The 57,671-nt window shown below is 60.6% G+C and carries 47 protein-coding genes and 1 pseudogene (2 of these 48 running past the window's edge); 27 read left to right on the forward strand and 21 right to left on the reverse strand.

The window, feature by feature from the left end; translation table 11 throughout:
• The 9 genes and pseudogenes from CRP02_RS10130 to CRP02_RS10170 form a co-directional block, all read right to left on the reverse strand.
• On the reverse strand, window positions 1-271 hold the 5' portion of the coding sequence (locus tag CRP02_RS10130; protein ID WP_097170981.1) for a ParB-like protein. The gene continues 347 nt to the left of window position 1, outside the view; only the first 271 of its 618 coding nucleotides appear in the window; it begins with the start codon at window positions 269-271; the stop codon falls past the left edge of the window.
• Window positions 255-1,878 (reverse strand): annotated as a pseudogene (locus tag CRP02_RS10135) (SulP family inorganic anion transporter). The gene CRP02_RS10130 and the pseudogene CRP02_RS10135 overlap by 17 nt, the downstream one beginning before the upstream one ends.
• A 219-nt stretch (window positions 1,879-2,097) precedes the next feature.
• Window positions 2,098-2,493 (reverse strand): cupin domain-containing protein, encoded by a 396-nt coding sequence (locus CRP02_RS10140; protein ID WP_003518141.1) that lies wholly within the window; start codon window positions 2,491-2,493, stop codon window positions 2,098-2,100.
• A gap of 162 nt (window positions 2,494-2,655) precedes the next feature.
• A complete protein-coding gene (locus CRP02_RS10145) occupies window positions 2,656-4,569 on the reverse strand; it encodes a PhoX family protein (RefSeq protein ID WP_097170982.1) in 1,914 nt (637 codons plus the stop codon).
• A gap of 129 nt (window positions 4,570-4,698) precedes the next feature.
• Window positions 4,699-5,412 (reverse strand): 4'-phosphopantetheinyl transferase family protein, encoded by a 714-nt coding sequence (locus CRP02_RS10150; protein WP_097170983.1) that lies wholly within the window; start codon window positions 5,410-5,412, stop codon window positions 4,699-4,701.
• A gap of 30 nt (window positions 5,413-5,442) precedes the next feature.
• Window positions 5,443-6,198, reverse strand: a complete 756-nt coding sequence (gene dhbA / locus CRP02_RS10155) for a 2,3-dihydro-2,3-dihydroxybenzoate dehydrogenase (protein WP_013762274.1) — start codon at window positions 6,196-6,198, stop codon at window positions 5,443-5,445.
• A 13-nt stretch (window positions 6,199-6,211) separates the two neighbouring features.
• Complete coding sequence (locus tag CRP02_RS10160) at window positions 6,212-7,081, reverse strand: isochorismatase (RefSeq protein WP_097100397.1); 870 nt, start codon at window positions 7,079-7,081, stop codon at window positions 6,212-6,214.
• Window positions 7,082-7,154: 73 nt separating this feature from the next.
• A complete protein-coding gene (locus CRP02_RS10165; RefSeq protein ID WP_097170984.1) occupies window positions 7,155-8,774 on the reverse strand; it encodes a (2,3-dihydroxybenzoyl)adenylate synthase in 1,620 nt (539 codons plus the stop codon).
• 18 nt (window positions 8,775-8,792) lie between these two features.
• Window positions 8,793-9,968, reverse strand: coding sequence for an isochorismate synthase MenF (locus CRP02_RS10170; protein ID WP_097170985.1), 1,176 nt, complete (start codon window positions 9,966-9,968; stop codon window positions 8,793-8,795).
• 81 nt (window positions 9,969-10,049) lie between these two features.
• Between CRP02_RS10170 and CRP02_RS10175 the strand changes: the two genes are divergently transcribed.
• The gene (locus tag CRP02_RS10175; RefSeq protein ID WP_097170986.1) at window positions 10,050-14,489 is read left to right on the forward strand and encodes an amino acid adenylation domain-containing protein; all 4,440 of its coding nucleotides are present in this window, start codon (window positions 10,050-10,052) and stop codon (window positions 14,487-14,489) included.
• A gap of 48 nt (window positions 14,490-14,537) precedes the next feature.
• Window positions 14,538-15,884, forward strand: a complete 1,347-nt coding sequence (locus tag CRP02_RS10180) for a condensation domain-containing protein (protein ID WP_097170987.1) — start codon at window positions 14,538-14,540, stop codon at window positions 15,882-15,884.
• A 318-nt stretch (window positions 15,885-16,202) separates the two neighbouring features.
• On the opposite strand, the gene CRP02_RS10185 is transcribed toward CRP02_RS10180, so the two are convergent.
• The 7 genes from CRP02_RS10185 to CRP02_RS10215 form a co-directional block, all read right to left on the reverse strand.
• Entirely contained in the window at window positions 16,203-19,058 is a 2,856-nt protein-coding gene (locus tag CRP02_RS10185) for a condensation domain-containing protein (protein WP_097170988.1), read from the reverse strand.
• 69 nt (window positions 19,059-19,127) lie between these two features.
• Window positions 19,128-19,406 (reverse strand): phosphopantetheine-binding protein, encoded by a 279-nt coding sequence (locus tag CRP02_RS10190; protein WP_097170989.1) that lies wholly within the window; start codon window positions 19,404-19,406, stop codon window positions 19,128-19,130.
• A complete protein-coding gene (locus CRP02_RS10195; RefSeq protein ID WP_097171318.1) occupies window positions 19,399-20,238 on the reverse strand; it encodes a siderophore-interacting protein in 840 nt (279 codons plus the stop codon). Before CRP02_RS10195 ends, CRP02_RS10190 begins: the two co-directional genes overlap by 8 nt.
• Before the next feature lie 231 nt (window positions 20,239-20,469).
• Window positions 20,470-21,423 (reverse strand): ABC transporter substrate-binding protein, encoded by a 954-nt coding sequence (locus CRP02_RS10200; protein ID WP_097170990.1) that lies wholly within the window; start codon window positions 21,421-21,423, stop codon window positions 20,470-20,472.
• Window positions 21,424-21,446: 23 nt separating this feature from the next.
• Window positions 21,447-22,511, reverse strand: a complete 1,065-nt coding sequence (locus CRP02_RS10205; RefSeq protein ID WP_097170991.1) for a FecCD family ABC transporter permease — start codon at window positions 22,509-22,511, stop codon at window positions 21,447-21,449.
• Between the two features lie 11 nt (window positions 22,512-22,522).
• Window positions 22,523-23,536 carry a FecCD family ABC transporter permease gene (locus tag CRP02_RS10210; protein ID WP_097170992.1) on the reverse strand — a complete coding sequence of 338 codons (1,014 nt, stop codon included), beginning with the start codon at window positions 23,534-23,536 and terminating at the stop codon, window positions 22,523-22,525.
• Window positions 23,533-24,348, reverse strand: a complete 816-nt coding sequence (locus tag CRP02_RS10215; protein WP_097170993.1) for an ABC transporter ATP-binding protein — start codon at window positions 24,346-24,348, stop codon at window positions 23,533-23,535. The genes CRP02_RS10210 and CRP02_RS10215 overlap by 4 nt, the downstream gene beginning before the upstream one ends.
• Before the next feature lie 199 nt (window positions 24,349-24,547).
• Between CRP02_RS10215 and CRP02_RS10220 the strand changes: the two genes are divergently transcribed.
• Window positions 24,548-25,849: an NtaA/DmoA family FMN-dependent monooxygenase gene (locus CRP02_RS10220; protein ID WP_097171319.1), complete on the forward strand. Its 1,302-nt coding sequence runs from the start codon at window positions 24,548-24,550 to the stop codon at window positions 25,847-25,849.
• 2 nt (window positions 25,850-25,851) lie between these two features.
• Here CRP02_RS10220 and CRP02_RS10225 read toward each other — a convergent pair whose 3' ends face one another.
• Window positions 25,852-26,628, reverse strand: coding sequence for an IclR family transcriptional regulator (locus CRP02_RS10225; RefSeq protein ID WP_097170994.1), 777 nt, complete (start codon window positions 26,626-26,628; stop codon window positions 25,852-25,854).
• A 272-nt stretch (window positions 26,629-26,900) separates the two neighbouring features.
• Between CRP02_RS10225 and CRP02_RS10230 the strand changes: the two genes are divergently transcribed.
• Window positions 26,901-29,000, forward strand: coding sequence for a TonB-dependent receptor (locus tag CRP02_RS10230; RefSeq protein WP_097170995.1), 2,100 nt, complete (start codon window positions 26,901-26,903; stop codon window positions 28,998-29,000).
• Window positions 29,001-29,088: 88 nt separating this feature from the next.
• Here the strand turns inward: CRP02_RS10230 and CRP02_RS10235 are convergent, their stop codons facing one another.
• Window positions 29,089-30,276: an acyl-CoA dehydrogenase gene (locus CRP02_RS10235; protein ID WP_097170996.1), complete on the reverse strand. Its 1,188-nt coding sequence runs from the start codon at window positions 30,274-30,276 to the stop codon at window positions 29,089-29,091.
• Window positions 30,277-30,372: 96 nt separating this feature from the next.
• On the opposite strand from CRP02_RS10235, the gene CRP02_RS10240 reads away from it, so the two are divergent.
• The 9 genes from CRP02_RS10240 (at window position 30,373) to cml (ending at window position 40,421) form a co-directional block, all read left to right on the forward strand.
• A complete protein-coding gene (locus CRP02_RS10240; RefSeq protein ID WP_097099535.1) occupies window positions 30,373-31,293 on the forward strand; it encodes a LysR family transcriptional regulator in 921 nt (306 codons plus the stop codon).
• Between the two features lie 134 nt (window positions 31,294-31,427).
• Window positions 31,428-32,495: a LacI family DNA-binding transcriptional regulator gene (locus CRP02_RS10245; RefSeq protein WP_097170997.1), complete on the forward strand. Its 1,068-nt coding sequence runs from the start codon at window positions 31,428-31,430 to the stop codon at window positions 32,493-32,495.
• A complete protein-coding gene (locus CRP02_RS10250) occupies window positions 32,492-33,514 on the forward strand; it encodes an ABC transporter substrate-binding protein (protein ID WP_097170998.1) in 1,023 nt (340 codons plus the stop codon). The genes CRP02_RS10245 and CRP02_RS10250 overlap by 4 nt, the downstream gene beginning before the upstream one ends.
• A 169-nt stretch (window positions 33,515-33,683) precedes the next feature.
• Window positions 33,684-34,511, forward strand: coding sequence for an ABC transporter permease (locus CRP02_RS10255; RefSeq protein ID WP_003504739.1), 828 nt, complete (start codon window positions 33,684-33,686; stop codon window positions 34,509-34,511).
• Window positions 34,508-35,287, forward strand: coding sequence for an ABC transporter permease (locus tag CRP02_RS10260; protein WP_003504740.1), 780 nt, complete (start codon window positions 34,508-34,510; stop codon window positions 35,285-35,287). The genes CRP02_RS10255 and CRP02_RS10260 overlap by 4 nt, the downstream gene beginning before the upstream one ends.
• On the forward strand, window positions 35,280-36,305 hold the full coding sequence (locus tag CRP02_RS10265) for an ABC transporter ATP-binding protein (protein WP_097170999.1): 1,026 nt from the start codon (window positions 35,280-35,282) through the stop codon (window positions 36,303-36,305). Before CRP02_RS10260 ends, CRP02_RS10265 begins: the two co-directional genes overlap by 8 nt.
• A gap of 2 nt (window positions 36,306-36,307) precedes the next feature.
• Window positions 36,308-37,228, forward strand: a complete 921-nt coding sequence (locus CRP02_RS10270) for a nucleoside hydrolase (RefSeq protein ID WP_097171000.1) — start codon at window positions 36,308-36,310, stop codon at window positions 37,226-37,228.
• Window positions 37,225-39,018, forward strand: coding sequence for an adenine deaminase (locus tag CRP02_RS10275; RefSeq protein WP_097171001.1), 1,794 nt, complete (start codon window positions 37,225-37,227; stop codon window positions 39,016-39,018). Before CRP02_RS10270 ends, CRP02_RS10275 begins: the two co-directional genes overlap by 4 nt.
• 212 nt (window positions 39,019-39,230) lie before the next feature.
• Complete coding sequence (cml, locus tag CRP02_RS10280; protein ID WP_097171002.1) at window positions 39,231-40,421, forward strand: CmlA/FloR family chloramphenicol efflux MFS transporter; 1,191 nt, start codon at window positions 39,231-39,233, stop codon at window positions 40,419-40,421.
• A 73-nt stretch (window positions 40,422-40,494) separates the two neighbouring features.
• Here cml and CRP02_RS10285 read toward each other — a convergent pair whose 3' ends face one another.
• Window positions 40,495-41,667, reverse strand: a complete 1,173-nt coding sequence (locus CRP02_RS10285; protein WP_179783980.1) for a M20 aminoacylase family protein — start codon at window positions 41,665-41,667, stop codon at window positions 40,495-40,497.
• 208 nt (window positions 41,668-41,875) lie between these two features.
• Between CRP02_RS10285 and CRP02_RS10290 the strand changes: the two genes are divergently transcribed.
• From CRP02_RS10290 to CRP02_RS10355, 14 genes are all read left to right on the forward strand, one after another.
• On the forward strand, window positions 41,876-42,583 hold the full coding sequence (locus tag CRP02_RS10290) for a phosphoribosyltransferase (protein ID WP_097171320.1): 708 nt from the start codon (window positions 41,876-41,878) through the stop codon (window positions 42,581-42,583).
• Window positions 42,584-42,788: 205 nt separating this feature from the next.
• Window positions 42,789-43,844 carry a dipeptidase gene (locus CRP02_RS10295; RefSeq protein ID WP_097099525.1) on the forward strand — a complete coding sequence of 352 codons (1,056 nt, stop codon included), beginning with the start codon at window positions 42,789-42,791 and terminating at the stop codon, window positions 43,842-43,844.
• A 50-nt stretch (window positions 43,845-43,894) separates the two neighbouring features.
• Complete coding sequence (locus CRP02_RS10300; RefSeq protein WP_097099524.1) at window positions 43,895-45,535, forward strand: ABC transporter substrate-binding protein; 1,641 nt, start codon at window positions 43,895-43,897, stop codon at window positions 45,533-45,535.
• Window positions 45,536-45,553: 18 nt separating this feature from the next.
• Window positions 45,554-46,621, forward strand: coding sequence for an ABC transporter permease (locus tag CRP02_RS10305; RefSeq protein WP_003518099.1), 1,068 nt, complete (start codon window positions 45,554-45,556; stop codon window positions 46,619-46,621).
• Window positions 46,618-47,550, forward strand: a complete 933-nt coding sequence (gene nikC, locus CRP02_RS10310) for a nickel transporter permease (RefSeq protein ID WP_025595070.1) — start codon at window positions 46,618-46,620, stop codon at window positions 47,548-47,550. Before CRP02_RS10305 ends, nikC begins: the two co-directional genes overlap by 4 nt.
• Window positions 47,547-48,383, forward strand: coding sequence for an ABC transporter ATP-binding protein (locus CRP02_RS10315; protein ID WP_003518096.1), 837 nt, complete (start codon window positions 47,547-47,549; stop codon window positions 48,381-48,383). Before nikC ends, CRP02_RS10315 begins: the two co-directional genes overlap by 4 nt.
• On the forward strand, window positions 48,380-49,129 hold the full coding sequence (locus CRP02_RS10320) for an ABC transporter ATP-binding protein (RefSeq protein WP_045019301.1): 750 nt from the start codon (window positions 48,380-48,382) through the stop codon (window positions 49,127-49,129). The genes CRP02_RS10315 and CRP02_RS10320 overlap by 4 nt, the downstream gene beginning before the upstream one ends.
• Before the next feature lie 67 nt (window positions 49,130-49,196).
• Window positions 49,197-50,099, forward strand: coding sequence for a LysR family transcriptional regulator (locus CRP02_RS10325; RefSeq protein ID WP_025595068.1), 903 nt, complete (start codon window positions 49,197-49,199; stop codon window positions 50,097-50,099).
• Between the two features lie 186 nt (window positions 50,100-50,285).
• Window positions 50,286-51,821 (forward strand): ABC transporter substrate-binding protein, encoded by a 1,536-nt coding sequence (locus CRP02_RS10330; RefSeq protein WP_097171321.1) that lies wholly within the window; start codon window positions 50,286-50,288, stop codon window positions 51,819-51,821.
• 229 nt (window positions 51,822-52,050) lie between these two features.
• Window positions 52,051-53,001, forward strand: coding sequence for an ABC transporter permease (locus CRP02_RS10335; RefSeq protein ID WP_003518092.1), 951 nt, complete (start codon window positions 52,051-52,053; stop codon window positions 52,999-53,001).
• Window positions 52,998-53,819 carry an ABC transporter permease gene (locus CRP02_RS10340; RefSeq protein ID WP_179783981.1) on the forward strand — a complete coding sequence of 274 codons (822 nt, stop codon included), beginning with the start codon at window positions 52,998-53,000 and terminating at the stop codon, window positions 53,817-53,819. The genes CRP02_RS10335 and CRP02_RS10340 overlap by 4 nt, the downstream gene beginning before the upstream one ends.
• A gap of 53 nt (window positions 53,820-53,872) precedes the next feature.
• Complete coding sequence (locus CRP02_RS10345) at window positions 53,873-55,270, forward strand: amidase (RefSeq protein ID WP_097171004.1); 1,398 nt, start codon at window positions 53,873-53,875, stop codon at window positions 55,268-55,270.
• A 95-nt stretch (window positions 55,271-55,365) separates the two neighbouring features.
• Window positions 55,366-55,932 (forward strand): DJ-1/PfpI family protein, encoded by a 567-nt coding sequence (locus tag CRP02_RS10350; protein ID WP_179783982.1) that lies wholly within the window; start codon window positions 55,366-55,368, stop codon window positions 55,930-55,932.
• A gap of 71 nt (window positions 55,933-56,003) precedes the next feature.
• On the forward strand, window positions 56,004-56,354 hold the full coding sequence (locus CRP02_RS10355; RefSeq protein WP_003518088.1) for a ribbon-helix-helix domain-containing protein: 351 nt from the start codon (window positions 56,004-56,006) through the stop codon (window positions 56,352-56,354).
• Window positions 56,355-56,390: 36 nt separating this feature from the next.
• On the opposite strand, the gene CRP02_RS10360 is transcribed toward CRP02_RS10355, so the two are convergent.
• Entirely contained in the window at window positions 56,391-57,311 is a 921-nt protein-coding gene (locus CRP02_RS10360; protein ID WP_013762302.1) for an ABC transporter permease, read from the reverse strand.
• A protein-coding gene (locus CRP02_RS10365; RefSeq protein WP_097171005.1) for an ABC transporter permease crosses the window boundary here: on the reverse strand, window positions 57,304-57,671 show its final stretch. 643 nt of this gene lie beyond the right edge of the window; only the last 368 of its 1,011 coding nucleotides appear in the window; its start codon lies off the right edge, out of view — the gene reads right to left on this strand; the stop codon is at window positions 57,304-57,306. Before CRP02_RS10365 ends, CRP02_RS10360 begins: the two co-directional genes overlap by 8 nt.

Below are 57,671 nucleotides of genomic sequence, written 5' to 3' on the forward strand. Positions count from 1 at the left end.
GATCGGCAACGATGCTGGTCAGGACATGTTTCACGCCTTCCTCATGCAAAGCCAAAGCGAGGTGGTGGTGGTCCACCAGATAAAGACGTTGTTTGTGACCAAGGACGACGGGTACCATGTGGTGTCCGAGGAAGTCGGCTCCCTTTTCCTCACGGATGGCGGCCCATTGCCGGCGCTTGTCCTCCACCTCGCGCAGACCGACTGTCATCTGCGTTGGTTTGAGTGAGGTGATTTCAACCGGGGTGAGATGCGGTTCAAGATTGTGTGGCACGGCTGTCCTCCCGATGCATGGCCGCCGTCACGGCATCATCGACACTGAAATTGCTGCGCGCCACCATGTCGGATCCGCCGCCGGCAAGCAGCAGATCCTGCACATGGTCGTGCATGCGGGCATAATAGACCACGATGCTGCTGCGCTGCATCGAACTCCAGCAACGCATCAAGCGCGGTGGAATCCAGTTCGAATGTTTCCTCAAGGCTGACAATCGCGATGTGCAGTTCCGGCCGCGCAACGATGTATTTGGTAACGGCGGCAAGGATCGGTTCCGCATTGCCGAAGAAAAGCGGCTGTGCGGGCCGGAGAATAATCATGCCTGACACATCCTTCGCATCCGGGTGGCGTTCCATGTCGACAAAGTCGTGGCTTTTGCCTAGCCGGCCAAGATGCATGACGTGCGGTAGCGAAAGCCGGCGAACGAAGACGGCGAAGGAAAGGGCGACGGCGACAAGCATGCCGTTCAGCACACCGAAGGCAAGTACGCCGGCTGCAGCGGCAAGTGCCAGATAGGCGTCGTTGCCGAGCCGCCATAAACGGATGATCGGCGCGGGGTCGAGCGCATGCAGCAGCGCCACGGCAATCACGGCGGCAAGGACCGCTTCCGGGATGAAAGCGAACCAGCTGGCGGCGAGCAGGCTGAAGACCGCAAGGCCGATTGCGGCGATGGCAGAGGCAAGCCGGCTTTGCGGCCCAACCGCCTCGCTTGCTGCGCCTGCGGAAAAACCCGCACCAACCGGCATGCCCTGCATGGCGGCACTGGCGATATTGGCAAACCCGAATGCTCTGAGTTCGCGATTGGAATCGACAATCTCGCCATGGCGAAGCGAAAAGCTTCGGATGGTGCCCCATGATTCCGCAAAGAGAATGAGGACGAGCGGCGGCGCGAAGCGGGCAACATGCGCGACATCATCGAGCGACACCGAAAACGGGCCGGCCCATATGCCGGCAAGATCGATCTGGCCGACGACGGCGACGCCGCGACTTTGAAGGTTGAGCAGGATCGAGATGGCAATGCCTGCCACGATGACGACGAGGCTGCCGGGAATGGCGGGACGCCTGCGCAGGAGAAGCAGCACGGCAAGTGCCGCAACGCCGACGGCGATGCTTTCAAGGCTCCAGTCCTGCGGGCGGGAGAGGATTTGCAGGAGAATGGAAAGCGGCTCGCCCGACTGCGCCTTTATCCCGAAGAGGCTCGGCAATTGCTTTATGGTGATCAGAATGGCGAGGCCGAAGGCAAAACCGCGCAGCACCGGGCGCGAGATCACACTCGACAGGGCGCCGAGCCGGGTGGCAGCCGCAAGCAGAAACAGCAGGCCCACCAGAGCGACCGCAATGGCAACGAGCAGCATCTTTTGCGCTGGTGTGACCGAGAGCGTCGCAAGCATTGCCGCCAGGATTGCGGCGGAGGAGGATGTGGGCGAGACGACCGCAAAACGGCTCTGGCCAAAAATGGCATAGACGATGCAGCCCATGATGGCGGCAAGGATGGCGTGCTGGGCCGGAACGCCGGCAATCCCCGAATAGGCGATCGCTTCGGGTAACATCAGGCCGGCAATCGACAACCCCGCCACCACATCGCGCCGGTTGAGTGTCATGGGCATGGAATTGCAACCGCATTGGCGGCAATAAGGGCAAGGACAATTCCACCGGTTAAGATCACGATTCTCCACCATGTTCCCGCGACGCGATGAAGGTTCACCCAATGCGCATACGAGTCAAAGTTTAAATCGCGCCCCCGAAATATTTCGGCCCTTCCGGATGTTGCTTAACGCTGGAGATCGTCCGGCAGGCAGGACGAGCGCCATTTCGGCCAGGCCGCTTCAGCCACCATACTGATCGTCCGTGACGTGCTCCATCCAGTCCACGACCTTGCCGTCTTTCACTTCCTGAAGCGCGATATGCGTCATGGCGACATCGGGTGCCGCCCCGTGCCAGTGCCTTTCGCCCGGTGCGAACCACACGGTATCGCCGGGGCGGATTTCTTCCACTGGGCCACCCTCGCGCTGCACCCTTCCAAACCCTGAAACCACGATCAGGGTCTGTCCGAGCGGGTGCGTGTGCCATGCGGTTCGCGCGCCTGGTTCGAAGGTGACCTGAGCGCCCTGCACCCGCTCTGCATCGAACGGGTTGAACAGAGGATCGATACGGACCGTGCCGGTAAACCATGCCTCGGGGCCTTTGGTTGAGGCCCGTGTTCCCGCGCGCAATATTTCCATGGTCATTCTCCTGACTGGTATCGTGTGGGGGGATTTGAAGCGGGAATGCCTCTCTTGTCCACTGGCGAGTGAAAATTCAGTCAGGCCGCATCGACCCTTGGTCACGGTGACAGGAACCGGATATCCGCTATGCCGAGACCCGGTTCCGCCTAAGCCAAAGCGTCAGCCGATCTGCGCGTTGTCGTCACGCTTGATGGCGATGACGGTGGAACGCGGCAGCTTGCCTTCGCCATCCGGGAAGGGGGCGTCGGGGTGCTGGATGCCGACGAAGTGGGTACGCTTGTCGCCGGACCATGTCTGGCCGGTGACTTCGGAACCCTTCGGCGCGGTCAGGAAACGCTCGATACGGCCGGTGGCCGGATCGCCTGCCAGCATCTGGTTATTGCCCTGGCCGGCGAAGTTGCCCTCGTTGCTGTCCTCGCCGTCGGTCTGGATCCAGAGGAGACCGGTCGAGTCGAACATCATGCCATCGGGCGAGTTGAACATGTTGCCTTCGTTGATGTTCGAAGAGCCGGCATAGGCATCCTTGTGAACGGTGGGGTTGCCGGCCATGCAGAACAGGTCCCACTTGAATTTGCCGTCCGCGTGGTCGTCGTTTTCCGGGTACCAGCGCACGATCTGGCCGTATTCGTTCTTTTCGCGCGGGTTGGCGGCATTGATCGCCATGGCGTCGCCGCCAGCATTGGCGCGCAACTTGCCATCTTTCATTTCGCCGCGACGGCTATTGTTGGTAAGGGCGCAATAGGCTTCGATGGCGACCGGGTTGATGGCGACCCATTCCGGGCGGTCCATCGTTGTCGCACCCACCTTGGAAGCGGCCTGACGGGTGAAGACGCAGATTTCATCGATCTTCATGCCTGTCGTCTCAGGCGTGAGAGCCAGCCATTCACCAGCGCCGTCGTCCGAGAACTTGGCGACGTAGAGCGTGCCTTCGTCTAGCAGTTTCGAGGTGTCGCCACCGGGCACGTAAATGCCGTTGGAGACGAATTTGTAGAGGAATTCGCCACGCTCGTCATCGCCCATGTAAACCACCACGCGGCCGTCACGCGCGATCACCACAGCGGCGTTTTCGTGCTTGATGCGGCCGAGGGCGGTGCGCTTGATCGGGGTGGAGGAGGCGTCCGAAGGATCGATCTCGACCACGTAACCGGCGCGGCGCGGCTCGTTCGGGTTCTTGGCGACATCGAAACGCGCATCGAACTTCTCATAGGCGTAACGGGTCTCGGCGACGATGCCGTAGCGCTTGTAGTCATCCGGCAGCTTGAAGGCGGCATCAGCGGTGCCGAAATAGCCGTTGAAGTTTTCCTCGCAGGTGAGGTAGGTGCCCCAGGGCGTGCGGCCCGCGCCGCAATTGTTGAAGGTCCCCAGACAGTCGACACCCTTCGGATCGGCGGCGGTCTTGACGAGGTCCGAGCCTGCGGCCGGGCCGGAAAGCTTCATCGGAGTGTTGTGGTGAATACGGCGGTTGAACGGGCTGTCGAGAACGATTTCCCAGCCTTCGGTGCCTTCCGCAACTTCCATGACGGTGACGCCCTGCATGTTCTGCAGGATCTTGACGTCGTCGGCCGTTTTCGGGTTGCCCTTTTCGGCATGCGGCAGGTTGGTTTCGGGGTTTACATATTCATGGTTGACGGCGATCAGCTGGTGATTGCCAACCATGAACAGTTCCATGCCGTCAGTGTTTTCGCCGAAGACCTTGTCGGAGTTTTCAACGCTGACACCCTTGGCAGGATCGAGGTCGGGCACGTTGGAGAACAGCGGCTGGCCCCACTTGGCGACCGGCTTCCAGCTGTAGCCTTCCGGCACGTGAATGGTGTGGTCGGTCGCGGCAGCCACCGGCTTGAAGGGGAAACGGCCGGCCGCGGCTTCCTGCGCTTCCGCCGAGGTGCTGGTCATCAGGTTGCCGAGCGTGCCCATGGCTGCTGCGGCCGAACCGAAGGCAAGCACGCCACCGAGAAAGCCGCGGCGGGAAATCGCGGTTTCGACCACGCGGTCGAAATCGGTTTCGGCCGGCGGCGGGTTTTGCAGCTCGTCCCACGCATCCCAGGAAAGCTTGCTCGTATCGATGTCGGTCATATCGTATCTCCACCGTTGCATGTTTGGAATCATTCCAACACGGTGCGTACCGTTTCAGTGTTTCACACAAATGACGGGAATAACGACTTTAAATATGATCTTCAAAGGAAAAAATTCTGTATTTTTCCCTTAATGCGGGAGAAGGATACGGGTGAGCAGAAAGCCTTCGAGGAGGCAGAAGCGGAAAGGAATGTCCTTTCCCTTGCGCCACTCGCCGCTGATGTCGGTCGTCAGCCGAAGGGATGCTGAACCGCACTCTTCATAGCCGGATAACTCCGCCGCCTCGAAAAAGAACAAACGTCTGACGGTCGGATAAAGTGCCTTGAACAGGCTTTCCTTGGCCGAAAAGATGAGCCCGGTCATGAAGGGATCGATGTCGTTTCCAAGACTGAGGCGTTCGTTCGCGGTCAGGACCTGCGGCGCAATATCGCAAGCTTCGTCCTCGTTCAGAAGCCTTTCGATATCGATGCCAATGCCGCAGAACCGCTCGGAAGAGCCGGCAAGCGCAATTGCCCGCTCGTGGCTGTGGGAAATCGCGCCGACCACGCCTTCGGGCCAGATAGGGGCGCGATCCTCTCCCATGCCGGGAAAGGCGGCGCGGCCGGTGAGACGGCGTATGGCTTCGGCAGCACATCTGCGCCCGGCGATAAATTCCGCCTTGCGTCTGGGCGCAGCGCGCAAAAGCTGCGGCGGCAAGGGAGGGACCTTGCCGCCGCGCCCTTCTTCGGCGCTGTAATGAAGGGTGACGCAATGACAATCGCATCTGTCGTCCGGCCAAGGCCAGATGGCCTCGGGTGGATCGCCGGAAACAGCTTCGCCGTGAAACGCCGGCGCGTTGGCCATATCTGTCATCCTCATCACGCGGACCGATGCTCAGGCGGCAAGCGTGGCGCCGCCATCGACCACGATCTGCTGCATCGTCACATGGCCTGCCTGATCGGAGGCGAGGAACAGCACCGTGTCGGCGATGTCGTCCGGCCGCGCGATCTTGCCGAGCGGAATACCGAGCTTGAACTGCTCGGGAAGACCGGCGACCAGTCGCTGTTTGCCGCTGGGATCGTTCAGCATGCCGGCCAGCATCGGCGTATCGGTGGAGCCGGGCGACACCACATTGCAGCGCACGCCATAGGGCGCGAGTTCAAGTGCTGCACAATGGCTGAGGCTGACGAGTGCGGCCTTGGAAGCACAATAGGCGAGCATGCCTATGCGCGGCACAACGGCGGCGTTGGAGGCAATGTTGACGATTGCCCCACGCCGCTGCCGCTTGAAGACGCCGCTCCATTGCCGCAGCAGGTAGAACGGCCCCGCAGCATTGACATCCATGCAGGCGTTCCAGTCCTGCGGCGTCAGGCTTTCGCTGTCGCCGAGCCGGAGGATGCCGGCGGCGTTGACGAGAATGTCTAGCCCGCCCCATTCCTTCTCGATCGCCTTGCTCGCCGCCTCCACTGCCGCCGCGTCCGTGATGTCGAGCGTGATCTGGCGGAAGGTTGCATCGGTTGCATCGGCAATGAGGTCAAGGCCGATGACCTCGGCCCCTTCCTCGGTGAAACGCTCGGCGATGCGGCGGCCGATGCCCTGCGCGGCACCCGTCACCAGCACGCGCCGCCCGTTAAATCTGTTCTGCATCATCTTGTCCGTCCGCTCAGGCCGCGAGCCGCTTTTCTTCGATCAGCGCCCACCAGGCAGATAGCGTCGGTACGCGGGCAAGCTCTTCGAAGCCCACGATGACGCCACGTTCCTTCAGTTCGCCGGCAAGCTTCATCACCTGCAGCGAATCCAGCCCATAGAAGATGAGGTTCTCATCCGGGTCGATGTCGCTCTCGTCCTCCACCATTTGCAGGACGCGGGCCTTCAGCCATTCGCTGATATCGGTGGTCTCTCCCGCGCCGGCAAGGCTTGCGGTGTCGATCACCACGCCGCAGCGTGTTGCCACATATTGCAGCGCCATGCGGTGTTCGGCTTCGGAAAAATCGGCGACGGCATCACCCAGCATGAAGGGCTGAATATCCTTCATGAAGGCTTCAACGGCCGTCATCATGCAGCCGATATGGGCATAGACGCCGCCGATGATGATCTGGTCGCGGCCCCACCCTTTCATGCGCTCGGCAAGGTCTGAACGCTGGAAGGCGCTGTAGCGCCATTTGGTCAGCACCACATCGTCGGGCGTCGGCGCAAGCTTGTCCACGACCTTCTGCAACTCCGGGTCGACCACGGTCAGGCCCGGTCCCCACATGTCGTTCAGAAGCGCGCGGTCGGCGGCAGGCTGGTCGTGCGGCTGGGCGGTGTAGATGACCGGCACGCCGTTCTGGACCGCCCATGCCTTTACCTTTGCAAGATTGTCGATGAGGGTTGTCATCAACTTGCCGTCGGCCTCGTAGAACCGCAGGAAATAACGCTGCATGTCGTGGATGAGCAGCACGGCGCGCTTGGCGTCCGGCTGCCATTTGGTCTTGTTGGCCGGAAAGCTTGCTGCGACCGGCATCGGATAATCGGAAATGGTGGGGATCGTCATATTGACCTCGAGGGTTTGGCGCATCGGCATGGGCGACACGCAGTTTTCAAATGGTTGAGGCGTGCACGCTCCGTTACGCCGGGACGGTCGCTGCGAGCATGTCGCGCAGACGTTTCTTGTCGATCTTGCCGACGGCAGTGAGCGGCATGGTGTCGATGAAACGCACCCGGTCCGGCAGCTTGTAATCCGCAACACCCAGACCGGAGAGATGCTGGCGGATGGCCGGTGCTTTCAGAGCGGGATTGCGGGAAACGACGAAGACGCAGCTTTTTTCACCGAGGAGTTCGTCCTGCATCGCCACCAGTGCGGCATGCGTCACATCCGGATGCCGCAGGATCAGGTTTTCCACCTCTTCCGATGCGACCTTCTCGCCACCGCGATTGATCTGGTCCTTCACCCGGCCAACCACCCGCAGGTAACCTTCAGGCGTGCGCTGAACGACATCGCCGGAATAATAAAATCCCTGGTTGTCGAAGACGCGGGCGCTGTGCTCGGCGGCGCGGTAATATCCGCGGAACGTATAGGGGCCGCGCGTCGCCAGCATGCCGGCTTCGCCTTCTGGAACGTCGTTGCCGTCCTCGTCAACGATGCGGATCTCGTCATCCGGGCTGATCGGCCGCCCTTGCGTGGTGAAGACAATATGGTCGGGATCACCGGCGCGGGTATAGTTCACCAGACCTTCCGCCATGCCGAAGACCTGCTGGAGGGTGCAGCCCAGCACCTGTGGCACCTGGCGGGCTAAAGCTTCAGCGAAGCTTGCGCCGCCGACCTGCAGCAGCCTGAGGGATTTCAGCCGTTCGCGATGGGCGGGCGCCACCTGTAACCACAGCGCCACGGCCGGCGGCACCAGAGGCACAATGTCGATGCCATGTTTTTCGATGAGGTCAAAGCAGGCAAGCGGCTCGGGATTGGCCGCCATTACCACGGTGCCGCCAGCGTGGAACACGCCAAGCGCACCCGGCGAACTCATGGGGTAATTATGCGCCACCGGAATGGCGCAGAGGAAACGGGTCTGCGGCGTCAGCTCGCAGATTTCCGCACTGGCCCGGGCGCTGTAGTCATAGTCGTTATGCGTGCGGGGGATCAGTTTCGGTGTTCCGGTGCTGCCGCCGGAAAGCTGGAACAACGCTACCTCATCGGCTGCCGAAGGGCCGTAATGCGGCGCATTTTCGGCGGGTGATGAGAGCCATTGTTCGAGGCTGCGCTGCGGTTCCGTCTCACCAAGCAGCAGCGTTACGGCAAGCTGCGGAGAGGTAAGCTTCAGCGCCTCCAGAAACGTGTCATTGGCAAAAAGCTCGTGGGAACGCGAGCCGATCACCAGCTTTGGCGCAATCTGTTCCGCATAGGAGGTCATCTCCAGCCGGCGATGGCTGAAAAGCGCATTGACGGGTGCAGCGCCGATTTTCATCAGAGCGAAAAAGACGAGATAGAACTCCGCGATATTAGGCAATTGCACCAGTGCCGTATCGCCCGTGCCGATACCGGCGGCAGCCAGATGCCCGGCAAGATTGGAAGATTGCCGGTCGAGATCGGCATAGGTGAAGCGGCGGTCGCCGCAGATCAGCGCGGTCGCGTCCGGCCGAAGTTCCACCTGCTGGGTGAGGATGTCGCTGAGCGGTCTGTCGATCCAGTAGCCGCGGTCGCGGTATCGGCGCGCCAGATCTTCGGGCCAGCGTTCAAATTCGATTGTCATGGTGTGTCCCTGGGAAAATTAGGCAGAAAGACCGCAGGCGTTCAGCATGGTCTTGAGCTTGGTCTGCACCTCGGCCCATTCGGATTCGGGTTCCGAGGCTTCAACGATGCCGGCGCCTGCGAACAGCCGCACGGTTTGCCGCTGCACGGTGCCGCAACGGATTGTCACTACCCATTCGCCGTTACCCTCGGCATCCGTCCAGCCGACCATGCCGGTGAACAGCCCACGCTCGAAAGGCTCGACGAAGCGAATAAGCCGGCGGGCGCGCTCGGTGGGGAAACCGCAAACAGCAGGTGTGGGATGCAGCAGGCACGCGAGTTGCAGTGCGTTGGTCTCGGGATCAGCAAGACGGCCCTCGATGCGCGTCGAAAGATGCCAAAGAGCGGCCGTGTTGATGAGGGAGGGTTTTTCGGGAACGTCGATTTCAGTGCAGCAAGGCGTAAGCAGTGAGCGGATATCCTCGATCACGAGGCTATGCTCGTAATGGTCTTTTTCCGAAGCCGAAAGCCGGTCTGCATTGGCCTTGTCCGCCACCGGGTCAGCCATACGTTTTGCCGAGCCCGCGAGCGGGTTCGAGATGACTTTTTCACCCTGCTTGCGGATGAGGAGTTCGGGGCTCACGCCTATCAGATCGCCGCCATCGGGCAGCGGAATGCGGAACTGGTAACCCTCGCGGTTCTGTTTGGCGAGGCTGGCCAGCAATCTTTCGACATTGACCTCGGAGGCGAAGGTCAGTTCGCGCATTACCGAAAGCACTGCCTTGCGGACATCGGAATGGCGGAAATTGACGATGGCATGCTCAACGGCGCGCTTGAAACCATTTTCATCGGGCAGGCTGTTCTGGCCGACAAGCGCCGGCATGGCCGAATCAGTCGAGATCGAAGCGGTACCCTTTGGATTCCACTCATGGTTGTTGGGGATATATAAGCAGGATGGCTCGTTGACATCGAAGGGGATGGCGCCAATGGCGATGGGATTGTCCTGTCCGGCCCTGCGCGCTCTCTCAAAAGCGGCCCTTATCGCCTTCTGCAAAGGGCTTCCCGCGTCTTCGGCGCCATGGGCAGGAATCGTTATCCTTTCGCGAATGCCTCTGGCACGCAGTTCGCCCGAGCCAGAAGTGAACAGAAATTCTCTATCAAAATCAGTAATTTCGTCGGAATCGACGTCATTCGTCCTGAGTGCTCCCGTTTTCATGGGATGCCTCCTGTGCGAGTGGTTGACGGTGGCTTATACTTGATTATGATAATCATGTTTTGTCAATCGGTGCAAATTCACATGCTAAATTTAACCCCCATGCAGGTTGCCTACTGGGTCGGCCGAGAGGCGGACGGGATACTCGGAAAAGTTACGCCGCATCTTTATCTCGAGTTCGAAGGCAGGGGGCTGGAGGCGGAAAGACTCGCCGTCGCGGTCGAAAGGCTTTGCCGGCGTCACCCCATGCTCAGCCTCAGGATCGATGTGGAAGGGCGACAGACGGTGGACCCCGCCGGCCGGCCGCTCCGCCTCGACGTGGAGGACATGGCGGCTCTCAATGAGGAGGCGCTTGCGCACCGTCTTGCCGCCAAACGTGAGGCGTGGAGCCATCGCCAGATCGATCTGCGCGTAGCCCCGCCGGCGGCAGTGTCGCTCAGCCTGCTGCCCGCAGGTCGCGCCAGGCTGCATGTGGATACCGACATGCTGGCCATCGATCCCGCCAGTATGCGTATCGTGCTGGAAGATCTCGCCCGCTTTTATGACGCCGACGCGAACGAACTCGAGCCATCGGGGAATACACCACCATCGTTTTTCAGCTGGGCGGAACGTCTTGCATCCGATCCGGAACTCAAAGCCCAGCATGAGCGGGACCGGCTGTGGTGGCGGCAACATGTTGCCGATATTCCGGAGGCACCGCCATTGCCGTTTTTGACCGACGACCCGTCACGCGCCGTTCACACCGATCGCCTTGCAGCAAGACTTTCTCCGGCTGAACGCAGCAGTCTGGAACGGGTGGCGCGGCGCTGCGGTGTGACCACGTCGACCCTGTTGCTTGGTGTCTTTGCAGTGGTGCTTTCGCAGGCGACGAATGCGGAAAAGTTCCGGCTTTCCGTGCCGGCTTTCTGGCGTGCGCCGCTGGTGGAAGGGGTCGATGGCATCGTCGGCGAATTCTCCAATGTGCTCATGCTCGGCGTTGATATCCGGCCTGAGGAGAGACTTGAGCGACTGCTTGGACGGCTGTTCGGAGAGATGAACGGGCTCCTGGCGCACCAGTCCTATCCCGGGGTCAGCGTCATGCGCGACCTTTCCCGCCTGCGCGGCGGTTTGCAGACCTCACCGGTTGTCTTTACCGCGGGTGTCGATTTGCCCGGGGGCGAGTTGTTTTCTGAAAATGTGGGGCGCGTGTTCGGCCCGATGATCCACACCGTCTCGCAGGGGCCTGGAGTTGCGCTGGATGCGCAGGTCGCAGCACTCAATGGCGGGCTTTTGATCAACTGGGATGTGCGGCTCGATGCGCTGCCGGAAAGCTGGCTGCGAGCCCTGTTCGACGCCTATACCGCCCTTCTTCGCCACCTCGCCGCCAGTCCCGATCTCGTTTCCGAGACCGTGGCGCGATTAGGCTTGCAAGCGCCGGAAGCGACAGCGCAGACAAAAGGAAAATCCATGGAACGGCCACTCTCAGCCTTGCAAAAGGCCTATCTGCTCGGTCGCGGCACCCATCTGCCGCTGAGCGGCGTGGCGATGCAGGAGTTCCGCGAATATCGCGGCAATATCGATCCGGCATTGTTTCGCTCGCGCCTCACCGCAATGGTCGAGCGGCATGAAAGCCTGCGCACCCACATCGATGAGCGGCGTCTGGTGCAGGTGGTCTCGGAGGAGCCGAAGCTAAACCTTGATATTGTTGATCTTTCGGATCTGTCCGCCGCCGAAGCCGAACAGCGGATCGGCACCGTGCGGCAGGATTTCTCCCATGCCCATTTCGATCTTGCCGCCTCTCCCTGGCACGTCACGGTGTTTCGTCTGCCGGAGGTTGCGGTGGGGGACAGCGTGGCGGTCTTCCTGCGTTTCGACGCCCTCATTCTCGACGGGCGGGGAATAGCCAGCCTTGCGGCGGAACTCTTCGATGATGTTGTGCCGCCCGCATCAGCCGTCGCAGCCATCGCCCCGCAACTAGATGTAGCAGCGGCCCGTGCTGAGGATGCCGCATACTGGGCTGAGAAACTTGAGGGTGCGGAAGTGCCCTCGCAACTGCCCTGGAAAGCCCCTCTCGAAACCATTGCCGTTTCGCGTTACAGCCGCCAGAGCCTAACCGTGGAAAAACAACGCTTTACCTCCTTTTCACGGATCGGCGCAAAAGAGCGGCTGTTCAAGAATTCGGCACTGACGGCGGTAATCCTCGATGTGCTGTCGCTTTGGCTGAACGAAGGTGCCCTCGTCGTCGGCATTCCCGTCGCCCCACAAGTGGAAGGCGCGTTTGCCAATCGCTCGAGCTTCATCGCGGTCAAATGGGATGCGGCCAAGGGCGATTTTGCGGAGCGGGCCGCAGCTTTGCAGACCGATGTGCTTGAGGGCCTCAATCATCTGGCTTTTTCAGGGATCGATCTCAATCGCATCCTTCTCAACGCCAATCCGGGTGGGCTCGCGCTGCCTGTCGTCATCACCAACGGCCTTTCATGGCCCACGCTTTCGCAAGCTTCGACGCTTCGGTGGACGGACGGGCTTACCCAGACGCCCCAAGTGGCGCTGGATTTCCGTTTTTCGCAAAACCCGAATGGCGATCTCGTCCTTGCTATCGATTATGCGGAGCAGGCGATCGATGCCGGAATGGTGGCTGGCATTCTCGGTGCCATAGAGCGTGCGATTACCGCAATCACCGCCAGCGGGACGTTTTCGATGAATTCCCGCGAGATCGTCGACCTGTCTCATTATCGGCTGAATGGCGACGAGCGGAACTTCGTCTGCCCGCCATTCCTGGAACGGATCGCCTCGCATCTTTTCGAAGGAGACGGATCGCGCACGGCCCTCATCAACGGCAAACGGCGCATCTCCTATCACGAACTTGGCGATGCGGTGGCGCGGGCTATGGCGGGCCTTAAGACGCGCGGCATTGGCCAGGGCGATGTCGTAGCGGTGTGCCTGCCGCGCAGTCGGGAGCACACGGCCGTCACGCTGGCCGCTGCACTTATCGGCGCCATCTGGGTGCCGATCGATGCGAGCTCGCCGGAAGACCGCCTGCGGTATCTGCTGACCAATTGCCGCCCGGCCATGATCGTTGCCCGTAGTGTTCCTGAAGGCTTCGACGCCATCAATCCCGATGAACTTCTCGCAGCGCCAGCAGCCTCCGGCGTGCCCGTTAACGCGGCGGAACTGGCGGCACTTTCGGCAAGCGAAGCGCCCGCCTATTACCTCTACACCTCCGGCACCACTGGCAAACCGAAATGCGTCGTGCTCTCTAACAGGGCCACGGCCAATGTCATCGGCAGCACGCTTTCGGAATGGGCGGTGACGGAAAACGACGTCTTCATCTCCGTCACGCCCTTGCACCACGACATGTCGGTTTTCGATGTTTTCGGATCGCTTGCCGCCGGTGCGACGCTGGTGCTGCCGGAACCCGGTGAGGAAAAGGATGCAGTGCGCTGGAACGAGCTGGTGGCCGAACACGGCGTTACGCTGTGGTGCTCGGTGCCGGCGATACTTGAGATGCTCCTGTCCTGCCGTCGTGGCGACCAGCTGGGCTCGCTCCGGCTCGTTGCGCAGGGCGGTGATTACATCAAGCCCGTGGTTGTCGAGGAGTTGCGCCGGCTGAAACCTGAGCTTCGGCTGATATCGCTGGGCGGGCCGACGGAAACGACCATCTGGAGCATCTGGCACGAGATCGTGACAGCCGATACCACGGCGATACCCTACGGGCATCCCTTGCCCGGCAATCGCTATTTCGTCCTCAACGATCAGGGCGGCCATTGCCCGGCGGGCGTTGTCGGACGCATCCACACAGTTGGCGTGAATGTGGCGATCGGCTATCTGGAAAATGGTGCCATTACCCAGACGGATTTCGTGACGGTCAGCGATACGGATGGACATGCGGTGCGCGCTTTCCGCACCGGAGACCGGGGCCGTTACCGGCCGGATGGCAAGATCATGTTCGCCAGCCGCGTCAACGGTTACGTCAAGGTGCGCGGGGTGCGGGTCTCGCTGCCGGATGTGGAAAATGAACTTATCCGCCACCCCTCCATCCAGCGTATACTGGTGGTGGATTACGGTGCCGAGCAAAAGGGGGAGGCTGCTATCGGCGTGCTTTATGTTCCGATGCCCGGCCTTGAGCTTTCCACCGCCGATCTGCGCAATTTCGCCCGCAGGCATCTACCGGAATCGCATGTGCCCGGCCGCTTTCTCAATGTCGCCGATCTGCCGCTATCGGCCAATGGCAAGCCGGATCGCCGCCGCGCCCGCGAATTGCTGATGGCAGCGGAACCGGCAAAGGCACCTGCGGCTGTAACAGTCAAAGCCGCCGATCAGGGCGATCGCCGGGTGCTGGATATCTATCTCGGCGTGCTGGGCAAAAAACCGGCGAATGTGGATACGAGCAGCGATCTGCTGGCGCTTGGCCTTTTGCCTTCGCATCTGAAAACCGTCTCGGCCGAAATCCGCAGCGCCTTCGGCGTGGAGCTTTCGCCGCAGCAACTCCTGCGTTGCCGCAACGCCAAACAGGTCAGTTCGCTTTTACCCGCTTCGGCGGCATGAGCCGCGTTATTGCGGCCAAAATCACGGAAACAATTCAAGGAAAAACAGATGGCGTATATCGATCCTGCCGGCGGCTGGCTTCCCCTGACCCAGCCGCAACTCGATTTCTGGGAGGAGTTTTCCTTCCATCCCGACGAGCCGGTCTCCACCGTCGCCCATTACATCGAGCTTTCCGGTGCCGTGAACGAAGGCGCTCTGCTTGAGGCAATCAGGCGCACCGTGCGCGAATCGGAAGTGCTGTCGATCCGCTTTCGTGTCAGTGAGGATGGTGAGACGCCGCAGCAATGCTGCGATCCGCTCCACGCTCCGTTGGTCGAGCTTGTCGATCTCCGTGCCCATCCCGCGCCTTTCGAGGAAGCGCTGCTGCGAATGAACGCGGATGTCGAGGCAAGGCTTGATCTTCGAACCGACAAGCTGTCCGCCCAGGTGCTTTACCGCATCGCCGACGATCGCTACCTCTGGTATATCCGTGCCCATCATATCGTCGTCGACGGTTATGGTCTTACGCTGGTGGAGCAGCGCTGCGGGCAGCTTTACGGGCACTATTGCGGCAAGGGCGAGGCGGGTCCGGATTTCCATCCTTTCCCCAGTTTTCTTGCCGAAGAGGACGCCTACCGGCAAAGCCGCCGTTTCGAAAAGGACCGCGAGTTCTGGACGGCCTATCTCGCGCCGCCGGTGGATTTGCCCGTGCTGGACAAGGATTGCGAGGATTACGGTGGCGGCGGCCTGCATGCCGATGCGGGATTGCCGGAAGGTTTCAGCACAAGACTGCAACAGATATCCGGCGCACTGGAGATAGGCTGGCCGGACCTGCTGGTGCTGCTTTCAGGCCTTTATCTTCACCGCGTATTGCCGCGCCCGGATCGCGATGTGCTGACGCTGTGGTTACCCTTCATGAGCCGCTGGGGCAGCGTCGGCGCGCATATGCCCGCCATGCTCGTCAATATCCTGCCTTTCCATCTGACGATAGAACCGCAGGAGACCGTTGGGAGCTTCCTTGCGCGCAATGCCGCCAATCTGCGCAGGCAGCGCCTGCATGGCCGCTACCGCATCGAACAGATCGCCGCCGACCGCGATATATCAAAGGGCCGGCGGTTCTTTTTCTCACCGCTTATCAACGTCCTGCCCTTCAGCGCGCCGGTATTTGCAGGGCTTGCCGTTATCAGGCACATTCTCGCCAATGGTCCGGGCGACGGGTTCAACCTGACCTTCCGTGGCGAGGATGACGGCAGTGATCTGAACCTGCATATCGACGCGGATTCCGCACTGACCGAAGCCGACGATTTCGCGCGTTACCGCGAGGAGTTGCCGCTGTTTCTGGATGCCATGCTGCGCGACGAGGCGCTGGCGGTTCCGGCCGAAGAGGTTTCCGCGGCGTTCCGTCTGGCGGTTTGAGAAGCCGGGTGCTCTGCAAAAGGGGGACAAAAATCTCTCTGCCGTCACCCCGAATTGGTCGGGAGTGACTGGGTGCGGATGTGGTAAACCCAGCTCCGTTATGCAAAACCTGGCCTGATGGGGTGACACGCTGTCCTCCCACACAACGTCATCCTTGGGTTTGTCCCAAGGATCCAATCACGTCCAATTAAATCCAGACGTCGCAGATGCTCGGGACAGGCCCGAGCATGACGGAAGAGAGCTTTCAGGAAATTTGTCAAAAAGCAAAACCCGGCGCCGCCACGCGGAGCCGGGTTTATTGGGCAGCCTCGCCAGCACTCAGGCCAGCGTTGTCAGCACACTGCCCGAAGCGCCTGCTTCGGCGAAACGGCTGAAGACGCCGCTGGTGGTCGTGCGCAGCCGGTCGACATCCTCGGGGCCGTAACGGTCGGAGCGGTAGCTCATCAACACGCGGATGGAGCGTTCGCCGCCAATCGTTTCTTCCATTACCTCGAATTGCAGCCCCAGCATGGATTCGTGCTTGTCGGGATCGATCTGGCGGAACTCGACGGTTTTGCCGTCCGGTCCTGTAAGAGTGCCGTTCAGCTTGTTCTTGGCGTGGATCTGGATGAATACCTCGAACAGATGATCTCGACCCGGTGTCATGCCAAGCGCCTCTTCGACGAGATCGATCGGGATTTCGCTGTGTTCCAGAGAGCCGTTGACAGTGTTCTTCACCGAGGAGATCAGTTCGCCGACAGTCATCTCCTCGCGGAAACGCACACGATGGGCAACGACCGTGGTGAAATAGCCGATCGTATCGAAATAGCCGCTGTCAGTGCGGCCGGACGCCGACGTGCCGACCACGAGATCGCTCAACCCGCACAGATGGCGCAGTGACGCGGCAATGGCGGCATAAACGACGTTGAACAGGGAAGCGCTGTTCTGCTTGGCGATGGCGTAAAGTCCGTCGCTGACGTGTTTTTCCAGCTTGAACTCGATCCAGCCGCCCGCCGGCGCCTCGTCGTGTGCAGCATCTGTCGGCGTGCTGTTCTGTCCGGTGAGAACCAGGCCCTTCGGCGCGTCCCGCAGCATATCGGTCCAGTAGGCAAGGTGGTCGCCGTTGACGCCGGATGCCACCTGTTTTCTGGCGAATTCATGGAAGGGTGCGGGCTTGCTCGCAAAGACGGGAGCCTTGCCCGTGGCTCTTGCCCGATAGGCCTCTGTCAACTCGTCCATCATCAGGTTCACCGACCATTCGTCCAGCACGATATGGTGGAAGAGGAAAGAGAGCACCTGGCCGCCGGTTTGCGGATTGCGCAGGAAACGCAGCCGCATCGGCAATTCGCGGGCAAGGTCGAACCGCCAGGACGCTTCCGTGTGCCGGTCCACGCCTTCGCTTTCCTCACTCGTCCAGAACCACTTGTAGCCGGGCAGGTCGTGCATCGGCACGATCTTCTGCAGAACCATGCCATCCTCGACGTGGAAATGGGTTCGCAGGCCGGGATGACGCTCGATAATATCGAGGAATGCGCATTCGAAAGCGCTCTCATCCACCGGATCGAGGAAATCGAGCGCGAAGGGGATGTTGAAAATCTCGCCGAAACCAAAGGCGGCATAGGCTTTCCAGAGCGACATCTGCGCAAGCGAAAGCGGTGCCGTCAACGAGCCGGTCGCGGTTGCTTCCGCCTGTGCAGGGGCGGCGGTTTCGAGACGCGTCGCCTGTTTTGCGAGCGATGCGGCGGTGGGATAGCTGAACAGGTCGTTGAAACGCAGCTCGATGCCGTGATTGCTCAAAAGGCGTCCGATGATGCGGGTGGCGATCAGCGAATGGCCGCCAAAATCGAAGAAATCGTCATCCGGTCCCATGTCTGGCGACGCAAGCGCTTCGCGGAATTCTGCAAGAATTGTCGCGGCAGTCTCGTCGTCGCTGGAGCGGGAGGTGGCGGGCAGGAATGCTGCAGCCTCCGGCCCTGCGGACGAGGTTTGATGCGCAATGCCGGAAAAATCCGCACCGCCTTCGAGATGGGCGATGAAACGTTCAAGCAGGAATGCCGTCGCATGCGGCGAGGCCTCCTTGCCGCCTGTCAGTTCCAGACGGATGTGGCCATCAACCGTGCTGCCGGCGGCGAGCGTCAGGCCAAGGCCGGACTGGAGAGAGGGGAGCGGCAGGCGCTCGAACCGGAGCCGCTCGACGGATGAGGTTTCAGCGGATGTTGCCAGCGTCTGAAGCGTGAAGGTGGCAACCTCGTCGTTGTGTTCGCCATGTCGGGCCAACCCAGCCAGCACGGCTCTTTCGGCCTCCTGCGGCGACTGGCCACGTGAGATCGAGACGCGGGCGACCGCATCTGCCGGAAGCGGCAAGCCGGCCTCGTTCCCGGGTTGCAGGGGCAGGCGCAGTGTAACAGTGTCGAGATTGCCGCTCGTCGCCAGAAAAAGCGCGAAACGGGCGCCGGTGCGTGCCAGAAGCGCGTCCGTTGCGGCCGAGCCGTTTGGGTCGAGAAGGGCAGCCGGAAGATCAACGCCGTGGCTGTGGCTCGCCGGCTTGGTCCCGCTATTACGCAGAGAGACGACGGGCGTGCCGGAGGCCGGTCCTTGCAGCCAGGGGAGCGGAACTGGATTGACGATGGCGTTTTCGGTGATGCGTGGCGAAAGCGGCTTCGGCGCCTCGCCAGCATAGGCTGCGGCAATAGCGCCCAGCAAAATCTGCGGCGAGAGGGATTCACCAAGCAGGCCATGCACCAGAAGCGCCAGCAGTACCTCTCCTTCGCTCAAGAGCACGATGGCCTGAAACGGCGGATCGATTTCCGCGTCGAACGGGCTTGCCTGAAGGTCGTGCAGAAGGGCCACCGCTTCGTCTTTCGATGCCGTCTGAAACAGTTGCACGAGAGATGCCGAAGGGGCCTCTATGCTCTTGGCAAGGGTGCCGTCTTCTCCAAAGGAAAACCGCACGCGCAGTTCGGGCCATGCCTCGCAAACCGTCTCCAGTGCCGATGTCAGGCGCAGAAGGTCGCTCTCGCCGCCGATGCGGTAGGTGAGAATATGCCGGAAGACCTGATCGGGGTCCTGAAACTGCTGGAACCAGACCCGCTCCTCATATTGGCTTGGCTGCGATCCGCTCCGTGGGGCTTCGTCCGCATTGTCGAAGGTTTGTTCGATGCGGCGCGCAAGCATGCGCGAATTATCTGCTGCCATGGTCCTCTCCTTGGAAATCTAATGTTGAGGTACGTCGCGCCTGGCGGGAAAAGTCCCCTCTTACGGGGATCAGCAGCCCGCGCGCGACTGCTCGATCAGCGCCTGCCAGGCGGCAAGCGTGGGCTGACGGGCGAGATCGTCATAGTAAAGTCGCGTGCCGGCGAGCTGCGACAGCGGCGGGATCAGGCGCATGAGAGCGAGGGAATGAAGTCCGCAGCCGAACAGGTTGGCGTTCGGGCCGATATGTCCCACCTCATCGTCCAGAACATTGGCGAGATGGGCTTTGAGTTCCGTCGTCATCATGTCCGCCTCCAGCTTGCCAGCCGCCGCGATTGCCGGTTCATTCATCGAAATGATCGTGAACGCCGCTTGCGCCGCGCCGCCAGTAGCCGGAAGCGCGCGTCCACTTGGGGTTCGCGCCGTACTCGCCGATCAGGATGGCGCGCAGGTCTTTCGCCGCTTTCGATTCGCAGGCGACCCAACTGAAGAAATCGCCCTCAGGCAGTTCAAGCGTACGCAGCGCCTCCGTCAGGGCGTCGTGATCGCCGCCGCCCGCGGCCTTCTGCGTTACCCAGATGATCGACGCGTCAGCTTTCGTGGCAAGGTCCAGGCGATCAGCCTCCGTCTCGACTTCGATCAGCGCGACGACGCGGGTGCCCTCGGGCATTTCTTCCAGTCGCCGTGCAAGGGCGGGAAGGCCGGTATCGTCGGCAATCAGCAGATGCCAGTCGAAGGTGAAGGGAATGGTGAACGAGCCGCGCGGGCCTGCAATCCATGCCTTGTCACCCACCCTGGCGGATTTTGCCCAGTTGCTGGCGGGGCCATCATGGTGTGTGGCGAAATCGATGGCGAGTTCACCCTTCTCGGCATCGAAGCTGCGCGGCGTGTAATCGCGTGCGAGCGGGCGCGGCGCGCCTTCGGGAAATTCGAGGCCGTTCGGGCCGATCACCGGCAGGTTAGGTTCGGTTTCGCCGGGAAGCGGGAAGAAGATCTTGACGTGGTCGTCAAAACCGAGACTGGCAAAGCCTTCTAGCTCAGGCCCGGTCAATACGATGCGCACCATGGACCGGCTGAGTTTTTCCACGCGGGCCACGTCAAGGCAGCGTAGCTTGACGGCGTAACGATGGCGTTTGGGGGTCCGGTCCGGAACGCCGGTTTCGATGCTTTGTGCAATGCTCATGTTGCTGTCTTCCCTGGGATATCGCCGATGGGGATCGGCAGTTTCGCTGTCCCGGATCGGCATGCCGGACAATCGCGCACCGGAGTTTTCCGGCGGGAGATCCGACGTCGTTGTGTCAAGATGCGCGAACATAACAGGCGGTTCCGGCCGTCGCAATATAAGTTTCGTCAAAAACTCAAGTTTATGTCCGGCGCATGGTTTGCGCCGGAATTGCGCTTGTCGAAGGGGCGTTTAACGGCGGCCTGCCCAGCTTTCCACCGCGTCCAGCGTATGCAGCGCGCTGGGGATGGACGGCGTCGTGACCCGGCTGGAATCGAGGAAGACGATCCGGCCGTCACGCGCCGGTTTGACGAAGCGTTCCCAGCCGGGAATGATCTTTTCAAGTGCGGCGCGCGTTCCGGCTTCGCCTCGGGCGGGGCTGTTATAGCTGTTCATCACCACCAGCAGATCCGGGTTGAGTTTGCCAAAAGCCTCGGCACTGAGCGGCATCGTCAGGGTGGAACCCAGCCCACCCGACGAGGTGGCGTTGTCGATTTTCAGCCGTGCGTAACCCAGATCCTCGAGCGCCTGCACCGCACCGGACATGTCGCCGACCGCGTTGATCTGGTCGGTCAGCAGAATTGCGAGATAGGTCTTGCCTTTCGCGTCTTCGCTGAGTGCTTTTTTGACGGTCGCGAGTTTCTCATCATAGGTTTTCCGGCGCTCGGCAAAAGCGTCACTTCTGCCAACGAGACCCGAAAGATTCTCCTCGACGCTGAAGCCATAGGTGTGGCCAGTGCTTACCTTTTGCAGATAGACGGGCGCGACGGTGGAAAGCTGCTCGGCCTTGCCGCTGTCCATTTCCGTGGCGACGATCAGGTCGGGTTGCAGCGCCCGCAGCTTTTCGAGATCGATCTGACCCACCGCGCCGAAACCTTTTGGTTTGGTGCGGCCTTCACCGAGAACGGTGTCGATGAAATCAACGGCGGTTGCGAATTTGCCGTCGCTGTTACGGCCATAGGCGCCTACCACATTGGCGCCAAGATCCATCAGCGGCACGCCCAGCAGCGGTTCGTGCATGACGACGATGCGCTGCGGCTGCTCGGGGATGGAGACCGTGCGGCCGGCGGCATCGGTGACGGTTCGCTCTGCGGCAAGGCTGCTTCCGGCGGTCAGAAGTGCTGCAACGAGGATGGCAAATCGCATGGCATACCCTTTGTTCAATTTTTTCAGTGGATGTTGGTTCTGCGCAGCGCCTGCAGGCGCAGCGTGAGGATGAAAAGCGGCACGCCGATCAGCGTCAGCGCAAGGCCTATCGGCATCGGCGTATCGGCCACCAGCCCACGCGAAAGCGTATCGGCGGTCACCACCAGAATGCCGCCCGTCAGCCCAGACAGGAAAAGCCTGGCGCGGCCGACGGCGGGCGACACGAAGGTGGCGAGATGCGGGGCGATGACGCCGAGAAAGGTCAAGGGGCCGACAGCGGTGACGGAAGCGGAGCTGAGGATGACCGCAAAAACGATGACGAGCGGGCGCGACCGTTTGACCGTTTCGCCGAGCGCCATGGCCATCTCGTTACCGAGATCGAAAACCGCAAGCGCCCGGCCGATGAGAAAAATGCCCACAAGGCTGGCCGCGAAAAGGGGCGCGAATACGAGGATGATCGGCCAGCTCGCCTGAAACAGCGAACCCGCCATCCAGTCGGCAAGCGACAGCGATGTTTCCGTTGGCGTGTAGAGCAAAAGCACTGATGAGACTGATGAAAGGGCGGATTCGATTGCGATGCCCATCAGCAGGATGGCGAGCCCGCTGGAACGTTCTCGTCCGACAAGCGCTATGAGCAGGAAGGCCACCGCAAGGCCACCGCCGACGGCCGCAAGTGCCACCATGGTCTTGGGCGCCGCCGGCACCAGCACCAGAAGCAGCATGATGGTGGTCATTGATCCCTGGCTCAGACCGAACAGGCCGGGATCGGCAAGCGGATTGCGGGCGACCGATTGCAGCATGGCCCCGGCCAGCGCAACGCTCCATCCGGCCATGAAACCAAGCAGGATGCGCGGCAGCCGCACCGTCCACAGGGCATAGGCCTGATCGTCGCTCAATTGCCCGCCGGCAACGCCGCGCAGGAGGTCAATAAGACCGGTCTGTGTATTTCCAAGACTAACGGAAATGGCGGCCAGCACCAACGCCAGCAGGATCAATGCAAGGCCGGCCTTGAGGTTGCCGATGCCGATCTGCAGACCGCTCGGCAGCCTCAGGACCGCTTTGCCGTCGGTGGCCAATTGCCTTTTCATGACATCCCTCTTCATGACAGTCTATTGGCCGAAGGCGAAAGATAGAAGCGCTTGACGATGACGATGAAGACGAGGCCGCCGAGCAGGTCCATGAACAGTCCGGTATTGACCACATACGGCCTGAACAGGGTCTGCGCGCCGAGATCGGCCAGCACGCAGAGACTCGCCCCGACAAGGGCGGAAGCGGGCAGAGCGAGGGTGAAATTCACCCCGACCAGCGGCCGGACCATATGTGGAACGATGAGGCCGACGAAGCCGATGGGGCCGCAAATGGCCACTGCCGAGCCGGAGGCCAGCATGGTGGCGAAAAGTGCGATCCGGGACACGCGCGTGACGTTGACGCCGGCGGAAGCGGCTTTTTCCGCACCCAGCAGAACGAGCGTCAGCGGGCGGGCGACCGACCACAGCATCACCATCGCAATGGCGCCAATCCACCAGAAATCGGTGAGGCGCCCGGCATAGACGTGGTTGATATTGCCGCCGACCCAGCTCAGGAATTCGGCGCGACGTGTGGGGTTTGACAAAAGGAGGGCATTGGTGACCCCGATCAGCAGCATGGAGACAAGCGCACCGGACAGGATGAGCGACAGGCCGCGCGGATCGTTTGACCGCCCGGCCAGCCGGGCAACGAGGAAGCAGGCGCCAAAGCCGAAGCCGGCGCCGATAAGCGCGACGAGCCCCTGTATTTCGGGCGAGAAATCGAACACCAGCGCACCGGCGACCACAAAAAGCGTCGCACCGGCATTCAGGCCCAGGGTGGAGGGCGAGGCGAGAGGATTGCGAGCAAGCCCCTGCAGCACGCAGCCACTGACGGCCGTGGTGGCGCCGACATAGATCGCAATCAGTGAGCGCGGGATTTGCTGATAGAGTAGAACCGACTGTTCATAGGTTTCGGCCTCGCCATGCAGGAGCGTCGTCGCGATTTCGGCAAGAGGCAGGTCGCCAGTCATCAGCACGAGGTTGATGACGAGAACAACGGCCAGCAAGATCGCGGCGGCAAAGATCAGCATTATTTTAGATGTCATGCCGGAATGGCCTGTTCCTGCCGCTCCAGCCGCGGTACGCAGATGAGCCGCCCCTCCCGGGAAAATATGTCGGCCTCGAGATCAAAGACGTCGGCAACATTGGCTGATGTGACCGTATTCGCGACAGGCCCGGAGGCGAGAACCCGTCCGGCTTTCAGCATGATGACGTCATCGGCGAAGGTGGAGGCGAGGTTGAGATCGTGCAGCACGACGATAACAGTTTTGCCGTGCCTGTCCGTCAGTTCGCGCACGAGGCTGAGAACAGCATATTGATATTTCATGTCGAGATGGTTGACCGGCTCGTCCATCAGGATCACCTCCGTGTCCTGAGCGAGCACCATGGCGATGAAGGCGCGCTGGCGCTGGCCGCCGGACAGCGTGTTGACCTGCGCCCTGGCCTTGTCTTCCAGCCCAACGGTCTTCAGCGCATCGGCAAAAAGCGCCCGGTCGCGTTCGGATGGACCGCCGCCAAGCCCGTAGCGCGCATAACCCGCAAGCTCGATCAATTCGCCAAGCGTCATATAGTCAGGGCAATGGCATTCCTGCGGCAGGTAGGAGATGCGGCGGGCGAGTTCGCGGCGTCTGATCTCGCCGATCAGGCGGTCACCGAGGCTTATCCTGCCTGATGATAAAGGCACGAAACCCATGATGGTCTTCAACAGCGTCGACTTGCCACAGCCGTTGGGTCCGACCAGCGCTGTGACGCGGCCGGTTTGAAAGCGGGCAGACAGGCCCTGCAATACGGGGATGTGTCCGTAACTCGCATGAAGGTCCGTGGCATCAAGCACCGGATTACAACTCCTGTTATTCATAGGGCCATGCGTCGACACGACGCACGCCCACTCTAAGATATTGAATTCACATATCGAACTTGCGGAAATCGCGTTCCGTACCGGCAAGCGCGACAGGCTAGTCTTGAAGCGACACTAAACTATAGTAAAATTCTCCACAAATCGAAATTTGCCGATTCACATCGCGGATTTCGTGATGATTTTTCATTCGAGGTGTTTCATGTCAGTCGCGCTCAAGCTTCACGTCGGCATGTCGCTGGCGCCAACCTGGCTCAGCGGCGAGGCATGGCGGCGTCAAGACAGCGGTATAGACGGGGTTTTCTCCAGCGATTATTTCGTCGATCTTGCAAAGCGCGCCGAGGCTGCGCATGTGGATTTTGTCTTCCGGCCCGACACGCTGTTTCTGCGCACCGAGGGGCTGGAGACCGGCGGCGGATTTGCGAGCATGGACCCGAACATGCTTCTGGCCGCCATCGCACGGGAGACCAGCCATGTCGGCCTGTTATCCACGGTTTCGACGACATTCCTGCCGCCATATGTGGTTGCCCGCCAACTGCAATCGCTGAACTGGCTGAGCAATGGCCGGGCGGGATGGAACATCGTCACGGCGCTGGACGGCCACGAAAATTTCGGCCTGAAAGAAATGCCGTCGCCGCAGGAGCGTTATGAACGCGCCGCCGAGTTCACGCAGGTAGTACAGCAGCTCTGGGCGAGCTTTCCCAACGAGGCGCTGAAGCTGGACAAAGAGAGCGGGCGTTTTGCAGATTCGTCGCTGGTCCAGCCAATCGCGCATGAAGGAAAGCACTTCAGCGTCAAAGGCCCGCTCAACCTGCCGGCCCATTCCAGCCGTATTCCACTGGTGCAGGCTGGAGCTTCCCCCGAAGGCCGCGATTTCGCAGCCTCCGTTGCGGATGCGGTCTTTGCCTCGACGCCGGATATGCAGGCGGCAATCGAACTTCGGGCGGATTTACGGCAAAGAGCGGAGCGGCATGGGCGCTCACCGGATGTGATGAAGCTGATGCCGGGTCTCAGTCTTTATCTGGCGGACACCAAGAACGAGGCGCTGGAGCTGTTTGCGGAGACCCACGAAAGGGCCAACCGTGGCCGCATATTTGCATCTATTCAAAATCTGACGGGTCTTGACCTTTCCGACTGGTCGCTCACGCGGATCGTCACCCCGTCTGACTTGCCGCCGCCGCCCGAGACACCGAGAAGCCGCACCCATGCCAATCTGCTCCGCCGGCTGATCGAACGGGAAACGCTGAGCGTTGCCGAATTGTTGCGGCGACCGGAAGTGATGGGATCGGGCCACTGGCAGATCATCGGCACGGTCGAGGATGCTTTTGAAAGCATCCGCGAATGGGTGGCGGCCAGCGCGATAGATGGTTTCGTCGCGGTGCCCGGCGGTTCGGTCGCATCGATGCGGCTGGTGCTGGAGCGGCTGCTTCCAAGGCTCGGTGATGCCGGGCTCTTCCGCACCGCCTATTCCGGCAGCACCTTCGCCGACCACCTGGCCGGATAGGTTTACGAGCCGTCGGATTCTGCCGTCGCCTTTCCGGCCGCTTCAAGAAGCTGCGGAAAGTGCCGCTCCGTCTCGGCGGTCGCGAGGAAAGACACGGTGGTGACGACGCAACAGATTTCGCCCTGCGCGTCGAAAACCGGGGCGGCCTTGCCGGTCAGGGCGGAGAACAGATGTTCGTTGAGTTCCGCGCCGCCTGTCTCACGAATGGCGTGCAGGACTTTGGCGTCTGGGCGGGACCCGCGAAAAGCGGGCGGCTGCAGCTTGCGCACCGACGCTGTCCTGTCCGGTGGCAGATAAGCCTGAAAAACCAGCCCGCAGGCGCTGTTATCCAGCGGTAGAACATCCCCCAGCGCCACGGTGCTGATGGAGAAGCTGGCACTCCTGTGCCACTGCACCACGGCCGGGCCGCGATCTGTCCAGATCGCTACACCGCAACTGGCGCCGATCTTCGAGGCCAGTGCTTTCATCTGTCGACCGGCGGTTTCGACCGGATTGATTCGTCTGAGTGCGCTGACGCCTATCGAGAGCGCGGTTGGGCCGAGGTCGTAGCTGCCGGTTGCAGGGTCCTGCGCCACCAGTCCTTCCCGCACGAGGCTTTGCAGGTAACGATGAGCTGTGGAGCGGCCTGTGCCGGCGCGTTTGGCGAGTTCGCCGAGTGCAAGCGCCCCGTCCGATTTTGCCAGAAGGTCGAGAAAGCGTGCAGCAATAGAGACCGACTGAATGAGGGCAGAGCGCTTCTCTCCGTCGTTTTCAGGCAGATTGTCTCGCTCGTCATCCATGGCGTCCAAGTCCGCTCCCCGATTTATGTCGTGAACATGCCTAGCGCATCCGACTGGAAATCGGAATCGATTTCTGAGCCATTTCAACGCCTTCCCCTTGAGGCGGGGAACTGCATGACACCGGCCAGTCGATAAACTTTGTTGTAAATATGGCACATCCCGTTACGGAACCCTATCCGCCCACAATACGGAACGCATTCTCTATTGCGAAACGGATAACGCTTCCGTTACTTGAATATGACTTTAATACTCATGTTTACTAGGGGTGTGTTATGGGGTTTCGTACTAGCGGCCGTTTGATGGGCGGGGTCAGCGTTTTGACGCTGGCCGCCCTGTTTGTGACGCCGGTTTTCGCTCAGGAGCAACAGGCCGAGGCCTCGGGAACGACCGTTCTCAAGCCGATTGTGGTGACCGGCGAAAAAGTCGCGCGCGACATGAAGAACACGGCGTCTTCTGTCTCGGTCAAATCCAGCGATGAACTGAAAAAGGAAAAGACCGGCGATCCAACCGTCTCAGATGCGATCAAGGACATTCCAAACGTTGTTTATACCGACAATGTCAGCGCCCCGATCATTCGCGGTCTCGACACGCAGGGCCCGAACACCGGAGCAACGGCGTTCTTCGCCGGCACCGTGCCGCGCGCCACCATCAACGTCGATGGTCACTATCTCGGTTATAACGAGTTCATCTATGGCGCGACCTCCATCTGGGATGTCGAAAGCATCGAGGTCTTCCGTGGGCCGCAGACCACATCGCAGGGCGCCAACGCCATTGCCGGCGCCATTCTCGTCAATACCAAGGACCCGACGTTTACGCCGGAAGCAAGCTATCAGGCCGAAATCGGGAACTATCACCAGAAGCGGGCGTCCTTTGCGGTCTCAGGCCCGTTGATCGAAGACGAGCTGGCGGCGCGTCTGGCAATCGATTATTCGGGTCGCGATACCTTTATCGATTACATCAATTCCGGTTTTGCCCACGCAGGCACCAACCAGGATTTCAAGGAATTCAACGCGCGTTTCAAGCTTCTGTGGGAACCGCCGGAAATTCCGGGCCTGACGACCAAGCTGACCTATTCCTATAACGCCGCCAACCGGCCGAGCCAGGAAGCGGCGTCGCGTCCTTTCGAGGATCTCAACCACATCACCACCACCATGCCGAGCTGGAGCCAGAATACCCACACCGGCATTCTCGACATCAATTACGACTTTGAAAACGGCGTAAAACTCTTCAACCAGACCCAATTTTCCGCTTCCGATGCGCGCCGCAGGGTGGGTGTGGTCAATAATGGCGATGCCAATATCGATCAGACGAACACGTCCCACGAGACCCGTGTGACCTTCGGTGATCAGGAAGATGTGCTGAGCGGCGTCGCGGGCATATTTTACGCCCACACGCAGGCCGATGAAGTTCTTTATCTGCGGGGTACCTACAACAACAGCGTTTCGACATTCGATGATACCAAGGACAATCTAGGTATCTTCAGCGAGCTGAGCTATCGTTTGACGGACCAGTGGACGCTTACCGGCGGCCTGCGTTACCAGACCGACCGTATCCAGCGGGCGGGCCGATCCGTCTATTCGGCCAGGGCGGTGGATTTTGACGAGACATTCTCCGAGCTGCTTCCCAAGGCCTCGCTCGCTTACGCGATCAATGATGACTGGACCGTTGGCGGCATGATCAGCCGTGGTTACAATCCCGGCGGCATATCGCTGAACATCTCGTCGGGCCAATGGTTGCCCTTCGAGAAGGAAACCATCTGGAACTACGAACTCTACACGCGCGCGAAGTTGCTGGATGACAGGCTGACGCTCAACAGCAACCTGTTCTACATGGATTACAAGGACGCCCAGTACAATATTCCGGTCGTTATCTCGTCAGGCATTACTCAATCCTACACCATCAATGCGCAGAAAGCGCATGCCTATGGTCTGGAAGTCGGCGCCGATTATCAGGTTCTCGACAATCTGACGCTGAAGGCAAGTGCCGGCGTGCTGAAGACCGAAATCGACCAGATTTCCAGCAATGCCAGCTATGCAGGCAATGAATTCGCGAAATCGCCTGGTTACATGTTCAGCATCGGGGCAAGCTGGGATGTGACCGACAAGTTCACCGTCTCGGGTCAGGTGCGTCATATCGATGGTTATTATTCCGATACGGCCAACACGGCTGCCTATGCGATCGACCCCTACACCATCGCCGATGTACGCGCGAGCTACAAGTTCCAGGAGGAGATGGAGGTCTACGCTTACGTGAAAAACGTCTTCGACGAGCGTGCGCCGACCTATATGCAGCAGAACCGCGGCATTGGCGGCATCGAGGCCAGCATGACCGAACCGCGCATGTTCGGCATAGGTGTTAGAGGCACGTTCTAAGCGATTGCCTGAACCGGAAAACTAAAAAGGCCTTCGAAGTGATTTTCGAAGGCCTTTTTTTCATGAAGGAAATGATGCGGAGAAGGTCTCAGAAAAACGCCTGAATGCCCGTCTGTGCCCGGCCGAGGATCAGCGCGTGAACATCGTGCGTGCCCTCATAGGTGTTGACCGTTTCGAGGTTCTGGGCGTGGCGCATCACGTGGTACTCGATCTGGATGCCGTTGCCGCCATGCATGTCGCGGGCCTGGCGGGCGATATCCAGCGCCTTGCCGCAATTGTTGCGCTTGATGATGGAGATCATTTCCGGCGCCATTTTGTGCTCGTCCATCACGCGGCCGACGCGCAGCGATGCCTGGAGGCCGAGAGCGATCTCGGTCTGCATGTCGGCCAGCTTTTTCTGGTAAAGCTGCATGCCGGCCAGCGGCTTGCCGAACTGCTTGCGGTCGAGACCATATTGCAGGGCGCGGAACCAGCAATCTTCCGCAGCGCCCATCACGCCCCAGGAAATGCCGTAGCGGGCGCGGTTGAGGCAGCCGAACGGGCCTTTCAGGCCGGAAACATTCGGAAGCAGCGCATCTTCGCCCACTTCCACGCCATCCATGACGATCTCGCCTGTTATGGAGGCGCGCAGCGAAAGCTTGCCGCCGATCTTCGGAGCAGACAGACCCTTCATGCCCTTTTCCAGCACGAAGCCGCGAATCTGGTTGTCGTGGGCTTCGGATTTCGCCCAGACGACGAAGACATCGGCGATGGGGGCATTGGAAATCCACATTTTCGAACCGCGCAGGCGATATCCGCCGGCGATCTTTTCGGCACGGGTCTTCATTCCGCCCGGATCGGAGCCGGCATCCGGTTCGGTCAGGCCGAAACAGCCGATCAGCTCGCCGGAGACGAGACCGGGCAGGTATTTCTTCTTCTGTTCGTCCGAGCCATAAGCGAAGATCGGATGGATGACGAGCGAGGACTGCACGCTCATCATCGAGCGATAACCGCTGTCGATGCGCTCCACCTCACGCGCTACAAGGCCATAGGCCACATAGCTGGCATTTGCGGCGCCATATTCTTCCGGCAGGGTGATGCCGAGCAGGCCGGTACGGCCCATCAGGCGGAACAGTTCCGGTTCGGTGGTCTCGGAAAGATAGGCCTCGGACACACGCGGCATAAGTTCCGATTTGCCGAAGGCTGCGGCGGCGTCGCGGATCATCCGCTCGTCGTCGGTCAGTTGGTCTTCCAGCAGAAAAGGGTCCTGCCAATTGAATGCTGCGCGTTCGCTCACGTTATGCCTCCGGATTTGCTGGCCGGATTATTCGTGTTAGCCCCTGATGGCACAAGCCATGTTTACTCATTTTTGCATTACATATAGTAATGGCTCATGACGTCTCTCAGCCGCAAACTCCTGCCTTCCACCAGTGCGCTTGCCGCCTTTGATTCCGTTGCTCGGCTTGGCAGCTTTTCAGCCGCTGCCGATGAACTTGCCTTGACGCAAGGGGCGATCAGCCGTCAGGTTATGTCACTGGAAGAACAGCTTGGCGTGCGCCTGTTCGAGCGCGGCGCGCGTGGAGTGTCACTGACGACCGAGGGTGGTGCTTACGCGAAATCGATTGCCGCAGCCCTTGGCGAGATACGCGCCGCCTCGCTGCAGATCATGACCAAAACGCATGGCAATACGCTCAATCTAGCGATGCTGCCGACATTCGGCACCCGTTGGCTTCTGCCGCGCATTCCTGATTTCGTCTCCAGTCATCCGGAAATCACCATCAATTTCGCCACCCGCATCGGCCAGTTCGACTTCGAGCGTGAGCAACTGGATATGGCGATCCACATCGGGCAGGCGGATTGGCCGGGGGCGGAAAGCACCTTTCTGATGCATGAGATGGTTGCGCCGGTGTGCAGCCCCGAATTCCTGAAGGCGCATCCGGTCGAAAAGGGTGAGGATATTGCCGGCCTGCCACTGCTGCACATGGCCTCGCGGCCGGGTGCCTGGAGCCACTGGTTCGAGAGCCTCGGCCATTCGCTCGCCTTGCCGCAGGGCATGCGCTTCGAGCAGTTTTCCAGCGTGGCACAGGCCTGTATCGCCGGGCTTGGCGTGGCTTTGATGCCGCTTTTCCTGATTGATAACGAATTGAAATCGCGGCAACTGGTGAAAGCCTACGATCATCAGGCCAAAAGCCCGAGTTCCTATTATGCGGTGGCGCCGCTATCCCGTGCCAACCACGTTCCAGTCGTGCTGTTTCGCGACTGGCTGGTACGGCAGGTCGAGGCCTATCGTGCGGCGGGCAATCTGCCACTGTAAAAATAAGCGCACTTTTTTCGGGCATTTAGAGTTCGTGCCTCGATTTTTGCCCGGTTTTGTCTGTGGCCGGACTCGACAGGACGGTTTTGGTCGACTATCGTGATTAAACGTTTAATCAGCCCTTTCGGACCATCATGGCGTCTTCACGGCCTGCCACCAATCTGAGCGCGATAGCAGCGGCACTCGGCGTGTCGGTTGCAACCGTGTCCAATGCGCTGTCGGGCAAGGGCCGTGTTTCGCCGGAACTGGTGGAGCGCATCCGCAGGACCGCAAGCGAACTTGGTTATGTGCCGAGTTCGGCGGGCAGGGCGTTGCGCACCGGCAGGTCAGGAGTTCTCGGGCTGGTGCTGCCGGATATCGCCAATCCACTCTTCCCACAGATCGCGCAGGCCATCGAAAAGGCAGCCGTCAATGCCGGTTACGGTGTTCTGATCGCCGACTCGCGCGGCGAGATCGCCATGCAGACGGATGCCATCAACCGGCTGATCGAGCGTGGAGTGGATGGCATGGTCGTCGTTCCCCGCCGCGGCACGCGTATCGCGGATGTCGATTGCCCGGTGGCGGTGATCGACAGCCCCTCGACGCCCGGAAACACGGTAGCCGCTGACCACTGGGATGGCGGCCGGCAGATCGGCGAATACCTGACAGCCCTTGGACACGACAAGGTGGTGCTGATCGGCAAAAACCGCGACTCCAATGTACAGAACGACCGCCTCGGCGGCATTCGCGATGGTCTCGGCAAGGCCTGCGTCACGGAGACGCTGTGGGTGGACGCCATTGAAAAGGCGGATGGTGCGGGTTGCCGTCTCGGCCTTGCCGAAAAGGTGAGGGATGGTTTCACTGCCTTTGCTGCCGTATCCGACCTGCATGCGTTGCGCGCGCTCACCGAATTGCAGCGCGAGGGCATCGAGGTGCCGGAAGAGGCGAGTGTAACCGGCTTCGACGATCTGATTTTTTCCGCCGTTGTGACGCCGCCGCTGACGACGATGCGCATGGATATGCGCCGCATCGCCGATCTGGCCGTGGACGCACTGTTGCGCGCGATCGATGGCGAGGCGGGTTTCGAAAACGGCATTGCTGCCGAGGTTACGGCAGAAATCTCGAAAGTACCGATGGCGCTGATCATGCGCGGCTCCACCGGCGAAAAAAAGCATGATGCGATTGAAGCCAAAAACACGACAGCAGGAGAACTCACACCATGAAAAAAATCATTCTTGCATCGGGCGCCGCCCTGATGCTGACGATGGGTGCCGCGCAGGCGCAGGACAAGACGCTGACGATCTCGGTCTACGCTTTCGCGCAGGACGAATTCAAGGAACTGGTCTATACACCGTTCGAGAAGCAATGCGGCTGCAAGCTGGTCGTCGAGACCGGCAACAGCGTTGAGCGTCTGGCCAAGATAGAGGCCAACAAGGCCAATCCGGTGGTCGATCTCGCCATCGTTTCCATGGCGGATGCGCTTTCCGCCACCCGCAAGGACCTGATCCAGAAGATCGATGCCGCCAAGGTGCCGAATATCGGCAAGCTCTATGACATCGCCAAGGATCCGAATGGCGACGGCATGAGCGTTGGCGTCAATTTCTACGCCACGTCAATCGTTTACCGCACAGACAAGATGAAGATCGATAGCTGGGCCGATCTTTTGAAGGACGGTATCGTCGACCACGTCGCTTTCCCGAATGTCACCACCAATCAGGGCCCGCCGGCGCTTTACATGCTGGGCAAGGCCATCGGCAAGGACACGCCTGATCTTTCCGGCGCTATCGAAGCCGTGGGCGAAAAGAAGGACGATATCGTCACGTTCTACGTGAAATCGTCGCAGCTGGTGCAGCTCATGCAGCAGGAAGAAATCTGGGCCGCCCCCATCGGCCGCTTCTCCTGGGCGCCCTTTACCAAGCTCGATCTGCCGCTTGCCTGGGCAACCCCCAAGGAAGGCCAGACCGGCGGCATGAATGTGCTCGTGGTGCCGAAGGGCACGAAGAACGAAGATCTGGCGCTGCAGTTCATGGATTTCTGGCTCTCGACCGACGTTCAGAAGGCGCTGGCCGAAAAGCTGGTGGACAGCCCGACCAACAAGGAAGTCAAGGTGTCTGACGAGGTGGCGAACAACATCACCTATGGCGACGAAACCGCAAAAAGCCTGCAGCTCATTCCTTCCGACGTGACGCTCGACAACCGCGACAAGTGGCTGTCGGAGTGGAATGCCAAGGTCGGCCAGTAAGTCCTTATCAAGGTTTGGAATGGGGCATTTAAAACGTCCGAAAGGGCGGCTCCATTCCCGGAAAAGCGGTTTGGTCGTCCCCTGACCGCTTTTCCACCTCTCAATTCCGCAAGCCGGCTCTGGCCGGTTGCAGTAACAATCGGCCGCGGGCCGTTCAGGGAATAAAGTGATGTTTCAGAACCGGGCCGAAGCGCTGGCGCTTGCCTTGCCCGCCGCTATTTTCGCGGCGGCGGTCTTTCTTGTGCCGGTCTTCATGCTCCTGTCGGAGGGCTTTCACACCACTGACGGCTGGACATTATCCGCTTACGCCGATTTCTTCTCCGATCCGCTGAACAGGGCGGTTTTCCTGCGCACCCTGAAGCTTGGCGCGCTCGTCACCATCGTATCTGCGGTGGTGGGTTATGCGGCGGCTTTCGCCATCGTCAATCTGTCGCAGGGCGCGAAAGGCCATGTCGTCAATCTGGTCGTCTTGCCGCTGATGATCTCGCCGGTTGCCCGCACCTATGCCTGGATCGTCATTCTCGGCAGAACCGGCATCGTCAACCAGGCGCTTCAGGCGGTAGGACTGAGCGATGCGCCGATCCGCATCCTGTTTTCCGAAACGGCTGTTTTCATCGGCCTTCTGCAATTGTTCCTGCCATTGATGATCATTTCCCTCATCAGCGCGCTGGAGAATATGCCCAAGGATACGATCGCAGCCGCCCGCGTTCTCGGCGCAAACTGGCTTCAGGTGTTCTGGAAGGTCATCCTGCCGCTCACCAAGGAGGGGCTTGTTGTCGGCGGCACGCTGGTCTTCACCGGTTCGCTCACGGCCTATATCACGCCGGCCATTCTCGGCGGCTCCAAGGTGCTGATGCTGGAAACCCTGCTCTACCAGCAGGTGACAGTCTCCAACAATTTTGTCGCCGCCAGCGTCATCGCCTTCATCCTGATCGTCATGAGCTTTGCCGCCAATATCCTGCTGAAGCGCATCGCCACCGCAAGGAACAAGAAATGACCCGGCAGCTCTTCATTCCGCTCACGCTCCTGCTCGTTGTCGGCTTCCTCATCGGGCCGTTCCTCATCATCGTTGCGGCCTCATTTTCGGCCGGCGACACGCTCGCCTTTCCGCCGCAGGGCTTTTCACTGAAATGGATCGCGAAGGTCTTCACCGTCGAAAGTTTCCGTGAAAGCTTCGCGATGTCGATGTTCCTCGCCATCGGCGGCACATTCACGGCGCTCGTCCTCGGTATTCCCGCTTCCTACGCCATGTCGCGCTACAAGCTGCCCTTTGCGGAAACCGTGCGCACGATTGTTTCGGCGCCGATCATCGTGCCGGGTATCATCGTCGGTCTGGCGCTGCTGCGCTATTTTGTCGTGCCCTTCGGCATCGGCATCACGCTTGCCCTGTTTCTCGCGCACACGGCGCTCATCCTGCCCTATGCGGTACGGGTGGTTTCGGCCAGCCTCAACAATCTGCGTTCGGATATCGAGGAGGCGGCGGTGCTGCTCGGCTCGTCGCGGTTTGGCGCATTTTTCCGTGTGGTGCTGCCCAATATTCGCGGCGGCATCCTGTCGGCCTTCATCCTCGGTTTCGTGACGAGTTTCAATCAGGTGCCCGTGTCGCTGTTCCTGTCGGGTCCGGGCGTGCGCACGCTGCCCATCGACATGCTGGGCTACATGGAAATCGTCTTCGATCCGTCTGTCGCCGCACTCTCCTCGCTGCTCGCCTTCCTTTCCATCGGCATCGTCTTCCTGGCCGAACGTTTTCTGGGGTTCTCCCGTTATGTCTGACGCAAATTACCTTTCGCTCCAAAAAGTCTCGCTCGCCTATGGCAACAGCATCGCCGTCAAGGATCTCGACCTCGATATCCGCAAGGGTGAACTTCTCGCGCTGCTCGGTCCTTCCGGCTGTGGCAAGACCACCACGATGCGCGCCATTGCCGGGCTGATGCCGGTGGCGGCCGGACGCATCGATCTCGACGGCGCCGATATCACCCGCGTCGCCGCCAACAAGCGCGCCGTCGGGCTGGTGTTTCAGTCCTATGCGCTGTTTCCGCACCTGACGGTTTACGAAAACGTCGCCTTCGGCCTGAAACTCAAGGGCATGAACGGCAAGGCGCTTGATGACAAGGTTACCTCCGGCCTGAAGTCCGTGGGATTGTCGAACTTCGCATCGCGCAAGCCCGCCGAGCTTTCCGGCGGCCAGCAGCAGCGCGTGGCGCTGGCGCGCTCCATGGTCATGGAGCCGAAGGTGCTGCTGCTCGATGAGCCGCTCTCCAACCTCGATGCGCGCCTCAGGCTTGAAATGCGCACCGAATTGCAGCGCGTGCAGAAGGAAACCGGTGTGACGATGATTTTCGTCACCCATGACCAGATCGAGGCGCTCGCGCTGGCCGACCGTATTGTCGTCATGAAGGGCGGCAAGATTGAGCAGATCGGTACGCCGGAAGAGATCTACAATGCGCCGGTTTCCGCCTTCGTGGCGGATTTCGTCGGCTTTGAAAACATCTTCGCGCTGGAAGGCGGCGCGTTGAAGACCGAAAACGGCACAACACCGCTTACCGGACCAGTCCCTTCAGCATCTGGACTGGCCTGGCGGCCGCGCATGGTCACCCTTGGTTCAGGTCCTTTCCAGGGAACCGTGCGCGGCACATCCTTTGCCGGAAATTCCCGTGAGTACCTGCTGGATACGCCGCTTGGTCCCATTAAGGCGGAGACCGATGCTGCGCTGAGCGCCCATACGATCGGTGATACGCTCGCCTTCGACCTTCCGGTCGAAAAGGCGGCAAGTCTCAAGGTGTTTGGCTGATCATGGGTGTGTGGATCGATACCGATATGGGCTTTGACGATATCGCCGCCATCATGGTGGTGCAATCGGCAGGCCTTGCCATAGACGGCATTTCGCTGGTCTTCGGCAATTCGACGCTGGATGCTGTCTGCCGCAACGCCGCCGGCGCGGTCGCCGTCTTCGGCTGGTCCATGCCCATCCATCAGGGCCGTGCCAAACCCGTCCTTGGCGCGCTCGAAACCGCACAATGCATTCTGGGTGACAGCGGCATTCCGACCGTCGGCCGCAGCCTGCCGGAAGCGCCCGCTCTGCCACAAAGCGACGCTTTCACTGCGCTGTGCGGCTGGCTTGAGGGGGCAGGCGAAAAGCGTATCCTCGCGCTCGGCCCGCTCACCAATATCGCCGCCCTTTGCCTGGCCCGGCCTGATCTTGTTGCCAGAATTTCAGACCTGACCTGGATGGGCGGCGGCGTGACGAGCGGCAACCACACCGCATCTGCCGAATTCAACGCCTTTGCCGATCCGGAAGCGCTGGCCATCGTGCTTTCCAACGGCCTGCCGCTGCGCATGGTCGATCTGGACGCCTGCCGCAAGGTCACCGCCTCGCCAGCCGACGTGCTGCCGATCCGAAATGCTGGCGGCAAAAACGCCGGCCTGATTGCCGACCTGCTGGAAGGTTTCATCGGCATCGCCACGAGACGCGGCAGACCGGCCATGGCGCTTTACGATCCCGTTGCCGCTGTCGGCTTCACCTCCGAGCTGCTTGGCTGGCGCCATACGCGGATCGATGTCGAGCTTCACGCGGCGCTAACGCGCGGGCGAACGGTAGTTGAGCCGCGTGCCGACAAGGTTGCCGCCTTCAACGCGCATTTCGCCGACACCGTGAATGCCGAAGCGGCAAAGGCTGCGGTTCTCGAGGCTTTGCGCCGCGAGGCTGCCCGATGAGTGCACAATCCCCGATACGCGAGCCGGCCGATCTCAACGACGATGCGCTGCGCGCCCGCGCGGTTGCCGCTGCGCGAGGCGATGCGGCTTTCGATGTTCTCATTACCGGCGGAACGCTGGTGGACGTGGTGACGGGGGAGCTTCGCGCCGCTGATATCGGCATTGTCGGTCCGCTAATCGCCAGCGTTCACGAACCGGCAAGCCGCAGCGATGCTGCGCAGCTCGTCGACGCGTCGGGCGCTTTTGTCTCGCCCGGCCTGATCGATACGCATATGCACATCGAAAGCTCGATGATAACGCCTGCTGCCTATGCGGCGGCAGTGGTTGCCGGCGGCGTTACGACTATCGTCTGGGACCCGCATGAATTCGGCAATGTCCATGGTGTCGAAGGGGTGCGCTGGGCTGCGAAATCCATCGAAAACCTGCCGCTGCGCGCCATTCTGCTTGCACCGTCCTCAGTGCCGTCAGCACCGGGGCTGGAGCGCGGCGGCGCTGATTTCGATGCCGGAATTCTCGCTGATATCCTGTCATGGCCGCAGATTGGCGGCGTTGCGGAAATCATGAACATGCGCGGCGTCATCGACCGCGATCCGCGCATGAGCGGTATCGTACAGGCCGGTCTTGTCTCGGAAAAGCTGATCTGTGGCCATGCGCGCGGCCTGAAGAACGCCGATCTCAACGCCTTCATGGCGGCAGGTGTTTCTTCCGATCACGAGCTGGTCTCGGCTGAAGACCTGATGGCGAAGCTTCGGGCGGGATTGACCATCGAGCTGCGCGGCTCGCACGATCATCTGCTGCCGGAATTTGTGGAGGCGCTGAATACGCTCGGCCACCTGCCGCAGACACTGACGCTCTGCACAGACGACGTGTTCCCGGATGACCTGCTGCGGGGCGGTGGGCTGGATGATGTGGTGCGCCGCCTTGTCGGTTACGGGCTGAGGCCCGAGTGGGCGCTGCGCGCCGCGACCCTCAATGCCGCACAACGGCTCGGCCGTTCCGATCTCGGCCTCATCGCCGCCGGTCGCCGCGCTGACATCGTCGTTTTCGAGGATTTGAGTGGTTTTGCCGCCCGCCACGTTCTGGCAGGGGGCAGGGCGGTTGCGGAAGGCGGGCATATGCTCGTCGACATTCCGGCCTGTGATGCGGCGGTGCTCGAAGGCTCGATGAAGCTGCCGCAGCGTAATGCCGATGATTTCCGGGTTGCCTGCGAGGGCGCGAGGGTGCGCCTTGCCACCATCGACCGCCCACGCTTCACGCAATGGGGCGAGGCGGAAGCCGAGGTGAAGGATGGTTTCGTCGTTCCGCCCGAAGGCGCGACGATGATTTCCGTTACCCACCGCCACGGCAAGGCCGAGCCAGTTACCAGGACCGGCTTCCTTACCGGCTGGGGACGCTGGAACGGCGCCTTTGCCACCACCGTCTCGCATGACAGCCACAACCTCACCGTTTTCGGCGGTAATGCCGAAGACATGGCGCTGGCCGCCAATGCGGTGATTGCGGCAGGCGGCGGCATGGCTGTCGCCTCTGAGGGTAAGGTGACCGCTCTTCTACCCCTGCCGCTCTCCGGCCTCGTTTCCGATGCGCCGCTTGAAGACGTAGCACAGGCTTTCGAGGAATTGCGCGCCGCTGTCGGCAAGGTGGTGGAATGGCAACCGCCCTATCTCGTTTTCAAGGCCTGTTTCGGTGCCACGCTTGCCTGCAATATCGGCCCTCACCAGACGGATATGGGCATTGCCGATGTGTTGCCGGGACGGGTGATGGAAAGCCCGGTGCTTGCGGTGATGGGGTAAACCAGGGTCGGGCGTTGCCAAAAAGCCGGCATATTGCTAAATCCAACCCCTGTTACCTGTCGCTTTATAGGGATGTTGAACATGGGTGCCTCGAAGTCATCAGATAAGTAAGCCGCAACGACGATATTTCGTTGTTGCGGCGTTCTGTCGAGCGATCCCTGTTTCATCGGGCAGACGCCGCCAAATGTCCTCATTTGAGCGGATCAATTCTCATGTCTATTCCAACTCCCGTTTGGGGGAGATCGCTGTTGGCAGCAATGCTGCTCATGGCTCCCTTTGATATTCTCGCCTCGCTGGCCATGGATATTTACCTGCCGGTCGTTCCCATCATGCCGGAAGCCCTCGGCACGACACCGATGGTGGTTCGACTCACGCTCACCGTTTACATGGTGATGCTCGGCCTTGGGCAAATCGTGTTTGGGCCTATCTCCGACCGCATTGGCCGCCGGCCCGTCTTGATCGGCGGCGCCCTACTGTTTGTCGTGGCCTCGTTCTGCCTCGCAGCTGTGACAACCGCGAGCGCCTTTATCGTTTTCCGGTTCCTTCAGTCGGCTGGAGCGGCGGCGGCATTGGTCGCCACTTTCGCCACCGTTCGAGACGTCTATGCGGACAGCGCGGAAGCAACGACGATATACGGAACGTTCAGCTCCATTCTCGCATTCGTCCCGGCACTCGGTCCGATCGTCGGGGCGGTCATCGCCAATGAATTCGGCTGGCGTGCCATCTTCGTCACCCTGGGCGCGGCGGCTTTCATTGCGACGGTTGCCGCCGTGATGAACTGGAGCGAAACCCGACCGGCGACGGCAGCGATGTCACGCCCATCGCCTCTGCGCATGTTGGGCAGTGGTCGCTTCTGGACCTATACACTTGGGTTCAGCACTGCCATGGGTACGTTTTTCGTATTCTTCTCCACCGCTCCGCTCGTCATGATCGGCAGGGCAGGTCTCTCCGAGTTGGAGTTCAGCCTGGCTTTTGCAACGGTGGCAATCGCAATGATCGTTACCACCCGTTTTGCGAAGTTTTTCGTTGCCAGATGGGGTGTGCAGGGCAGTCTCGTGAGGGGCATGGCCCTGTTGTTGGTGGCGGCGTTTCTGTTCACTACAGGTGAAGTCGGGGCGGTTCCGTCATTTTTGACGTTTATCGTACCGATGTGGGTCATGGCGGTCGGGATCGTTTTAACGGTTTCGGTCACCGCCAATGGCGCGCTGGAGGAGTTCGGGCACATGGCTGGAACAGCCGTCGCCTTCTATTTCTGCATTCAAAGTCTGTTTGTGGGAATAGCGGGCACCTTGGCTGTCGTCATCCTGCCGGGTGATACGGCATGGCCAGTGGTCGCCTATGCGTCGATCATGGCCTGCCTTGTCCTGACGGCGCTGTATATGCTGAACCGCCGGAATATCTGAGCGAGAAAGCCGGGCAGCGCGTCTGCCGCTGCCCGGCTTTTCAGATTTGGGAATGCAAAAAGTGGCTTGCGCCCTATTCCGCCGCCAGTTCCTGCTCCACTAGCGTTGCCCAGAAGGCGACCCCTGGAACGATTGCAGCGTCATTGAAGTCGTAGGAGGTGTTGTGGTGCAGCGCGCCATCCACCGCAGGGCCGTTGCCGAGCCAGACGTAGCAGCCGGGGGCCTCGCCCGCGAAAAAGGCGAAGTCGTCGCCGGCGGTCGAGGGTGGGAAGGCGGTGCGGGATTTGTTGCCGAAGACGGTCTTGGCGGCTCGGAGCGCCCGTTTCGTCGCATCGGCCTCGTTTATGACGGGCGGAATGCGGCGGATGAATTCATAGCTTGCCTCGATGCCGAACATCGCGGCCGTACCCTTGGCGAGCCTGCCGATTTCCGTTTCAAGCTGGCTGCGCACATCCGGCGCATAGGCCCGCGCCGTGCCGCCGATTTCGACGAGATCGGGAATGACGTTGAGCGCCTTCGGGTCACCCGCCTGCACCGAGCAAGCGCTGACGACGGCAGGTTGCAGCGGATCGACGACGCGGCCGACGATGGTTTGCAGCGAAGCGAGGAAGGTGCCCGCCGCCGTTACCGGATCGCGGCCGAGATGCGGCTTGGCGCCGTGGGTGCCAATGCCCCTGAAGGTGATGCGCCAGCTATCGGAAGAGGCAAGCTGCGGTCCTTCCACCACGGCCATCTCGTCAACGCCAAGCCCCGGCATGTTGTGCAGGCCATAAACTGCATCGCAGGGAAACAGGTCGAAAAGCCCGTCCTCAACCATTTTTTTGGCGCCGCCACGGCCTTCTTCGGCCGGCTGGAAGATGAAATGGACGGTGCCGGAAAAATCGCGGGTACTGGCGAGGTATCGCGCAGCGCCCAGCAGCATAGCGGTGTGGCCGTCATGGCCGCAGGCATGCATCTTGCCGGGGAACTTCGATTTATAGGGCCGGTCTGGAATTTCCGGCATGGCGAGCGCATCCATGTCGGCGCGAAGACCGATGCTGCGGGTGCCGTTGCCCACCTGCAAAGTACCGACCACGCCGGTACCGCCAAGGCCGCGATGCACCTTCACTCCCGCCCTTTCGAGAAGATCGGCAACGATGGCGCTGGTTCTCTCCTCTTCAAAGCCCAGTTCCGGATGGGCGTGGAGATCGTGGCGAAGCTCCGTCAGGAATGGCAGGTCCTCGCCGATGCGGTCCAGCAGTCTCATGGGTAGCTTGTCCTTGAATATGGGGAAAACCCACGCCATAGGTGGGCTTGTCCGAATGCCTGTTGCTTTGTTTCCTTCTAGCTGAAAAACCCAATGAAATGAACCCGCCGCATGCCTGCGGTTGTCGAAATGCCTGATATGTCGAACGGGGATGGCGCGGATGAAAATCGCTTCCGCTTTTGCCGTCCCGCTTCTGAAAGGAAAACCGATGCCGCAATCCACATCGCCCGCCGCATCATCCCCCGCCGCGCCGCATGAGTTCTGGCAGGCTGTTCTACCGCCCCGTTCATTCGATACGACAGGCCCGCATTCGGCTTTCTTTCCGGCGGAGCTGGATGACGGGCGGCAGATCTGCCTGCCGATCCGGCCCTTGGCGGATGGCGAACATGCGCTCGCCTCGCTCATCGTCAATCAGGCCTCTTTTGACGTGCTGGAAGTGCTGGCCGCCGACCTTGCGGAAAAGCTTCGCCCACTCAAGCCAGATGTCGTGATCGGCCTGCCGACTCTGGGGCTCACGCTTGCCGCAGCCGTTGCCCGTCACCTCGGCCATTCGCGATATGTGCCGCTCGGCACTTCGCGCAAATTCTGGTATCTGGAGGAACTGTCGGTGCCGATGTCCTCCATCACCACCAAGCAGGAAAAACGGCTTTACATCGATCCGCGCATGTTGCCACTCATCGAGGGCAGGCGGGTGGCGCTGGTGGACGATGTCATCTCCAGCGGCAGTTCCATCATTTCAGGTCTTTCGCTTCTCGCCTCATCCGGCATCAAGCCGTTGGCAATCGGCGCTGCCATGCTGCAATCGGATCGCTGGATGCAAAAAATCGCTGCTTTCGGGCCGGAATGGCCGGAGCGGGTGAGGGGTGTTTTCGCGACGCCGCTGCTGAAAAAAGCCGAAGGCGGCTGGCAGGCTTGACGTTGCGCAATTCCCGGCAAAAGGCAAGTGGTGATAATTTCATCGTTGCCTAATTTGCGTCTTGCGGAGCCGTGAGAGATCGTCCTAAGATCGTTTCTGACAGACTATAGCAGTCGGCGAAAAACGCGCCGGTTTGCTCTCGCGCGGTGTTATTCCGGCGTCTGCCCGCCCCCTTTGGTTTTGCCGCTTACTGGAATTTCTTGACATGCATGCAGTGTTCGACGGTCATAATGATGTGCTGCTTCGGTTGTGGCGCAACAGCAAGGCCGGTGGCGATCCGGTGGCTGAATTCAAGAACGGCACGCGCGAAGGCCATATCGATGGTCCGCGTGCACGTGCAGGCGGTCTCGGCGGCGGCATCTGCGCCATCTACATTCCCTCCGGCGATCTGGTCCTGCAGGAGCCGGACGCGCAGGGTCATTACGATACACCGCTTGCGGCACCGCTCGAACGCCAGCCCTCGCTCGATATTGCGATGGAAAAGGCTGCGATCGCGCTCAGGCTTGACCGTGCCGGCGCCTGGCGCCTCTGCCGCTCGACGGCCGATATCCGCAAGGCCTTTGCCGAGGATATTTTCGCGGCCGTGCTGCACATGGAAGGCTGTGAGGCGATCGGTGCCGATCTCGATGCGCTTGAGGTTTTTTATGCCGCCGGCCTGCGCTCGCTCGGTCCGGTCTGGAGCCGGCACAATATTTTCGGTCACGGCGTTCCCTTCTCCTATCCAATGTCGCCCGATACCGCGCCCGGCCTTACCGATGCCGGTTTTGCGCTGGTCAAGGAGTGCAACCGGCTCGGCATTCTCATCGATCTCGCCCACATCACCGAAAAGGGCTTCTGGGATGTGGCGAAGACCACGAACCAGCCTTTGATCGCCAGCCATTCCAACGCACATGCGCTCACCCCCGTCGCACGCAATCTTACTGACCGGCAGATGGATGCCATCAAGGAGAGCGGCGGTCTGGTGGGCCTCAACTACGCGGTCACCATGCTGCGGGCGGATGCGCGCGACATTGCCGACACGCCGCTTTCCGACATGGTGCGCCACATCGACTACATGGTGGAGCGCATGGGCATCGATTGCGTGGCGCTCGGATCGGATTTCGACGGTGCGACGGTACCCGTTGGCGTTGCCGATGCCAGCGGCAACCACAATCTGGTTGCGGCGCTGAAATCGGCGGGCTACGGTGATGGAGAACTTGCTAAAATATGCCGGGAAAACTGGCTGCGCGTCCTATCCCAGGCCTGGCACGAGCCGGCCTGAAGGCAAATAAAAGCGAACTAAATCAATCTCATAACAAAAGGGGAGATCCTATGATCAAATCGCTCAACAAGTCCATGCGTATTCTCAGCACCAGCGCTGCTCTTTCGCTGATGATGCTGTCTGCGCCGCACGCTTTTGCTGCCACGCCGGCAGATACGCTGGTTGAAGGTTTCGCCATCGACGACATCATCACGCTCGATCCGGGTGAGGCATTCGAGCTTTCGGCAGCTGAAGTAACCGGCAACACCTACAGCAAGCTGGTTTCCATCGATCTCAACGACACCTCCAAGGTGATCGGCGATCTGGCCGAGAGCTGGACGACCTCTGAAGACGGTCTCACCTATACCTTCAAACTGAAGACCGGCCTGAAATTCGCCTCCGGCAATCCGGTGACGGCAGATGATGTTGCCTTTTCCTTTGAACGCGCCATCAAGCTCGACAAGTCGCCAGCATTCCTTCTGACGCAGTTCGGTCTCAAGGGCGACAACGTCACTGAGAAGGCGAAAGCGACGGACGCCAACACCTTCGTACTGACGGTCGACAAGCCCTATGCACCGAGCTTCGTGCTGAACGTTCTGACCGCGACGGTTGCCGCAGTTGTCGACAAGAAGCTGGTGACCGAAAAGGCCAAGCCCGTCACGCCGAGTGCCGACTACAAATACGACACCGATTTCGGCAATGCGTTCCTGAAGACAGGTTATGCCGGTTCCGGCCCCTACAAGATCCTTGGGTGGAAGGCCAACGAATCCGTCGTTCTGGAAGTGAACCCGAACTACTACGGCGAAAAGCCGAAGCTGAAGCGCGTGGTCTATCGTCACATGAAGGAAAGCTCCGGCCAGCGCCTGGCGCTTGAAAACGGTGATATCGACGTTGCCCGCAACCTCGAGCCGGGTGATATGGAAGCCGTTTCCAAGAAGGAGGGCCTTGCCGTCACCTCCGCGCCCAAGGGCACCGTTTATTACTTCAGCCTCAACCAGAAGAACGAGAACCTGAAGAAGCCTGAGGTCGTCGAGGCCTTCAAATATCTCGTCGACTACGACGCGATCGGCGCGACGATCATCAAGGGCATCGGCGAAATCCACCAGACCTTCCTGCCAAAGGGCCAGCTCGGCGCGCTTGACGAGAACCCATACAAGCTCGACGTCGCCAAGGCCAAGGAACTGCTGGCGAAGGCCGGCCTGAAGGACGGCTTCACCGTGACCATGGATGTGCGTAACACGCAGCCGGTAACCGGCATTGCCGAAAGCGTACAGCAGACGCTGGCGCAGGCTGGCATCAAGCTGGAAATCATTCCGGGCGACGGCAAGCAGACGCTGACCAAGTACCGCGCCCGCACGCACGATATCTATATCGGCCAGTGGGGTTCGGACTATTTCGACCCGAACTCGAATGCCGAAACCTTCACGATCAACTACGACAACTCCGAAGAAGGCAAGAACAAGACGCTCGCCTGGCGCAACGCCTGGGACGTTCCGGAGCTGACGAAGGAAACGCAGTCGGCACTTCTGGAAAAGGATAATGCCAAGCGCGCCGCCATCTATCAGAACCTCCAGAAGGAAGTTCTCGAAAAAGGCCCGTTCGTCATCATCTTCCAGCAGACGGAAGTGGCGGGATACTCCGCGAAGCTCAAGGGCCTGAAGCTCGGACCGAGCTTCGACACCAACTACGTCTATACGATCTCCAAGGAATGATCCGGAAGGATCGGTCTCTTGAGCATCGTTGAAGCAAACAGCCGGGCGAGGCAGGGCAAACGCCGTGCCAACGCCCGCGCGAAGGCCATTCTCGGCTTCGCCGTCACCGTCATCACCACCTTTCTGGGGCTGATGGCGGTCACATTTTTCATTGGCCGCGTTGTGCCGATCGATCCCGCACTGGCGATTGTCGGCGACCGCGCGCCTGCGCATGTGGTCGAGCGCGTGCGTGAGCAGCTCGGCCTCAACCTGCCGCTCTGGCAGCAGTTCTTCATCTATCTGAAGCAGGCGCTGTCGGGCGATTTCGGCATCTCAGTCCTCACCACCAACCCGGTGATGGAGGATATCAAGCGGGTTTTCCCGGCAACCATAGAGCTTGCCACGCTCGGCACCATCATCGGCGCCGTTTTTGGCATTCCGCTCGGCGTGCTCGCCGCGGTCAAGCGCGGCAGCTTTGCCGACCAGGTCGTGCGCGTCATCGGCCTTATCGGCTATTCCGTGCCGATTTTCTGGCTTGGCCTCCTGGCGCTGCTGGTGTTTTACGCCCGGTTGCAGTGGGTCGCCTATCCCGGCCGGATGGATATCGTCTACGAATTCACCTTCACGCCGGTCACGGGTTTCTTCCTGATCGACGCGATCTGGCAACGGCAATGGGACGTGTTGTGGGATCTGTTCCGCCACATCATCCTGCCTGCCTCGCTGCTCGGCTATTTTTCGCTGGCCTATATCAGCCGCATGACACGTTCGTTCATGCTGAATGAGCTCGCCCAGGAATATATCGTTGCGGCGCGCGCGAAGGGGCTTTCGGAAACGCGCATCATCTGGTTCCACGCTCTGCGCAACGCCGCCGTGCCGCTGGTGACCGTTATTGCGCTATCTTACGCCGGTCTGCTGGAAGGTTCGGTGTTGACCGAAACCATCTTCGCGTGGCCGGGGCTCGGCCTCTACATCACCAATTCCCTGCAGAATGCGGATATGAATGCCGTTCTTGGCGGCACGATCGTGATCGGCGCCATCTTCGTCGGCATCAATCTCTTCTCCGATCTGCTTTACCGGACGCTCGACCCAAGGACGCGCAGCCGATGACGATTTCGACCGATACACTCAAACCCTACAGCCGCGAATGGCTGCTCTCCGACCGGCCTGCCTCGCGCAGGCAGGCGCGGCTTGGCCGTGCCTATGTCATCTGGCGGCGGTTTTCGGAAAACCGGCTGGCGCTGCTTGGCCTCGGCATCATAATTGCGCTGCTGTTTGTCGCGCTGTTTGCCAATGTGCTGGCGCCACACGATCCGGTGCAGGGCGATCTGCGCAATGCCCGGCTTCTGCCTCCGGGGACAGAAGGTTACCTGCTCGGCACTGACGATCAGGGGCGTGATATTCTCTCGCGCCTTATCCACGGTTCGCGGCTGACCCTGTTCGTCGTGCTGCTGGTGGCCATAATCGCCGCACCCATCGGACTCATCGTCGGCACCGTCTCGGGTTATGCCGGCGGCTGGGTGGATGCAGTTCTGATGCGCATCACCGATATCTTTCTGGCCTTTCCGAAGCTGGTTCTGGCGCTTGCGCTGGTGGCCGCACTTGGACCGGGCATTGAAAACGCGGTGCTCGCCATCGCGGTCACCTCATGGCCGCCCTATGCGCGCATCGCGCGCGCCGAAACCATGACCTTCCGCAATTCCGATTTCATCGCGGCGGTTAAGCTCATGGGAGCGTCGCCGTTTCGCATCGTCCTGAAACACGTCATGCCGCTTTGCATGTCGTCGCTCATCGTGCGTGTCACGCTCGATATGGCGGGCATCATCCTCACAGCAGCCGGTCTCGGCTTCCTTGGCCTCGGTGCACAGCCGCCGCTGCCGGAATGGGGCGCGATGATTGCTTCCGGACGCCGTTTCATTCTCGATCAATGGTGGGTTGCCGCCATGCCCGGTATTGCGATCCTGATCGTCAGCCTCGGGTTCAACCTTCTGGGCGATGGCCTGCGCGATGCGCTGGACCCCAAGGAGGCGAACCAATGAGCGCGCCGCTTCTGACCGTCGAGAACCTGCGCGTTTCCTTCCCCACCCGCACCGGGCTGGTGGAGGCGGTTCGTGGCGTCTCGTTCACGCTGGGACGCGAACGCCTTGGCATCGTCGGCGAGTCCGGCTCCGGCAAATCGCAGACCGGCCGCGCCATTATGGGGCTGACCCCGAAAAGTGCGCGCATCGAGGCCGATGTGTTGCGCTTCGGCGATGTCGATCTTCTCGGTGCTTCGGCAAAGGAACGGCGGCTCATGCGCGGCAAGCGCCTGGCCATGATCCTGCAGGACCCGAAATATTCGTTGAATCCGGTCATGCCCATCGGCCGCCAGATTATGGAAACGCTGCGCACCCATGAAAGCATCGGTTCCGGCGAGGCGCGCCAACGCACGCTCGCCATGCTGGAGGCGGTGCAGATACGCGATCCCGAGCGCGTGTTCGATCTTTACCCGCACGAGGTTTCCGGCGGAATGGGCCAACGCGTCATGATTGCCATGATGCTGGTCTGCGGCCCGGAACTTCTGATCGCCGATGAGCCGACTTCGGCGCTCGACGTTACGGTTCAGCTCGAAGTGCTCGATATTCTCGACAAGCTGGTGCGCGATCGCGGCATGGGGCTGATTTTCGTCAGCCACGACCTGCGGCTGGTGTCGTCTTTCTGCGACCGCGTTCTGGTCATGTATGCGGGCAAGGTCGTTGAGGAGCTGTCTTCTGCCAATCTGAAAGAGGCGAAGCATCCCTATACGCAGGGTCTGTTGAACTGCCTGCCGGAAATTGGCGGCCACCGGCATCCGCTGCCGGTTCTGGAACGCAAGGCGGAGTGGCGCGCATGAGCACGGTTCTTTCTATCAGAGATATGGTGGTCGATTTCGACGGTTACATCGCGCTCGACAGCGTCAGCATCGATGTGGCCGAGGGTGAATCCTTCGGCATCGTCGGCGAGTCCGGTTCCGGCAAGTCGACGCTGCTGCGGGCGATTGCCGGCCTCAACCATTTCGACGAAGGCTCGTTGATGGTGGCCGGTCGCTCCTATTCGGGCAAACACCGTGACAAGAGCTTCTATAGCGATGTGCAGATGGTGTTTCAGGACCCTTACGGTTCCCTGCACCCCCGCCAGACAGTGGATGCGCTGCTGCTCGAACCGCTGGTCATCCACGGTCTCGACAATCGCGAAGAGCGTATTGCCCGCGCGCTGGACGAGGTGGGTCTCGGCACCGGTTTCCGTTTCCGCTATTCGCACCAGCTTTCCGGCGGCCAGCGGCAGCGTATTGCCATTGCCCGCGCGCTGATCGTGGAGCCGAAGATCCTGCTACTGGATGAGCCGACCTCGGCGCTCGACGCCTCCATTCAGGCGGAAATCCTTAATCTGCTGGAACAGGCCCGCAAGGACCGCAACCTCACCTTCGTTATGGTCAGCCACGATCTCGGCGTCATCAGCCACATGTGCGATCGCCTTGCGGTGATGAAAAGCGGCAAGGTGGTGGAAATGCTGGAGGCGGAAGCGCTGGAAAGCCGAGAGTTTACTGCGGATTATACCAGGCAGCTGCTGGTGGCGAGCGAGGGCTTCAAGCGCGCTTGAGCTGCCGCTATAGTCGGGTCAAGCCCGGCATGACGGACAGTGTCGGCCAAAACAGGGTATCCAGACCATGCAATTGCGCGCATTGATGTATTTCGACGAACTTGTCCGCACCAATTCCATGCGCGCCGCTGCCGAAAACCTGAATGTCGCGCCGACGGCGGTCAGCCGCCAGATCGAGAACCTCGAATATTATTTCGGCTCGCCTTTGGTGGAGCGTTCCAGCCGGGGCGTGAAGCTGACGGCGGCGGGGGAATTGCTGGCTGCCCGCGCCGGCAAGACGCTGCGCGAACTTGACCACGTGCATCAGCTGATCGATGACCTGAAGGGGCTTCAGCGCGGCCGGGTCACCGTTTATGCCAATGGCGCGACGGTGGCGAACCTTCTGGCGCCGGTGCTGGCGCAGTTCAGCCTCAAATATCCGCAGTTGCGCTTCGAGGTGCACATCACCAGCGCGCGCCAGGCGATGGAAGCACTGGGTGCAGCCGAAGCGGATCTGGTCGTCAGCCTTTTTGCGCCCAAGGTCTCAGGCGTGAAAGTGCGCTCGCGCACCCGTATCAGTTACGATGCTATTTTTCCGACCGGCCATGCGCTTGCCGCGCAGGCGGAAGTCTCGTTGAAGGAACTGGCCGGCCTGCCGCTTGCCCTGCCGGACAAGAGTTTCGCGGCGCGTCAGGCCTTCGATACACTGTTTGCCGATGCCGGTATCGAGCTTGATCCCGTCTTTATCACCAGTTCGCTTGAAATGCTGAAGGAACTGGTTTTGGGCCATGCCGCGGCCACGCTGTTGCCAGCCTTGTCGGTGGCGCGTGAAATCCGCAGCGGCCAGATGGTTGCTGTTCCGCTTTCCGGCAAGAAGGGCATCCACACCCAGATCGATCTCTGCGTGGCGCCCGACCGGCAACTATCCTTCGCCGCCTCCAAACTTGCCGATTTCATCGAGCGTTTCATGCGCGAGGCGACAGCGGGGTAGGGGAATTCGTCAGCCTGGAGAATTGTCCATCCCGGTTGATTTCCATCCGTATTTCCGTGTAGCCATTTCAGCTACACGGAGCACACAAAAATCACGATTGTGTGTGCGCCTGCAACATGACACTCTTTTTGCAACGGGTGGTCTTCGAAGGGCAAAAATGCCTCGGCCGCCAGACAGGGGACAATGATGCCACGCACTTATTTTTCGCAGCCGCTGAAAGTTACGCGGCGTGCCGCGCTTGCGCTTGCACTGGGGACGGCGCTCTGGATGCCGCTTTCTATGACGGACGCCGCGGCCGCGCCGAAGACCGCCTTGACGTTGGGCATGACAGTGGAGCCGACGGGTCTCGACCCGACAATTGCGGCACCCGTCGCCATCGGTCAGGTCAGCTGGCAGAACATATTCGAAGGTCTCGTCACCATCGACCATGACGGCAAGGTGAAACCGCAGCTTGCCGAAAGCTGGGAAATTTCAGCCGATGGCAAGACCTATACGTTCAAGCTGCGCCAGGGTGTTACCTTCCACGACGGCGAGGCTTTCGATTCCTCCGTTGCGAAATTTTCGCTCGACCGGGCGCGCGGTGAAACGTCGGTAAACCCACAAAAACGCTTCTTCACCGCCATAGAGAGCATAGAAACGCCGGATGCCGCGACGCTGGTACTGAAGCTGAAGCAGCCGGCGGGCAGCCTGATCTACTGGCTCGGCTGGCCGGCCTCCGTCATGGTCGCGCCGAAGAGCGCTGACAACAACCGTACCACGCCCATCGGCACCGGCCCGTTCAAGTTCGTGAACTGGGCCAAGGGCGACAAGGTGGAATTGGAGAAAAACGCGGCCTATTGGGACAAGGCGGTGGCGGTGAAGCTTGAAAAGGCCACCTTCCGCTTCGTTTCCGATCCGCAGGCGCAGGCAGCGGCACTGAAATCCGGCGATATCGATGCCTTCCCGGAATTCGGCGCGCCGGAACTGATGACGTCCTTCGACGGCGATGCGCGTCTCGGTACCTTCGTTGGCAATACGGAACTCAAGGTCGTGGCCGGCATGAACAATGCCCGCAAACCCTTCAACGACAAGCGCGTGCGCCAGGCGCTGATGATGGCGGTGGATCGCGGCACGGTGATTGAAGGCGCATGGTCGGGTTACGGCACGGCCATCGGCAGCCACTACACGCCGAACGATCGCGGTTACATCGATACGACCGGTGTTCATTCTTACGATATCGACAAGGCAAAGGCGCTTCTTGCCGAATCAGGTTACCCCGACGGTTTCAGCTTCACGATCAAGGCCCCGCAAATGGCCTATGCCCAGCGGACCTCGCAAATCCTGCAGGCGATGTTGGCCGAAATCGGTGTCACCATGACCATCGAGACCACGGAATTTCCGGCCAAATGGGTGGCGGATGTTTTAAAGGGCGCGGATTACGACATGACCATCGTCGCCCACGCTGAGCCGATGGATATCGATATCTACTCCCGTGATCCCTATTATTTCAACTATAAGAACCCTGCCTTCAACGAAGTCATTGCCAATGTCGAAAAGACGGCGGATGCGGCCGAGCAGGAAAAGCTCTACGGCGAAGCCCAGAAAATCCTCGCCGAAGATGTGCCGGCGCTGTTCTTGTTCGTGATGCCGAAGCTCGGCGTCTGGGACAAGAAGTTGAAGGGGTTGTGGGAAAACGAACCCATTCCCTCCAATGTGCTGACGAATGTGCATTGGGAAGAGTGACGTTCGTTGTGAATGGCGAGGCGCATTCCTACCCACCACCTCATTCCTGTGCCTGTCACAGGAATCCAGCCAGCCCAAGCCCTTGGGCTGAGAGGGATATTGCCGCTGCGCAGACGCGCGTTGGCTGGATCCCTGTGACAAGCACAGGGATGAGGGAAGAGTGTGCGGGGATGACAATAAATCCATCCGCCACATCCCGAAACGAAACAACGCAAGGAAAGAATGCCAGATGTTAGCCGTTCTCGTCCGGCGCCTTGCAAGCCTCATCGTCACGCTGTTTGCGGTGTCGCTCATCATCTACATCATCATGGGGCTGTTGCCGGGTGATCCGGCGGCCATCATGCTCGGCACGTCGGCGAGCCCGGATACGCTTCTCGCGCTGCAAAAGCAGATGGGTCTCGATCAGCCCTTGCCATTGCGTTACATCCACTGGCTTGCAGGCGTATTCCGGGGTGATCTCGGACAATCCTATACCTATGGCGTGCCGGTAGCGGGGCTTATTGTCGAGCGGCTTGCCGTCACCCTGCCGCTTGCGCTGCTCGCAGTCTGCCTGTCGGTCGCCATCGCCATTCCGCTTGGCGTGGCGGCAGCGAGAAGCCGAAACGGGCCGGTGGATTTCGCAGCCGGGCTGTTTTCCCATGTCGGCATTGCCGTTCCCGGTTTCTGGGTCGGGCTGCTGCTCATCATCGTCTTTTCCACCACGCTCGGCTGGATGCCATCAGGCGGTTTTCCCGGCTGGCGTCCGAGTTTTTCTGCCGGATTTATCGCGCTTGTGCTTCCAGCCATTGCCCTTGCGCTGTCGCAGGCAGGCGTCCTCACCCGCGTCTGCCGATCGGCAGTACTTGAGGTAATGAACGAGGATTTCGTGCGCACCGCCCGCGCCAAGGGGCTGAGCGAGCGGGTAGCGCTGTGGCGGCATGCGGTGCCGAACGCCATGATCCCCGTTGTCACCATGATCGGCCTGCAATTCACCTTCCTGATTGCCGGGGCAGTGCTGGTGGAGAATGTCTTCAACCTGCCTGGCCTCGGGCGGCTTGCCTATCAGGCGCTGACCCAGCGGGATATCGTCGTCATGCAGTCCGTCGTGCTGTTCTTCTCGGCGCTCGTCATCGTCATGAATTTTCTGGTCGATATCGCCTATCTCTTTATCGATCCAAGACTGCGGGCAGGTGCACGATGATGCGACTGATCCGCCGCCGCCCCGCTTTCGTCCTTGGCATCGCCGTCACTCTCTTTCTTGTCGCGGTCGCCCTGCTTTCGCTGGTCTGGACGCCGGTTTCTCCGACGAAGATACAGATTGCCCAGAAGCTGAAATCGCCCTTCGCCTATGGCGGGCTTGGCACCGACCATTTTGGCCGCGATGTGCTGTCCATGCTGATGGCGGGGGCATGGAATTCGCTCTCCACCTCCATCGCCGCCGTTGCCATCGGCGCGCTCATTGGCACGGCGCTTGGCGTATCGGTCGCGGCACTGCGCGGTTTCACCGAAACCCTGGTGATGCGTGCCTGCGATATCGTCTTCGCCGTACCGCCGATTCTATCGGCCATGATGCTCGGTGCGTTCATCGGTACGGGGCGGTTCACCGCCATCATCGCCATTGCCACCTTCATGGTGCCGGTCTTTGCGCGGCTGACGCTGGGTGCGGCCTTGCAGATATGGTCGCGGGAATATGTCACCGCCGCCACCAGCATCGGCCAGAACCGCGCCAAGATCACGCTGTTTCATATCGTGCCGAATATTTCCAACCAGATCATCGTGCAGGTGACGATCCAGCTCGGCCTTGCCATCCTCACCGAAGCGGGACTCTCATTCCTCGGTCTCGGCATGCCGCCGCCGGCCGCCACCTGGGGGCGGATGCTCGCCGATGCGCAGACCTATCTTGGCGCAGCACCCTGGCTTGCCATCATGCCCGGCCTTGCCATTGCGCTCGCGGTCTTCGGCCTCAATCTGCTTGGCGATGGCCTGCGCGACCTGCTGGACCCACGCGATACCAGCTGACCGCTTCAAGCCGATATCGCCCATATTATCTGTTTTCTGACGAGACGAAGCTTATGACCGATCTCATAGACCTCAACACGCTCGAAATCCTGGCGCTTTACGAGCAAAGGAAGCTGTCGCCATCGGAATATTGGCAGGCGGTAGAGGCCCGTATCGACGCATTCGAGCCCACGGTGAACGCGCTTTACGCCTATGATCCCGAGGAGGCCCGCCAGCAGGCGCTGGCCTCGACGATGCGCTGGCAAAAAGGTGAAACGCTCGGGCCCCTCGATGGGATTCCGGTGTCGCTGAAGGAACTGATCGCCACTAAAGGCCAGCCGGTTCCGCTTGGCACCAAAGCGGTGGAACTGGTGCCGGCTCTGGAAGACGCGCCGGTTGCGGCCCGCTGCCGCGAGGACGGCGCCATCATTTACGCCAAGACCACCTGCCCGGATTACGGCATGTTGTCATCGGGCCTTTCCAGTTTTCACAAGCTCAGCCGCAACCCGTGGGACCCGACACAGAACCCCGGCGGCTCCAGTGCCGGCGCGGCTTCTGCCGGTGCTGCGGGTTACGGCACACTGCATATCGGCACGGATATTGGCGGCTCGGTGCGGTTGCCGGCGGGGTGGACGGGGCTGTTCGGCTTCAAGCCCAGCCAGGGCCGCATACCCGTCGATCCCTATTATACCGGCCGCTGCGCCGGACCGATGACCCGCACCGTCAGCGACGCCGCCTATGCCATGGCGACACTTTCCCGCCCGGACTGGCGCGACGGCACCGCGCTGCCGCCTAACGATATCAACTGGATGGACCTCGATATCGATGTGAAGGGCCTGAGGATCGGCCTGATGCTGGATGCCGGCTGCGGCTTGGCCCTGGACGATGAGGTGCGGGATGCTGTTGGCGCGGCCGCAAAGCTGTTCGAAGATGCTGGCGCCATCGTCGTCCCGGTCGAGCCGGTTCTGTCTCGGGACATGCTTGATGGGCTGGATGATTTCTGGCGGGCGAAATTCTGGGGCGATATGGCGGCGCTGAGTGACGAACGACGCGCGGCGATCCTTCCCTATATTCACGAATGGGCGCTGAAGGGCGCTGATGTTTCCGGCGCGCGTGCCGTTTTCGGTTTCAACCAGACCATGGAAATGCGCAAAGCCTGCGGGCGGTTGATGCAGTCGGTTGATGTGGTGATTTCACCCGTCAATCCCATCGTCTCCTATCCGGCCGACTGGGCGTCGCCCACCAACGATCCCGAGCGACCCTTCGAACATATCGCCTTCACCGTCCCTTGGAACATGTCGGAGCAGCCGGCATCCTCGATCAATTGCGGCTTCTCGAAATCCGGGATGCCCATCGGCTTGCAGATCGTCGGCCCGCGTTACGCGGATCTGCTCGTTCTCAAGCTTTCCAAGGCCTTCGAGGATTGGGGCGGCGGTGTTCGGCGCTGGCCGGAGCCGCCCAAAGCGCGCTGATCCCGCCTTTATCGGCCCTGTAGTATAGCCATAATACCCGCTTCTCCACCCCTCCTGTTACGGTGCCTCGGGCATTCAAAATGGGAGGAGCAAGCATGCCGAAGAAGATTTTGATGATCACCGGCGATTTCGCCGAGGACTACGAGACCATGGTGCCGTTCCAGACGCTGCTTGCGGTTGGTCACACGGTGCATGCCGTCTGCCCCGGCAAGAAGGCTGGCCAGACGATCGCGACCGCGATCCATGATTTCGAGGGCGACCAGACCTACTCAGAAAAACGCGGCCACAATTTCGCGCTCAACGCTACTTTTGCCGATATCAAGGTCGCGGACTACGACGCGCTGGTCATTCCCGGTGGTCGCGCGCCGGAATATCTGCGGCTGAATGGGGATGTGCTTGCCGCCGTGAAGCATTTCTTCGAGGCTGACAAGCCGGTCGCGGCCGTCTGCCACGGTGCCCAATTGCTGGCGGCTGCGGGTGTCCTCAAGGGCCGCACCTGCTCGGCCTATCCGGCCTGCCGCCCCGAGGTGGAACTGGCGGGCGGCACCTATGCCGATATCGCCATCGACGCGGCGGTTACCGACGGCAAGCTGGTGACGGCGCCCGCATGGCCGGCGCATCCGGCATGGCTTTCGCAATTCATGGCGGTGCTCGGCAGATAAGGCCGGCGGAATGGGGCTTTTACCGGTCCCGTTTCCCGTCTATGTTCTGCAGCTTGCTGAGGGAGGACACCATGTGCAAGCTTTTCATCAAGGCAGACCCGACGCTTTGGGAAAGCCATACCCGGTCTTTGCGGATCGATGGCATGGTCACCAGCGTCAGACTTGAAAACTTCTTCTGGACGACTCTGGACGAGATTTCACGCCGCGATGGCATGAACAGCGCGCAGCTCATCGCCAAGCTTTATAATGAATCGATCGATGCCGGGCATGATCTCGGCAACTTCACCTCGTTTCTACGAGTCTGCTGCGGGCGTTATCTGGCCTTGCAGCTTTCCGGCGATATTCCGGCGCGCAGCGACATTCCGATTGCTGCGCTGGATGCAGACAGCATTCTCGACGCGGAAAAGATGAATTATCACTGAGATAAAGGGAAGGGCGCAGCCACAGCGCCCTTCGCCTCAGCTCTTAAGCGCCCTTGGATCAAGCGCATCGCGCACGGCATCGCCGATATAGTTGACGCTCAGAACCGTCAGCGAGATTGCCAGTCCAGGCCACAGCACGCGCGAGGGCGTCAGCTGCAGGAAGTTGGCGCCATCGAACAACAGCCGTCCCCAGGTCGGAAAGTCTGACGGAAAACCGAGGCCGAGGAAGGACAGCGCCGATTCCGTGATGATGGCCGAGGCGATGCCGAGCGTGGCTGAGACCATGATCGAACTCAACACATTCGGCAGGATATGGCGCAGGATAATGCGGTATTCGCGCATGCCGCTCGATTTCGCCGCCATGATGAATTCCTGGCTTTTGATCGTCAGCACGTCGCCGCGCACGATGCGTGCGGTATGCATCCAGCTGGTTACCCCGATCACGAAGACGATGAGGATGAAGATACCGGTTTCCGGCCCGAAGGCGGCACGCAGCGTATCACGGAACAGCATGAGGATGACGAGCAGCAGCGGCAGCAGCGGCAGGGCCAGGAACAGGTCCGTCAGCCGCATCAGCGGTCCGTCAAGTCTTCGGAAATAGCCTGACAGCACCCCCACCAGCGTGCCGAGAAACAGCGCCAGCAGCATGGCGGTGATGCCGACGGCAAGCGAGATGCGCCCGCCCGCCAGCACCTGCGCCAGCATGTCCTTGCCCAGATTGTCGGTGCCGAAGGGATGCGCCAGCGACGGCCACTGGTTGCGTTCCTTCACATTGATGGCATTGGGCGCGACAGTGTGGATATAGGGCCCGACATAGACCGCAAGCAAAATGAAGATGAAAACGAACAGGCCTGCCACGCCGCCCTTGTGGACCCGGAACTGTTTCCAGATATCGGCAAGTGCCGATTGCACAGGCGTGGCGGCAACGGCTGGTGCTGCGAGGGTGGCGTCAGTCATAGCGGATCCTCGGGTCGAGAATGCCGTAAAGCACGTCGGCAATCAGGTTGAAGAGCACGATAAGCACCGCGAAAATGAAGGTCAGCGTCTGCACCAGCGGAATATCCGCGCCCTGAACGGCGGTGATCAGCAATTGGCCAAGCCCGTTCACGCGGAAAATCTGTTCGGTAATAATGGCGCCGGAAAAGATCGTCGGCACGCCGAGTGCGATGACGGTGACGACGGGTATAAGGCTGTTGCGCAGGACGTGAACGAGCAGAACGGATTTTTCCTTCACGCCCTTGGCACGCGCGGTGCGCACATAGTCCTGATGCAGATTGTCCAGCATGGAGGCGCGCACGAAACGGCTGATCTGCGAGA

The sequence above is a fragment of the Rhizobium sp. AN5 genome (assembly GCF_900215255.1).
In the GTDB taxonomy this organism is placed as follows: domain Bacteria; phylum Pseudomonadota; class Alphaproteobacteria; order Rhizobiales; family Rhizobiaceae; genus Agrobacterium; species Agrobacterium tumefaciens.

Bases quoted from the DNA above. Each gene is read 5' to 3' on its own strand.
- CRP02_RS10140 (WP_003518141.1), bottom strand. From the start codon at position 2,493: ATGGAAATATTGCGCGCGGGAACACGGGCCTCAACCAAAGGCCCCGAG.
- CRP02_RS10145 (WP_097170982.1), bottom strand. From the start codon at position 4,569: ATGACCGACATCGATACGAGCAAGCTTTCCTGGGATGCGTGGGACGAG.
- CRP02_RS10150 (WP_097170983.1), bottom strand. From the start codon at position 5,412: ATGGCCAACGCGCCGGCGTTTCACGGCGAAGCTGTTTCCGGCGATCCA.
- dhbA (WP_013762274.1), bottom strand. From the start codon at position 6,198: ATGATGCAGAACAGATTTAACGGGCGGCGCGTGCTGGTGACGGGTGCC.
- CRP02_RS10160 (WP_097100397.1), bottom strand. From the start codon at position 7,081: ATGACGATCCCCACCATTTCCGATTATCCGATGCCGGTCGCAGCAAGC.
- CRP02_RS10165 (WP_097170984.1), bottom strand. From the start codon at position 8,774: ATGACAATCGAATTTGAACGCTGGCCCGAAGATCTGGCGCGCCGATAC.
- CRP02_RS10170 (WP_097170985.1), bottom strand. From the start codon at position 9,968: ATGAAAACGGGAGCACTCAGGACGAATGACGTCGATTCCGACGAAATT.
- CRP02_RS10175 (WP_097170986.1), top strand. From the start codon at position 10,050: ATGCTAAATTTAACCCCCATGCAGGTTGCCTACTGGGTCGGCCGAGAG.
- CRP02_RS10180 (WP_097170987.1), top strand. From the start codon at position 14,538: ATGGCGTATATCGATCCTGCCGGCGGCTGGCTTCCCCTGACCCAGCCG.
- CRP02_RS10185 (WP_097170988.1), bottom strand. From the start codon at position 19,058: ATGGCAGCAGATAATTCGCGCATGCTTGCGCGCCGCATCGAACAAACC.
- CRP02_RS10190 (WP_097170989.1), bottom strand. From the start codon at position 19,406: ATGAATGAACCGGCAATCGCGGCGGCTGGCAAGCTGGAGGCGGACATG.
- CRP02_RS10195 (WP_097171318.1), bottom strand. From the start codon at position 20,238: ATGAGCATTGCACAAAGCATCGAAACCGGCGTTCCGGACCGGACCCCC.
- CRP02_RS10200 (WP_097170990.1), bottom strand. From the start codon at position 21,423: ATGCGATTTGCCATCCTCGTTGCAGCACTTCTGACCGCCGGAAGCAGC.
- CRP02_RS10205 (WP_097170991.1), bottom strand. From the start codon at position 22,511: ATGAAAAGGCAATTGGCCACCGACGGCAAAGCGGTCCTGAGGCTGCCG.
- CRP02_RS10210 (WP_097170992.1), bottom strand. From the start codon at position 23,536: ATGACATCTAAAATAATGCTGATCTTTGCCGCCGCGATCTTGCTGGCC.
- CRP02_RS10215 (WP_097170993.1), bottom strand. From the start codon at position 24,348: ATGAATAACAGGAGTTGTAATCCGGTGCTTGATGCCACGGACCTTCAT.
- CRP02_RS10220 (WP_097171319.1), top strand. From the start codon at position 24,548: ATGTCAGTCGCGCTCAAGCTTCACGTCGGCATGTCGCTGGCGCCAACC.
- CRP02_RS10225 (WP_097170994.1), bottom strand. From the start codon at position 26,628: ATGGATGACGAGCGAGACAATCTGCCTGAAAACGACGGAGAGAAGCGC.
- CRP02_RS10230 (WP_097170995.1), top strand. From the start codon at position 26,901: ATGGGGTTTCGTACTAGCGGCCGTTTGATGGGCGGGGTCAGCGTTTTG.
- CRP02_RS10240 (WP_097099535.1), top strand. From the start codon at position 30,373: ATGACGTCTCTCAGCCGCAAACTCCTGCCTTCCACCAGTGCGCTTGCC.
- CRP02_RS10245 (WP_097170997.1), top strand. From the start codon at position 31,428: ATGGCGTCTTCACGGCCTGCCACCAATCTGAGCGCGATAGCAGCGGCA.
- CRP02_RS10250 (WP_097170998.1), top strand. From the start codon at position 32,492: ATGAAAAAAATCATTCTTGCATCGGGCGCCGCCCTGATGCTGACGATG.
- CRP02_RS10255 (WP_003504739.1), top strand. From the start codon at position 33,684: ATGTTTCAGAACCGGGCCGAAGCGCTGGCGCTTGCCTTGCCCGCCGCT.
- CRP02_RS10260 (WP_003504740.1), top strand. From the start codon at position 34,508: ATGACCCGGCAGCTCTTCATTCCGCTCACGCTCCTGCTCGTTGTCGGC.
- CRP02_RS10265 (WP_097170999.1), top strand. From the start codon at position 35,280: ATGTCTGACGCAAATTACCTTTCGCTCCAAAAAGTCTCGCTCGCCTAT.
- CRP02_RS10270 (WP_097171000.1), top strand. From the start codon at position 36,308: ATGGGTGTGTGGATCGATACCGATATGGGCTTTGACGATATCGCCGCC.
- CRP02_RS10275 (WP_097171001.1), top strand. From the start codon at position 37,225: ATGAGTGCACAATCCCCGATACGCGAGCCGGCCGATCTCAACGACGAT.
- cml (WP_097171002.1), top strand. From the start codon at position 39,231: ATGTCTATTCCAACTCCCGTTTGGGGGAGATCGCTGTTGGCAGCAATG.
- CRP02_RS10285 (WP_179783980.1), bottom strand. From the start codon at position 41,667: ATGAGACTGCTGGACCGCATCGGCGAGGACCTGCCATTCCTGACGGAG.
- CRP02_RS10290 (WP_097171320.1), top strand. From the start codon at position 41,876: ATGCCGCAATCCACATCGCCCGCCGCATCATCCCCCGCCGCGCCGCAT.
- CRP02_RS10295 (WP_097099525.1), top strand. From the start codon at position 42,789: ATGCATGCAGTGTTCGACGGTCATAATGATGTGCTGCTTCGGTTGTGG.
- CRP02_RS10300 (WP_097099524.1), top strand. From the start codon at position 43,895: ATGATCAAATCGCTCAACAAGTCCATGCGTATTCTCAGCACCAGCGCT.
- nikC (WP_025595070.1), top strand. From the start codon at position 46,618: ATGACGATTTCGACCGATACACTCAAACCCTACAGCCGCGAATGGCTG.
- CRP02_RS10315 (WP_003518096.1), top strand. From the start codon at position 47,547: ATGAGCGCGCCGCTTCTGACCGTCGAGAACCTGCGCGTTTCCTTCCCC.
- CRP02_RS10320 (WP_045019301.1), top strand. From the start codon at position 48,380: ATGAGCACGGTTCTTTCTATCAGAGATATGGTGGTCGATTTCGACGGT.
- CRP02_RS10325 (WP_025595068.1), top strand. From the start codon at position 49,197: ATGCAATTGCGCGCATTGATGTATTTCGACGAACTTGTCCGCACCAAT.
- CRP02_RS10330 (WP_097171321.1), top strand. From the start codon at position 50,286: ATGCCACGCACTTATTTTTCGCAGCCGCTGAAAGTTACGCGGCGTGCC.
- CRP02_RS10335 (WP_003518092.1), top strand. From the start codon at position 52,051: ATGTTAGCCGTTCTCGTCCGGCGCCTTGCAAGCCTCATCGTCACGCTG.
- CRP02_RS10340 (WP_179783981.1), top strand. From the start codon at position 52,998: ATGATGCGACTGATCCGCCGCCGCCCCGCTTTCGTCCTTGGCATCGCC.
- CRP02_RS10345 (WP_097171004.1), top strand. From the start codon at position 53,873: ATGACCGATCTCATAGACCTCAACACGCTCGAAATCCTGGCGCTTTAC.
- CRP02_RS10350 (WP_179783982.1), top strand. From the start codon at position 55,366: ATGCCGAAGAAGATTTTGATGATCACCGGCGATTTCGCCGAGGACTAC.
- CRP02_RS10355 (WP_003518088.1), top strand. From the start codon at position 56,004: ATGTGCAAGCTTTTCATCAAGGCAGACCCGACGCTTTGGGAAAGCCAT.
- CRP02_RS10360 (WP_013762302.1), bottom strand. From the start codon at position 57,311: ATGACTGACGCCACCCTCGCAGCACCAGCCGTTGCCGCCACGCCTGTG.